Annotated in this window: 39 protein-coding genes and 1 tRNA gene (2 of these 40 running past the window's edge); 15 read left to right on the top strand and 25 right to left on the bottom strand. The window is 40.7% G+C overall.

Annotation, left to right across the window (positions count from 1 at the left end):
• Positions 1-17 carry the 5' portion of a diguanylate cyclase domain-containing protein gene (locus SAR02S_RS13255; protein WP_052433590.1) on the bottom strand. The gene continues 2,086 nt to the left of window position 1, outside the view, so 17 of the gene's 2,103 nt are visible here — the first part of the coding sequence; the start codon lies at positions 15-17; the stop codon falls past the left edge of the window.
• Positions 18-147: 130 nt separating this feature from the next.
• Here SAR02S_RS13255 and rarD point away from each other — a divergent pair, with 130 nt between their 5' ends.
• From rarD to SAR02S_RS09255, 6 genes are all read left to right on the top strand, one after another.
• Positions 148-1,044, top strand: a complete 897-nt coding sequence (rarD, locus tag SAR02S_RS09280) for an EamA family transporter RarD (protein ID WP_041959054.1) — start codon at positions 148-150, stop codon at positions 1,042-1,044.
• On the top strand, positions 1,045-1,719 hold the full coding sequence (locus SAR02S_RS09275) for a response regulator transcription factor (RefSeq protein ID WP_041959053.1): 675 nt from the start codon (positions 1,045-1,047) through the stop codon (positions 1,717-1,719).
• The gene (locus tag SAR02S_RS09270) at positions 1,703-3,100 is read left to right on the top strand and encodes a sensor histidine kinase (RefSeq protein ID WP_041959050.1); all 1,398 of its coding nucleotides are present in this window, start codon (positions 1,703-1,705) and stop codon (positions 3,098-3,100) included. Before SAR02S_RS09275 ends, SAR02S_RS09270 begins: the two co-directional genes overlap by 17 nt.
• Before the next feature lie 68 nt (positions 3,101-3,168).
• Positions 3,169-4,731, top strand: coding sequence for a phosphoethanolamine transferase (locus tag SAR02S_RS09265; protein ID WP_041959048.1), 1,563 nt, complete (start codon positions 3,169-3,171; stop codon positions 4,729-4,731).
• Positions 4,732-4,775: 44 nt separating this feature from the next.
• The gene (locus SAR02S_RS09260; RefSeq protein ID WP_041959047.1) at positions 4,776-5,249 is read left to right on the top strand and encodes a DNA-deoxyinosine glycosylase; all 474 of its coding nucleotides are present in this window, start codon (positions 4,776-4,778) and stop codon (positions 5,247-5,249) included.
• 108 nt (positions 5,250-5,357) lie between these two features.
• A complete protein-coding gene (locus tag SAR02S_RS09255) occupies positions 5,358-6,545 on the top strand; it encodes an EAL domain-containing protein (RefSeq protein ID WP_041959046.1) in 1,188 nt (395 codons plus the stop codon).
• On the opposite strand, the gene SAR02S_RS09250 is transcribed toward SAR02S_RS09255, so the two are convergent.
• From SAR02S_RS09250 to SAR02S_RS09235, 4 genes are all read right to left on the bottom strand, one after another.
• A complete protein-coding gene (locus tag SAR02S_RS09250; protein WP_041959044.1) occupies positions 6,542-7,390 on the bottom strand; it encodes an FAD:protein FMN transferase in 849 nt (282 codons plus the stop codon). The genes SAR02S_RS09255 and SAR02S_RS09250 overlap by 4 nt on opposite strands.
• Positions 7,391-7,402: 12 nt before the next feature.
• A complete protein-coding gene (locus SAR02S_RS09245; protein ID WP_041959042.1) occupies positions 7,403-7,867 on the bottom strand; it encodes an EF-hand domain-containing protein in 465 nt (154 codons plus the stop codon).
• Between the two features lie 87 nt (positions 7,868-7,954).
• Positions 7,955-9,484 (bottom strand): PAS domain-containing sensor histidine kinase, encoded by a 1,530-nt coding sequence (locus SAR02S_RS13250; protein ID WP_052433589.1) that lies wholly within the window; start codon positions 9,482-9,484, stop codon positions 7,955-7,957.
• A 44-nt stretch (positions 9,485-9,528) separates the two neighbouring features.
• Positions 9,529-10,293 carry an undecaprenyl-diphosphate phosphatase gene (locus tag SAR02S_RS09235; protein WP_041959040.1) on the bottom strand — a complete coding sequence of 255 codons (765 nt, stop codon included), beginning with the start codon at positions 10,291-10,293 and terminating at the stop codon, positions 9,529-9,531.
• Between the two features lie 262 nt (positions 10,294-10,555).
• On the opposite strand from SAR02S_RS09235, the gene SAR02S_RS09230 reads away from it, so the two are divergent.
• Positions 10,556-11,875, top strand: a complete 1,320-nt coding sequence (locus tag SAR02S_RS09230) for a double-cubane-cluster-containing anaerobic reductase (protein WP_041959038.1) — start codon at positions 10,556-10,558, stop codon at positions 11,873-11,875.
• Positions 11,875-12,633 (top strand): acyl-CoA dehydratase activase, encoded by a 759-nt coding sequence (locus SAR02S_RS09225; RefSeq protein ID WP_041959036.1) that lies wholly within the window; start codon positions 11,875-11,877, stop codon positions 12,631-12,633. Before SAR02S_RS09230 ends, SAR02S_RS09225 begins: the two co-directional genes overlap by 1 nt.
• Before the next feature lie 31 nt (positions 12,634-12,664).
• Here the strand turns inward: SAR02S_RS09225 and SAR02S_RS09220 are convergent, their stop codons facing one another.
• The 8 genes from SAR02S_RS09220 to SAR02S_RS09185 all read right to left on the bottom strand — a co-directional run bounded on the left by SAR02S_RS09220 (position 12,665) and on the right by SAR02S_RS09185 (position 37,738).
• Positions 12,665-13,936 carry an HlyD family type I secretion periplasmic adaptor subunit gene (locus SAR02S_RS09220; RefSeq protein ID WP_041959034.1) on the bottom strand — a complete coding sequence of 424 codons (1,272 nt, stop codon included), beginning with the start codon at positions 13,934-13,936 and terminating at the stop codon, positions 12,665-12,667.
• Positions 13,933-16,053 carry an ATP-binding cassette domain-containing protein gene (locus SAR02S_RS09215; RefSeq protein WP_041959032.1) on the bottom strand — a complete coding sequence of 707 codons (2,121 nt, stop codon included), beginning with the start codon at positions 16,051-16,053 and terminating at the stop codon, positions 13,933-13,935. The genes SAR02S_RS09220 and SAR02S_RS09215 overlap by 4 nt, the downstream gene beginning before the upstream one ends.
• A gap of 10 nt (positions 16,054-16,063) precedes the next feature.
• Positions 16,064-30,580: a hypothetical protein gene (locus tag SAR02S_RS09210; RefSeq protein WP_041959031.1), complete on the bottom strand. Its 14,517-nt coding sequence runs from the start codon at positions 30,578-30,580 to the stop codon at positions 16,064-16,066.
• 46 nt (positions 30,581-30,626) lie between these two features.
• A complete protein-coding gene (locus SAR02S_RS09205) occupies positions 30,627-31,592 on the bottom strand; it encodes a hypothetical protein (protein ID WP_041959029.1) in 966 nt (321 codons plus the stop codon).
• A 113-nt stretch (positions 31,593-31,705) separates the two neighbouring features.
• Positions 31,706-33,469 carry a tetratricopeptide repeat protein gene (locus SAR02S_RS09200; protein WP_041959027.1) on the bottom strand — a complete coding sequence of 588 codons (1,764 nt, stop codon included), beginning with the start codon at positions 33,467-33,469 and terminating at the stop codon, positions 31,706-31,708.
• Between the two features lie 36 nt (positions 33,470-33,505).
• Complete coding sequence (locus SAR02S_RS09195) at positions 33,506-34,879, bottom strand: TolC family protein (protein ID WP_041959025.1); 1,374 nt, start codon at positions 34,877-34,879, stop codon at positions 33,506-33,508.
• A gap of 9 nt (positions 34,880-34,888) precedes the next feature.
• A complete protein-coding gene (locus tag SAR02S_RS09190) occupies positions 34,889-35,521 on the bottom strand; it encodes a hypothetical protein (protein WP_041959023.1) in 633 nt (210 codons plus the stop codon).
• 9 nt (positions 35,522-35,530) lie between these two features.
• Entirely contained in the window at positions 35,531-37,738 is a 2,208-nt protein-coding gene (locus SAR02S_RS09185) for a MotA/TolQ/ExbB proton channel family protein (protein ID WP_041959021.1), read from the bottom strand.
• A gap of 334 nt (positions 37,739-38,072) precedes the next feature.
• Here SAR02S_RS09185 and aspA (SAR02S_RS09180) point away from each other — a divergent pair, with 334 nt between their 5' ends.
• From aspA (SAR02S_RS09180) to SAR02S_RS09155, 6 genes are all read left to right on the top strand, one after another.
• A complete protein-coding gene (gene aspA, locus SAR02S_RS09180; protein ID WP_041959019.1) occupies positions 38,073-39,503 on the top strand; it encodes an aspartate ammonia-lyase in 1,431 nt (476 codons plus the stop codon).
• Positions 39,504-39,674: 171 nt separating this feature from the next.
• A complete protein-coding gene (gene aspA, locus SAR02S_RS09175; protein ID WP_041959017.1) occupies positions 39,675-41,081 on the top strand; it encodes an aspartate ammonia-lyase in 1,407 nt (468 codons plus the stop codon).
• A gap of 293 nt (positions 41,082-41,374) precedes the next feature.
• The gene (locus tag SAR02S_RS09170) at positions 41,375-42,676 is read left to right on the top strand and encodes an anaerobic C4-dicarboxylate transporter (protein WP_041959015.1); all 1,302 of its coding nucleotides are present in this window, start codon (positions 41,375-41,377) and stop codon (positions 42,674-42,676) included.
• 214 nt (positions 42,677-42,890) lie between these two features.
• Positions 42,891-43,943: a type II asparaginase gene (locus SAR02S_RS09165; protein WP_041959013.1), complete on the top strand. Its 1,053-nt coding sequence runs from the start codon at positions 42,891-42,893 to the stop codon at positions 43,941-43,943.
• Between the two features lie 83 nt (positions 43,944-44,026).
• Entirely contained in the window at positions 44,027-45,877 is a 1,851-nt protein-coding gene (locus tag SAR02S_RS09160; RefSeq protein ID WP_041959010.1) for a sensor histidine kinase, read from the top strand.
• The gene (locus SAR02S_RS09155; protein ID WP_041959008.1) at positions 45,874-46,521 is read left to right on the top strand and encodes a response regulator transcription factor; all 648 of its coding nucleotides are present in this window, start codon (positions 45,874-45,876) and stop codon (positions 46,519-46,521) included. Before SAR02S_RS09160 ends, SAR02S_RS09155 begins: the two co-directional genes overlap by 4 nt.
• A 2-nt stretch (positions 46,522-46,523) precedes the next feature.
• On the opposite strand, the gene SAR02S_RS09150 is transcribed toward SAR02S_RS09155, so the two are convergent.
• Positions 46,524-47,147: a lytic transglycosylase domain-containing protein gene (locus tag SAR02S_RS09150; RefSeq protein ID WP_041959006.1), complete on the bottom strand. Its 624-nt coding sequence runs from the start codon at positions 47,145-47,147 to the stop codon at positions 46,524-46,526.
• 94 nt (positions 47,148-47,241) lie between these two features.
• On the opposite strand from SAR02S_RS09150, the gene SAR02S_RS13445 reads away from it, so the two are divergent.
• Positions 47,242-47,340: transfer RNA gene (locus SAR02S_RS13445), tRNA-Sec, on the top strand.
• 358 nt (positions 47,341-47,698) lie between these two features.
• Here the strand turns inward: SAR02S_RS13445 and SAR02S_RS09140 are convergent.
• The 11 genes in view from SAR02S_RS09140 to SAR02S_RS09090 are tightly spaced (at most 36 nt apart) and all read right to left on the bottom strand, a layout consistent with a single transcriptional unit that may run on beyond the window.
• A complete protein-coding gene (locus SAR02S_RS09140; RefSeq protein WP_041959002.1) occupies positions 47,699-48,208 on the bottom strand; it encodes a hypothetical protein in 510 nt (169 codons plus the stop codon).
• Positions 48,205-49,158 carry a hypothetical protein gene (locus tag SAR02S_RS09135; RefSeq protein ID WP_041958999.1) on the bottom strand — a complete coding sequence of 318 codons (954 nt, stop codon included), beginning with the start codon at positions 49,156-49,158 and terminating at the stop codon, positions 48,205-48,207. The genes SAR02S_RS09140 and SAR02S_RS09135 overlap by 4 nt, the downstream gene beginning before the upstream one ends.
• Positions 49,155-49,832, bottom strand: a complete 678-nt coding sequence (locus tag SAR02S_RS09130; RefSeq protein WP_041958998.1) for an ABC transporter ATP-binding protein — start codon at positions 49,830-49,832, stop codon at positions 49,155-49,157. Before SAR02S_RS09130 ends, SAR02S_RS09135 begins: the two co-directional genes overlap by 4 nt.
• Entirely contained in the window at positions 49,829-50,941 is a 1,113-nt protein-coding gene (locus SAR02S_RS09125) for an ABC transporter permease (protein WP_041958996.1), read from the bottom strand. The genes SAR02S_RS09130 and SAR02S_RS09125 overlap by 4 nt, the downstream gene beginning before the upstream one ends.
• Positions 50,931-51,119: a hypothetical protein gene (locus SAR02S_RS09120; RefSeq protein ID WP_041958994.1), complete on the bottom strand. Its 189-nt coding sequence runs from the start codon at positions 51,117-51,119 to the stop codon at positions 50,931-50,933. Before SAR02S_RS09120 ends, SAR02S_RS09125 begins: the two co-directional genes overlap by 11 nt.
• Complete coding sequence (locus tag SAR02S_RS09115) at positions 51,116-51,970, bottom strand: nitrous oxide reductase accessory protein NosL (protein WP_041958992.1); 855 nt, start codon at positions 51,968-51,970, stop codon at positions 51,116-51,118. Before SAR02S_RS09115 ends, SAR02S_RS09120 begins: the two co-directional genes overlap by 4 nt.
• Positions 51,971-51,995: 25 nt before the next feature.
• Positions 51,996-52,829 carry an SEL1-like repeat protein gene (locus SAR02S_RS09110; RefSeq protein WP_041958990.1) on the bottom strand — a complete coding sequence of 278 codons (834 nt, stop codon included), beginning with the start codon at positions 52,827-52,829 and terminating at the stop codon, positions 51,996-51,998.
• Positions 52,830-52,850: 21 nt separating this feature from the next.
• Positions 52,851-55,544, bottom strand: a complete 2,694-nt coding sequence (ccsA, locus tag SAR02S_RS09105) for a cytochrome c biogenesis protein CcsA (RefSeq protein WP_041958988.1) — start codon at positions 55,542-55,544, stop codon at positions 52,851-52,853.
• Between the two features lie 30 nt (positions 55,545-55,574).
• Positions 55,575-56,537 carry an NrfD/PsrC family molybdoenzyme membrane anchor subunit gene (gene nrfD, locus SAR02S_RS09100; RefSeq protein ID WP_041958986.1) on the bottom strand — a complete coding sequence of 321 codons (963 nt, stop codon included), beginning with the start codon at positions 56,535-56,537 and terminating at the stop codon, positions 55,575-55,577.
• Between the two features lies 1 nt (position 56,538).
• Positions 56,539-57,210, bottom strand: coding sequence for a 4Fe-4S dicluster domain-containing protein (locus tag SAR02S_RS09095; protein ID WP_084218482.1), 672 nt, complete (start codon positions 57,208-57,210; stop codon positions 56,539-56,541).
• Between the two features lie 36 nt (positions 57,211-57,246).
• On the bottom strand, positions 57,247-57,671 hold the 3' portion of the coding sequence (locus tag SAR02S_RS09090) for an FKBP-type peptidyl-prolyl cis-trans isomerase (protein ID WP_041959431.1). It continues 361 nt past the right edge of the window; only the last 425 of its 786 coding nucleotides appear in the window; the start codon falls outside the window, past its right edge; it ends in the stop codon at positions 57,247-57,249.

Raw genomic sequence — 57,671 nt, 5'->3', positions numbered from 1 at the left:
TTAAGACTCATTGCCATTCCCTAACCTTCCTAATCTTCATCATTATAACAATTTTTAGCAACGAATAAAAATGAATAATTGGTTTTAATTTAGACATGTAAGTATCTTTAGCTTATAATAGCACCACAATTACATAAGCTGGAACATATGAACAATCTCTCACAAGAGGCACAAGGCTACATTTACGCTATTTTGGCGTTTGTTTTTTGGGGTTTAGTGCCGATCTATTTTAAACTCGTCTCAACCGTTTCTGCAACCGAGGTTTTAACACACCGCATCATTTGGTCGGTTGTCTTATTGTGTGGGATGATTCTCTTTAGCCGTCAATTCGGTGCGTTTAAACTGCTGGTTAAAGACCTTTCCAAGATCAAATACCTCGTCCTCTCAGCGCTCTTAGTTTCAACAAATTGGCTTGTGTTTATCTGGGCTGTTGGACACGATATGATCGCAGAATCCAGTTTAGGCTATTACATCAACCCTTTAGTCAATTTTGCGCTGGGCATACTCATCTTTAAAGACCGTCCCTCTTTTTGGCAAAAAATCGCCATTGCTTTAGCGTTTATCGCTATTGTGTATCAAGTGATAACACTGGGAACGATCCCCATTATTTCACTGATGTTGGCATTTAGTTTTGCTTTTTACGGACTCATTCGCAAACAGGTCAATCTCCCTGCCCTAACAGGTCTTTACATCGAAACGCTCATTTTGTTTCCTTTAGCACTTATCTACTTTGGCTATTTAGTATTTATAGAGCAAAATGCGTTTGTGTTTCCGCCCAATGGCATTTCATGGCTTTTGATGCTTTCAGGTATCATTACCGTTGTCCCGCTGCTGTGGTTTAATGCTGCAGCCACACGGATTTCACTCATCCATCTAGGATTTTTCCAATACATTGGACCAACCGTTTCCTTTTTGTTAGCTATTTTTGTTTATGATGAGGTTTTGGTTCCTGAAAAACTAACCAGTTTCGTGCTTATTTGGATTGCACTCGCTATTTTTAGCATTGATGGATACCTGAAAAAAAGACGTAACAAAGAGGCCTAAATGAAGGTTTTGATTGTAGAAGACGATGTCAAAATTTCTGCTTTTTTAAAAAAAGGGCTAGAAGAAGAGTACTTTTGTGTTGATCTTTGTGACAATGGAGAAGATGCCATCTACCTAGCAGGTCTTGGCTCTTATGATGTCATTATTTTAGACATTATGATCCGAGGGCTACAAGGCGACCAAGTCTGTCAAAAGATACGAGAGCAAAAGATTACCATCCCCATCATCATGCTCAGCGCGAAAAGTACCATCAGCGATAAAGTTAGCCTTCTCAATTTAGGGGCAGATGATTATCTGACCAAACCTTTTAGTTTTGACGAGCTTCTCGCCCGCATTCATGTACAACTGCGTAAGCACGACCACAAAGAGCCCCTTCTTCGGGTAGGCGATCTTGAGCTAAATCCTCTTACAAAAACAGTGACACGTTCACACGAATCCATCACCCTAACAGCCAAAGAGTATGTTCTTTTGGAGTATTTGATGCGTCATAAAAATGCCATTGTGGAAGATCGTGTTTTAGAAGAGCAGCTTTTTAGTATGGAACAGAGTCTTCAAAGCAATATTCTCAATGTTTACATGTACCGTTTACGAACCAAAATTGATAAAAATTTTGAACTCAAACTCATTAAAACACATCGCAATCAAGGATACTCACTCAGTGATACGACTCTTTAAAAATCTTAAATTTAGGCTTATTGCAACACTTGGGGTTGTCTTGTTTATCCTCTTTTATGGCTTTGGACATATTGTGATTAAAACACTGGAAAACTCTTATCAACAAGCACTGGAAGCTTCACTTTTTACAGTTTTAAAAGACATAAAACATGACTTTCATGAAGATCCTGATAAAGAAATAGCGTTTGAAGAGACCAAAAAAGAGTTTGATGTACCGCTTTTATACGCACAAATTGTTGCGTATGATAGTATGTCTAATATTCCTACGATCATTCAAAGATCAGACGATAGCGAAGAAGAAACCCTCAACATAGAACCTTCCATCATTCAACAAATATTTGAGCATCCTGATGAAATAGTCTTTTCAACCATGTCCAATACAAAACTAACGCAAAAGAAAATCTATATAGGAACCATGTTCTTAGCCCAAAAAGAGTACCAAATGCTCTTTTTACAATGCGCTATGCCGTATGACAAACATACCCCTCAAATCAAGGAGATGATTTCTACCCTGTGGATCGGACTCTCTTTAGTGCTGTGCATTATTTTAGTCATTGCCTATATTTTGATCTCAAAATCGCTCTTTAATGTTCAAAGGGTTACCAATACCGCTAAAGCAATCAGTACGCAAGATTTACATTCGACCATTCCTCAAACGCACATTGCGTATGAGATTGATGATCTGATTGATACCTTTAATACACTCCTAAATGAGCTTCAACATGCGTATGCACAAGTCAAACAGTTTGGGCAAAATGCCTCGCATGAGCTCAAAACCCCACTCACCATCATCAAAGGAGAGGTCGAAGTAGGACTTCGAAAAGAGCGCACGGCAGAAGAGTATCAACATATTTTAAATAACGTTGGAAAAGAGGTCAATACGCTTCACAACGTGATTGAGAAAATCCTTTTTTTATCGAGCAGCACAAAAGCCGATCTTAAAAAGCATTTTAGTGAAGTCTATCTCGATGAAGTACTTCTGGATGCCATCCAAGAGAAAAATGCTTTAGCAGAACAAAAAAACATTGCACTGCGCATCGAGACGTTGGAGCCTCAGAACATTCAAGGGAATGCGACACTTTTAAAAATCGCCCTGAGCAATCTGATCGACAACGCTATCAAATACTCACCCAAAAACACAACCATTCACATTGCGCTTAAGCCACACGAACTGCTCATTCATGATGAAGGAATGGGTATCAAAAAAGAGGATCTTGAGCATATTTTTGAGCAGTTTTACAGAGGAGATGCAAATCAAACGACAACAGAAGGAAGTGGACTAGGACTTGCTATTGTCAAAAATATTTTTGATTTACACGATTGTACAATTGTCGTTCAAAGCCACGTCGGTAAAGGCACAAGCGTTCTTGTTTCATTTTAATCAATTCATCCTCTATTCATCTTAGCATCCTACAATCTCCTTATACTTTAAAATAAGGATGATATGCCATGCCTTTAAACCTATGGGCGTCACACAGCCAAAGAGCCATTTTACTGCTCGCTTTTGGAATCATGGCTCTTTACAATATAACATTCTTCTCAAAACTTTTTCATTTTGCAGTGAGCGAACATAATTATCTCATAGCACTGAGTGCGCCTTTTATCTTAATGCTTATGCTCGTTTGTCTCCTTAATTTTTTGCTACTTTTAACGCATAAAATGCTCTTTAAAGTGCTCATCGTAACGCTTATTTTTGCAGGAGCACTTGGTAGCTATTTTATCGATACATTTGGTACTATTATTGATGCGAACATGTATACCAACATGATGCAAACGGATAGTGCTGAGATTTTTGATCTTTTTACAACCAAGCTTTTTATCTATTTAGGATGTGCTGGTTTACTCTCATTTTGGGTACTTTTTAAAGCCCATATTTCATTTTCATTTTATACGAAAGAAGTTGGACAAAAAGCGGTCGTAGCGATTCTATCCCTTCTTATGATTACAGGGCTTTACATGAGCCTTAGCAAATCATACAGTGCCTTTTTTAGAAATCACCATGAACTAAAAATGTACCTAAATCCTGCTTATCCGATTGCTTCTTTTGCTAAATTTGTCTATGCAAAAATTCAACCTAAACCTACTTTTATGGCTATTGCAACGGATGCTACCAGACAAAACAGTGAGAAGAAAAAATTGGTTGTTTTTATCTTAGGGGAAACCGCACGTGCGCGAAATTTCTCACTCAACGGTTATGACGTTCCAACAAACCCTCTTCTTGGCAAACGAGACGATATTGTCAATTTACCTAACTTTGCATCGTGCGGTACAGCAACGGCTATCTCCGTTCCATGTATGTTTTCCAAATTTGGTAGAGCTGAGTGGAGTGATAACAAAGCTTACAATGAAAATGTTGTCGATGTGCTCTCTCGTACAGGTGTGCGTGTTATCTGGAGAGATAACAATTCAGGAGGCGACAAAGAGATCGCCAAACGCATGAGCGATGTCATACAATACGGAGGTCGTGATTTTGACAGCGTACTGCTTCAAGATTTTCAAGCCAACATCGATAAAAAGTATGAAGACACTTTCATTGTTCTTCATCAAGAAGGAAGCCACGGACCAACTTACTTTAAACGCTATCCAGAGTCTTTTAAAAAGTTTACCCCAACGTGTGACACGCAAGAGCTCGATAAATGTTCCCAAGAACAAATCGTCAACACCTATAACAACACGATTCTCTATACCGACTACATCATTAATGAGACAATCAATCTACTTAAAGCCAATGAAGATAAGTACGAAACCACCCTTATCTATTTTTCCGATCATGGCGAGTCACTCGGTGAAAATGGCGTTTACCTGCATGGGCTTCCTTATATGATAGCACCCGAAGATCAAAAACATGTACCTGCCATTTTCTACTTTGGTGATAAACTAAAAGCACAGCGCGAACGTTTACATGTAAAAGCCAATGATCGCTTTTCACAAGACAATCTTTTCCATACGCTCTTAGGTCTTTTTGCCGTTAAAACAAGTGAGTACAAGCCAAACCTAGATATCTTGCGTTAGGTTTGTGCTATACTTTTTTTCTTTACATGTAAAGAGGAAAATGTATGCAACACCCTTTTGAGCCTATTTATAATGCAAACTCGAAAGTGCTTATTTTAGGCACTTTCCCTTCTGTTAAATCACGCGAGCAGAGCTTTTATTATGCTCACCCTCAAAACCGTTTTTGGAAGGTTATTGCTTCCTTAATGAACACTTCTTTGCCCATCACCATCGAAGCTAAAAAAGCAATGCTTTTAGCGCATGGTATCGCCATTTGGGATGTTATTGAGAGTTGTGAAATCACAGGTTCAAGCGATAGCAGTATCAAAAATGTCGTGCCGATGGATTTTTCATGCATCTTGGAGCAGAGCAGTATTCAACGCATCTTTGCCAATGGTGCAACGGCTCATAAGCTGTACCAAACCTATTGCGAAGCAAAGACGGGTTTACCTATTACCAAGTTGCCCTCCACAAGCCCTGCCAATGCGGCTTTTTCGTTGGACAAACTCATCCAAGAGTGGAGCATTCTCAAAGTCTAAAAAACAATCTTTTCTCTTTTTCAAAGAGCAGTTATCTGCCTTTTTTTTAATCAACTGTGAAAATGTGTGCGTGTTATAATATGTTTCACACCAATCAAGGGAATAACTGTGGTTTCAAAACTCATCCAAGATAACAGTATCTGTATCTATTTTCAACCGATTATCTCTATTCGCAGTGCAAAAGTCATTGGAGTTGAAGCCTTAATGCGCGCCCATGATGAAAATAATGAATCGCTCTCCCCTATCTTTGTTTTTGACCAAGCCAAGAAAGAGAACCTCTCGTTTGAACTCGACAAATTTGTGCGCATCAAAGCACTTGAAACATTCAAACCCCTTCTTGAAGCCAATAAAGAACTTCTTTTGTTTCTCAACTTTGAATCACATCTGCTCGATAGTAAAATTAGCTTTCACGACTTTGCCTTTAGTTCACTTGCCAATGAGATGGGCATTCCTCCTTCGCGCATTGTCATTGAGATTAAAGAGTATCAAATAGAAGACAGCGAGCGGTTGAAACAATTCTGCGACTTTTACAAAGAGAGAGGCTTTTTAATTGCTTTGGATGACTTTGGTGCAGGCAATGCCAACTTTGATCGCATCTCGACCGTGCGTCCGCACGTCGTCAAAGTGGATCGATCCATTGTCTTTAATGTCCATCAAAATTTCATTCACAAAGAGATACTCAAATCCATCGCAAATATGTGCTTTAACATCGGAGCACTCGTTCTCGCAGAAGGGGTGGAAGAAGAAGAGGAGATACTACGTTCGCTCAAACTCGACATTGATCTTTTTCAAGGATTTTGGTTTGCCAGACCCAGTGGTTCGCATTACGATAAAGCACTTTTGGATGAAAAAATCACTTATATTGGAGCCAAACACACCCAAAATGTCAAAGCCTCCATGCAACTCAAAGAGTTTTTGATAGAGAGTGCTAAGACCTACACCCATACGATTATTGAAACGATTAAAACAACAAACAACATCAATTTATTTGGCTTTTTGAAAGAGTTTGAGATCATCGAAGCCATCTACTGTATTGATGCCCATACGGGTATCCAAGAGGGTGACACGTTTATTAGTGCTGATACCAATGACTTCTTTCAACCCGCACGTGATGGCGACAACCATGCGCTCAAAGAGTATTTTTACATTACCAAAGAGTCTAAACGAGGTAACTACCTAAGCCAAAAGTACATCTCACGCGCCTCGGGGCGTATGTGCCGAACCTTTGCTCAAAAGTTCGTCTTGAGTGGCAAAGAGAAGATTTTGTGTCTGGATCTTAAAGTACAACCACTCTAAACGTTTGGAGACCATACACTGAGTGTTGAGATATGAGAAGGTGGGCATAGCGAAGGGTTAATCAACAATGACGTACTCCAAATGCCTGCATCAACCGTTGTTGGTGCCATGATGCTGATTTGACAAGGCATCTTTGTGGACAATGCAATGCTAGGGGAAATAATATGCGAAAAACGTTGCTCTTCAATCGTTGTGTAACGTTTTGAATGCCCTGACGTACACAGTGAAGCGTTATGAAGCTCTCGTATGGTGACATTTGCTTCAGGATTATTAGGGTCTTGTATGCCAATGCGCCAAGGCTCATTATCGCATGTTCCATACGCAGAGATGTCGCCGCCAAAGTTGACCAGTGCAGACGTAATACCCATTTTTTGAAGCACTAAAATCGTTTGATCAACCGCATACTCTTTAACAATACCCCCTAAATCAATCTGCGTATAAGGGTTAGAAAAGTAAAGCGTTTCACCTTCTAGCGTCAAAGAGGAAGACGAAGCAAAAGGCTGCAAGGCTTCATGCATTTTTTTGTACGCATTCAAAGAGTCTGCACTGTTAGCCTGTTTCAGTGTTCCTGCCATTGCAACATCAAATGTACCCTGCGTCATTTGCGTATAAAAAAGCGATAAGCTTAAAATTGTGGAAAGTTCTTTGCTAAGGCTGAGTGTATCGCATGTGCGATGGTTGATGGCATAAATCTGCGAAGTTGTTTCAAAAAAACTATACTCTGTTTGTAAGCGGCGAATTTCGGTAAGCAAAGAAGAGAGAATCTTGTCTCCTTCTTGCTTGGTTTCAACATCAATTTGAATTTCACACGGTGTTGTAAAAGCTGTAAAATGAGCGAGATACAACCGTGCCCGTTTCTAAGCGGTAAGACTTGCGCTACTGCTTGTTGTTGTATCTGTATTGCCATAAGAAGCCAAAATCTTTTGCAATAATGTAGATTGCATCGTTTCAATCGAATTTTTCGTAGATGCTTGTTGCGCCGACATATCGGTGGAAGATTGAGATTGTTTCAAAGCACTTAAAAGCTCATCGGAGCTAATCGTGCCATCTTTATTGGTATCGAGTGCATCAAATACTTTACTTGAACTACTCGTCGAATCTGATGTCGTGCCTGAAAGAGCATCTACAGCACTTTGAAATTCAGATTTATCAATGCTATTGTCTTGATTAGTATCCATTGAAGTCATAAGTGATGTTGCCATCTGACTCATAATATTACCAAAATCTTGCGATGATGACATGCCACTTGCGCTACTTTGGCTGTGAACATTACTGCTACTATAAGCTGAAGATGTGGCGGTAAGAGAATTTCCTATTGTCATACTAAACTCCTTTCCATGCAAAGTACCTTTTGTATTATTGTACCCTTAAAAGAGTAACTGAAAGGTAACAATACCCTAAGAAAAAGCTTAACACTTTGGAAATTCCAAGATAAATCGTGCTCCAATCGTGACATCTTCATGGGTAATATTTTCTATCTTGATGATGCCCCCAAAGCTCTGCTTCATAATCATCGAGCAGATGTAAAGCCCAATACCACTGCCTTGCATCTTCCCTTTGGTGGTAAAATAAGGCTCAAAGATGCGCTCCATCAAAGCTTCATCAATGCCACCCGCATTGTCTTCCACACTCAAATAAATTTGCTCATCTCTGCTCCATGCCACTAAGCAGATCTGTTTTGTTGCCATCTCTTTCGTTCGAAATGCATCTTTAGCATTCGTGACAAGATTGAGGATGACTTGTTGCAATTCATTGGCGAGTCCATGCACTTTTAATGCAGGGTCGATGTTAATCGAGAGTGAAATACCCTCATTATTCAATTGGACTTCAACAATTTTGGTCGCATAAAGTACTGTTTCATACAATGAAAAGTCTTTTTTCTCTTTGTTGGGTGTGTAAAAATTCATAAAGTCATTGATGGTATTGCTCATCTGCTCGGTCAGTGACTCTATCAAACCCAAAGCACTATGAAGCTTTTCTCCACTCAATGTTCCTAATTCATGTTTGAATTTGAGGTCTAGCGTGGTGATGTTCATAACATTGAGCGGTTGGCGCCATTGATGGGCGATGTGTCCTATCATCTCACCCATCGCTGCAAGCTTATTTTGCTGAACCAGCATCGCCTCTTGCTCTTTTTGCACCTGCCTAGCTTCAACCATCTCTGTAATGTCAAAGACCGTCATGATCTTGTAAGGCCCTCCAATAATATGCTCCAAAATCCCTTCAGAGGCATACACATGAATGCACTTGCCATCTTTTCGTAAAGACTCCATCTCACCATCGTAGGCTATGGCATCGTGTTTGAGAAATGTGTCATGGTGTGCTTGCGTTATCTCTCGTAAAACTTCCGGAACAAGGAGGTTAAAATGCTTTCCGATTAACTCCGCTTCAGAATAACCGCATATCTTACTGTAAGCAGAATTGAGAGCCACAAAACGTCCCTCTTTGTCAAGAATACAAATGCCAAGATTGGCGGTCTCAAAAATCTGCTCGTAAAAAGCTTCACTCTCTTCTAGTTCGCTTTCTTCATGAAAAATACGACTCTTGAGCTCTTCCATTGTCTCGTCATTTTGAAGGTGACATTTTTGAGGCACTTCCCAAAAAAAGACAACATAGCCTTTCGTGACACCCTTTTCCAAAAGAGGATTTGCCCGAATAGACACATCAATCCATTTGCCATCTTTGGTTAGAAAAATTTCTTCTCCCTCATACGGTTTGCTCTGTAAAAAAGCTTTGTAGAGGGAGCATTGCAATAAACCTTGATTGTCATGGTGTGCATGAAACACAAAATGCCCAATTTTGCCTAAAAGCTCCGCTTCTTCATAGCCTAAAAGCTTTTGGGCAGCAGGGTTAAAATGGGTGATTTTACCATCAGCATCAAAGGCATAAAGCCCTTCTCGCATCGAATCATAAAAGCTTTTGAGAAAACTATACGACATGACTTGATTCCTTTTCTAAGGGTAAAGATACTTCAATATTTTGCCTAATAATAGGCTAAGAGCGCTACTCCAAAGATAATGCGGTAAATACCAAAACTTACAAAAGTATAACTTTGTAAAAAGCGTAAAAAGAGTTTGATGGTAAAGTACGCCGTAATAAACGCTACCACAAAACCAACTCCTAGAACAATGAGATTGTCAACATTAAATTCACTGTAATTTTTAACGATGCTATAACCCGTTGCCGCACTCATAACAGGAAATGCAAGTAAAAACGAAAACTCTGCACTGGCTTTTCGAGTCAATCCCACAAACATAGCTCCTAAGATGGTTGAACCAGCTCTGCTCGTACCTGGAACCAAGCCTGCAACCTGCGCCAAACCAATTAAAAATGCCTGTTTATAGCTTACCTTTTCGACATCATTGATAAAATGCTCTTTGGGTTTGTAGTACTTCTCAGCAATAAGGAAAACCACACCACCAATGATAAACATAGTTGCCACAACATCGACACTAAAAAGTGCTTTGATCTGCTTAGAAAATAAAAATCCAACGATACCAATCGGTAAAAATGCAACAATAATTTTCTTCCAAAGCTCAATTTTTTTGAACGTAAACTTCTCTTTGTACGCCAAAACAACCGCTAAAATAGCCGCAAACTGAATGATAATCTCATACGCCTTGGTCACACTGTCTTGCTTAATGCCTAAAAAATCTGCCGTAACGATCATATGCCCTGTCGAAGAAACGGGCAAAAACTCGGTGAAACCTTCAACGATTCCCATGATGATTGATTGTAATATATCCACGAAAATTCCTACATGTAAAATGAAAAAAGATTGTAACATAAGCCATATTAGACTTTACATGTAAAGCCAAACATGTCAGGTGTATCGGTTCAAAATTCTTGGTCAAGTAAGCTTTACTGAGTTTTAATCTTTAGTAGATTACAATACATTAAATGCTGTTGGTCTAAGGCTTAGACATACATGAAGTAGCACCTCTTTTTCACCTGCTTACCGCTTTACATGTAAACCTCACAGCACACATTTTTCACAATAAGGAAAAACAATGGGTGTTGAACTCCACAAAGATTTATTAAGTAGTATTGGTGTTGACGTTGAACGTCATGCAAAAATGATGGGCATGGGACTTGCAGGCTATCAAGCGGGTTTTATGAGCCAATCAAACCGTCCAAAAGCAATGGCATATTTTGACTGGTTTATGAGTGAGATTCAAGCAGAACGCATTGCAGAAATTAACGCGCTAAAAGCGCAAAAAAAACCTGCGGTGGGAACCTTTTGTATCTTCGTTCCTGAAGAGATTGTTGTAGGTGCAGGTGGGGCTTGTTTTGGACTGTGCGGCGGAGCAAACCCTCCCATCGCAGATGCTGAAACCGAACTGCCTCGCAACATCTGCCCACTCATCAAATCAGCCTATGGTTTTAAGCTCCAACACACTTGTGCCTATACCCAATCAGCCGATTTTATCTACGGTGAAACCACTTGTGAAGCGAAGAAAAAAACATGGGAACTCCTAGGCAAACATCATCCTGTGCATGTCATGAACATTCCGCACATGAAACGCGAACGTGATCTCAAAATGTGGCAAGAGGAGATCAAAGAGTTTAAAAAGCACATCGAAGAGGTAAGTGAGCAAAAACTCAGCCTTGCTGAGATGCTTGATGGTGTCAGGCTCATTAACGCCAAACGTGATGCGATGAAACGTCTTGATACCCTTCGTGGCATGCACCAAGATATCATGCCTATTAGCGGTAAAGACGCACTTTTCATCAGCCAAATGAGCTTTTTAGATGACCCAAAACGCTTTACTGCAAAAGTGAATGAACTCTGCGATGAACTGGATGTTCGCATTAAAAACAAAGTGAGTGTTTTCCCTAAAAATACCCCTCGCATCATGGTTCTAGGCACACCCATTGCGCCACCAAACTGGAAACTTCATACCGCTGTTGAAGGCTCAGGTGCGTGCATCATCAATGAAGAAGGGTGCATCGGTCATCGTTACTTTAAAGACAATGTAGACATCGAAGGCGTTAAAGATGAAGACGAACTCTATGAGCGTTTGATGAAACGCTACTCCAAAATCGACTGTGCCTGTTTCACGCCAAATACAGGCAGAACCGATAAAATCATCCAAATGTACAAAGACCGCAAAGCCGATGGCGTCATCTACTACACGCTCTCATTTTGTCACACGTACAATGTCGAGTCGCACCTTGTGACGGAAGCTTTAGCGAAAGAAGGCATTCCGTGCCTTGTCATTGAGTCGGATTATTCTCCTGAAGATGCAGGGCAAATTAAAACCCGTGTGGAAGCCTTTTTGGAGAGCATTACGTTTAAACAAAAAGCCGAAGCATTCGCTAACAAATAATGTTTTGGGGCGTAGATATAGGATCAACCTATACAAAAATCATCGGTATTGGTCGCGAAAAGGAGATCACCCATCATGCGGTGATCCCGACTATTTTTAACCAAGACGTCATCGTGGGCGAGTATTTGGCAGACAAAGAGGTCAAGATGCTCGTCGCCACGGGTTACGGACGGCATATGCTAGGAGACTCGCACGGTGCGCCCGTCATCTCCGAGATCAAAGCCCACGCCAAAGGGGCATACTTTTTTCACAACGAAGTTAAAACCGTCATCGACCTTGGCGGGCAAGATAGCAAAGTCATTAAAATGGGTGATGACGGTGGATTTACCGACTTTCGCATGAACGACAAGTGTGCGGCAGGAACTGGTAAATTTTTAGAAATCGCAGCCAATCGCTTAGGGCTTGATATGCAAACCTTCGCCAACGTAGGCTTTGACGCCGACAAAGAGCTCACCATTTCCAGCATGTGCGCCGTTTTCGCCGAGTCTGAGGTCATCTCACTCATCGCCAAAAAAGAGAGCTTGGCAAACATCTGCTGGGGAGTCCACGAATCCATCGCTTCGCGTTTGGCGTCCATGGCTAAAAAATTTGTGCTCAATCCAAACGACTGTATCGTCTTCACAGGTGGCGGCGCACTCAACCCTTTTTTACATCATATGCTAGAACTCAAACTAGAGCGCAAAATCCTCGTGCCCGAACATCCTCAGCTTATGGGAGCAGTGGGTGCGGCACTTTCGGGGCTTGAAGTGTTACAGTAATTTTCTTTACATGTAAAAAGCCTTGATACTATCAAGGCTCTAAAAGAGCATTTTTCCCCATACGTTTGAGTGGAAGCAGAATGTACCCAAGTACGGTTCTCTTACCTGTGATGATGTTAACCCCCGCTTCCATTCCGGGCATGATAGGCAAGTTTGGACCCAGTCTGTCTTTGGAAGCTTTGATTTTCACGGCGTAAAAAATCTCACCTTTTTGGTTGGTAAAACTGTCAGGACTGATGGAAACAAGCTCGCCTTCGATCATGCCATAACGCGCGTAATCATACGCGGTGATTTCGATGTTGGCTTTTTGTCCCATCCAGATGCGTCCACGATCAGCTGCTTTGATGTTCGCTTCGATCATCAAGCCCTCTTCAAGAGGCGTGATTTCCGCTACCTTATCACCCGGTTTGATCGTTCCGCCGACTGTGTGAAAATAAAGCACATTGACGATGCCATTCACTGGAGAAGTGATGAGAAGACGGTTTGCTCGATCAACGCTCGCTTCACTTTGTTGCGAAAGCTGGCTGAGTTTGAGGCGAACATCTTTGAGTTCATTGAGTAGTTTTGATTGAATGTCAGAACGAATGGAGCCTAGTTCATACATCGCCTCTTTGTATTTACCTTGGGTGACAGGAATGAGGTTTTTCACCTCATCGACTTGCGTGATGAGATTTTGTTTTTTGCTCATCTCAAAAAGATACTCTTTACGTGAACCCGCACCTGATTTCATCAGCTGCTCGGTAATAGAAGTATTTTCTTGTGCCATATTGAGCTCTAGTGAGAGGTTTTTTTGCCTGCTCTCTAACTCTTTAAGTTCATACTGCCTCTGTTCTACTTTTTGTTGAACGCCATTAAGACGCTCAGAATTGTTGAGCTTTTCACTGCGAAAGATTTGCAATTCATTGTGTACAATTTCAGGGTACTGCTCGGTTACATCTTTATCAAATACCAACTCTTTGTCATCTATCAAGCTCATCAATCTCTGCTCTTTAGCTTGCAAGGAGACACGATCCAAATCTTTTCCTTTGAGATCGGCTGTAAAAAAGGCTTGGTTGAGCTGATAGATCGGCTGGTTGATCGCTACATGATCGCCCTCTTTAACCAAGATTTCAGAGACGATGCCACCTTCCATATGTTGAAGGATTTTTGTCTGGCCAGAGGGGACAATTTTACCGTTTCCTCGTACCACTTCATCGATTTCGCTGAATGCCGACCACAGAAAAAATACCAGAAAAAAAAGCCCAATAGGCACAACGGTAATGTAATAATTCCAGCGTTTTTCAATCATCATTTTATTAATCATGGTTGTTTACCCTGTAATTGTCGTAATATCTCATCGCGAGCGCCATCGGCAACGATGCGACCATTATTAACCACGAGTACTCTATCGACCAGCTCAAGTGCTGCAAAACGGTGCGTGATGACGATGAGCGTTTTGTCTTTCACCATCGGTTTAAGATGTTCTACCATCTCTTTTTCAAGTCCTACATCCATACCCGTTGTTGGCTCATCTAAGACAATGATAGCAGGGTCATTGATGAGTGCCCTCGCTAATCCCACCAAATGACGCTGACCCACAGAAAGCCTGTTTCCATTTTCGCCCACTTGGAAGTTTTCACCCTCGCCTGAACGTTTGACTAACTCTTCAAGTCCTGTCATCGCAAGCAGTTTTATGAGTCTTTCTTTACCAATGTTCACACCGATTTCAATGTTCTCTTTCAGTGTTCCTGCAAATAAAAATGGCTCTTGAGGCATAATGCCAATGTTAGCACGAAGCTCCACAGGATGAATGGTGTTGATCTCATGACCGTCGATGTGAATGGTGCCTGATTGTGCGGTATCAAGCCCTGATAGAAGCCTTAGAACGGTACTTTTACCAGCACCCGTTCGACCGATAAACCCTACTTTTTCACCCGCTTTTATCTTAAACGTTGCACCCATCAAAGAAGGTGCTTTAGAACCTGAATAGGTGTAGGTCACATTGTTAAATTCGATGTCACCTTGCAAGGTTTGAATGCCAATTTCGATTGATTTTTGTGTTTCTAAAGGCAGATGCCAAAAGTTATTGATGGATTCTAAGGACTCTTTGAACTCTTTGTATTTACTCAAAATGGTTGAGATATTGACAATAGGCACCATCGCGCGCCCGACTAAAATACCCAGTGCCACAAGCGCACCTATGGTCATGTTTTTATCTTGAATTTCATAAACACCCACAACCAAAGTCAATACCGTCGCCATTTGCATCACAACAGCGGAGAGGTTCATCGCTATGTTAGAGTGCATCTGAATTTTGAGATTGATAAAATTGTAAAAATTAACCAGCTGACGCCATTTAAAAAGTCTTCGTGTAATAGCATTGGTGAGCTTTAACGTCTCGATACCTTTGATCGTCTCAAAGAGGTAGTTGTGCTTCATCTGTCCATCTTTGAAAAGCTTTTTACTCCAACTAAAAATGGTAATTTGAAACGCGAGATTGATGCCAACAATGATGAATCCGCAGGCAAATGTAACAGCTGCAATGGCAGGAGAAATAATAAAAATAACCAAAAGCGTTAAAAAAACAAAAGGTAAATCAAGCGCTAAACCAATACTTTTGGACATAAAAAAATCACGAATTTGAGCAATTTCTCGAAATAAATTGGCTTTGGAACCCGCGAGCAAATGGTCATGACCACTTTGAATGAGAAGAATGCGCTTAAGCATCTCTTCTTCTAAAATGCTACCAATGCGTTTACCCATACTTTCTAAAATGTACACCCTAGCCATTTTAAAAATCGCATCGAAAATAAAAATAAAGGCTATACCAATCGTTAAAACAAACAGTGTTTCGGTTGCAAAATTTGGGATAACCCTGTTATAGACATTCATCGCATACATAGGAATGAGAATAATAAAAAGATTGATAAACACCGTTAAAACACCTACGCGGATAATGTCAGCTTTTGCATCCAAAAGATGCTTCCAAAACCACTCTTTGTCTTTGGTTTCATGTGTCAAAATATTTTTATAAGAGACATCTTTGTAAAAAGAGAGCAGTGTGCAGAAACGTTCTTGAAGCACTTCAATGCCTACATGTTCTTGGTGTTGCGTCAGGGGATCGAGCAGTGTTGCAATGCCTTCTTCAAAAGAGGTGACAATGCCAACATCATCATTTTCAGCAATCACAATGCATGGGAAAAGATGCGAATGAACCATATCAGAAGAGAGCTCTATCTCTTCAAATTGAAGACCAAAATCTTTAGAGCCATAGCGCAAATCATCCACATTGGTTTGCTTTTTATCGTGCGCTAAAATAGTTTGGATGGTTTCAAAAGAGACATTGCCATAGTAAAAATCAAGAATGTATTTAAACGCCAGTAAGAGCGTATCGCTTTTACTATTATTTTTAATATCAGGTAAATTGGTTTGCTTATTCACATTCAACCTTTTAAACGACATGCATATAAAGCGTTTCACTGTTGGTGGTTGTGATCGTATAATCGCCCGCAGCAGCCAACGACCAAATATGATCAGCATCACTTACACCATTCACGCTCGCTATATTACTTAGAGAGATATTTCCCAGTTGAGCATTCGCTACATCCAATGTTAATGCATCACTAAGACTGGTTGTATTGCTATCAAAGGCATAGAGCGATGAAGCATTGATGGTTAATCCTCCACTATCTAATCCCAAAGAAGAGATATCTAATGTCTCAATATTGCTAAACGCCGTTGAATCATTGAAAACAGATGCATTAGAACCTGTAAGGCTTACGGTGTCGCTTCCATTTCCACCATTAAACTGTATTTTATCCAGTTGGCTAAAATCAAGCACCAAATTATCAGCTCCTGCTGTACCTGTGATGCCCAATTTATCAGAACCTAACCCTGCTATATTCTCACTGTGAATATCCATAGAAGTAGCACCGTTAACAGAAACGCTACCGCTACCTGTAAGGGTTGTTATCTTACCAGTGCCAAGATCATCGTAATCCAACGTTGTTGTCGTTCCGCTTGCTACACTGAGCGTTTCAATGCCTGAAAGTGTGTTGCTACTTAAATTCATACTAGCAGTCGTATAGAGAGTGTCAGCCCCTCCACTATCGGTTACATTCATTGCATAATCAATCGTTGTGCTGTTCACACCTGAACCCGTATTGAGCTGTGTAATGCCACTTGTGCTGGTTAAATCTGCCGTACCCGTATAGTTATTGAGGTCAAGTGTTTCTACGTTTTGAATTTTTCCAAAATCGGTTGCAGTCAATGTTGTATTGCCAGTCACACTCAAGGTATCCAATGCACCACCTAAATCAACACTAGAGGTTACATGTAAAAAGCTACTGTTAAGAGTCAAGGATTCACTGCCACCTGCTCCTGCAACCGAAGTGGTAGTCGCACCAATGGTCGCACCAGAGATATCAACGCTCACGCCACTTGCCAAGGTAATCGCATCGACATTGGTAAGCGCTTGGGTGTAGGTTGTTCCACCCGTAAAATTGACGGTTTCATTCAATGATGCCGCAATATTTGACCATGTAAACGCTAGATTGCTATCCACATCCACAATCAAAGCGCCTGTGCCTGTGGTCATATGTCCCGCTAGAATATCATCCGTGACGCTCATTGTACCACTTGAGATATTCAAGGCATCAACATTGGTTAAATTGCCTGTGTATGTACCTATTCCACTCCAATCGACATTAAGCGTAGTAGCTCCTGCAACCGCAGAAAAGTCAGCACCCAGCGTTGCATCAAGATTGGTGACGCTGAGTATTCCCGTACCATTAATCGTTTCACCACTAATAACAGAAGCGTCTGCACTAAGCGTTACACCCGAAGCAATCGTTGTTGTTGTAGCGGAGAGTGAGCCTGTAAATGTTGTTGATTGATTGATATTGATGACTTCAACAGCGGTGATATTTGAGGCATTAAACGTTAAGCCACTTTTATTAATATTCAGTACATCCGCTCCACCACCACCATCAATGCCTCCCGATAAATTGCTACCCAGTGACGATAAAATATTAATCGTATCGTTACCAAAATTTGCGAAAATATTGACAGAAGCATTATCGACGTTGTAAATATCATTGTTCATCGTACCTGTCAATGTTTGAACACCCGTACCATCATTAAAGGTAAAAGCACCACTGTAACCTGCTAGTGTCTTAATCGAAAGATCAACACTGGATGCCGTTCCAACTTCAACGGTAATATTCCCCGCTCCTGAATATTGGCTAATGGCATTTGCTTGCGCACCACTTAGCGTTACTAAGGCACTTGTGTTGAGTTTATCCAGAGCAGTGCCGAGTGTTGCTGCTGTCAAGTCTAATGCGCTTGTCACATTGAGTGTTACATTTCCCGAAATACTGTTCGTAAGGTTTGCAAAATTATTGGCAGCGGCTGTTGCGCCAGCAGTTATATCAAGAGCGCCTGCTCCTGAAAGTGTCGCGGTTTTACCATTAAGTGCAGAAGCTGTCATTGTTGCTGTTATACCATTGTCCACACTAATCGTCGATACGGATCCTAATGTACCACTAAAGGTTGATGTGGCACTAAACTCGAGCGTTTTTGTTCCACTCGTTGCAATACTTGAGAGATCATAGGACGAATCTGCACTGTGAATCACCACAATATTTCCAGCACCGCTAACGGCTTTGCCTGAAACATCTGAGGCCTTAAGCGTCAATGTTGCCCCACTTGCAACATAATAACTCTCAATATTGCTCAGTGTTGCACCACTTAAATCAACACTATTGGCAGTAATGTAAAGCTGATCCGTTCCGCCACCTGTATTAATAGAAGTATAGGTAGAATCAATTTTGATCGTCTCACCCGTTGTACCATTGGTTGTCAATGTCGTGCCATTGTAATTTGTCAAATCAATGATTTCCATACCGCTGATTTTTGTAAAGTCTATTGCATTGCTACCAGTTACAATCAAAGTGTCAGTCTCACTAGCTCCAGTCGAATCACTGATGAGATCACCCGCATTGGTAAATTTTGCACTGTCTATCGTTATCGTTTCATTGCCAGTGTTACCATAAATTTTAAGCAGTCCATTGGCATCTTTACTAAATCCTGCAACACTAGCGTCAAATGTTCCGCCTGTTGAAAGTGTAAAGCTTGCTGTTCCACCACTGTTTAAGGTCACTTGCGATATATCGGTGCCATTAACATTTGTTGCACTGAGTGTACCACTCACATTGATCGTACTGCTAGAAAGCGCTGTCGAAGGCGTTGCTGTTGTTAGTGTAGCACCGGAGGAGATCGTTGTCGTTGCAACGCTGAGTGTACCACTCATAGCACTTGTACCACTGGTAATATTTAGATTTTCAACACTGCTGAGATTGCTAGCATTGATGGCGACACCACCACTGACATTGAGTGTATCAGCGCCAGCACCACCGATAACGGTAAGATTATTGATGGCACTATTGGTAACGGTATTAGTCCCGCCTGCGCTTAAATTAACCGTTGTAAAACCGTTACCACTATTGTTTGCCTCTGCTCCTAATGTAACCGAAGATCCTGCTGCTAATTTTAAAATCTCCACATTCGTTACATTGGTTAATTGAGCATCCGTGATGATGGCTCCTGCATTGGTGATTTCAAGCGTATCTGTGCCACTCGTATCCGAAATGGTATCGGCAGAGGTTAAATAGTTACTGTCCATTTTGAACGTATCATTGCCGCTGCCACCTGCTAGCGTATCGGCAAGTGTTCCTGCTATAATTGTATCGTTGCCACTGCCACCCGTAATAGTATTGGAAACGGTTGATGCACTCGTAAGGGTAAGGGCGGCAGAAGCACTGCTTGCATCAACGCTTACTTTTGCAATATTGGTATACGTTTTTCCACTGTCCATATCGAGACTACTCGTTACACCCGTCACAGCTACAGTATCTGTAGCACCAGAATAACCGATAAAATCAGAGTAAAGAGCTGCTTGTGCTTTTGAGATTGTAAGGGTCTGCGCTCCAGCGCCTTGATAAAATTTAAGGCCTTCCATACCACTGACCGAAATGCCCGCAAGTGAGAAACTACCACTAGCATCCATAAAGATAAGATCGGTTCCACTACTACCAGTATCGGTAATGATGTCTGCTGAAATATCTGCTAATGCTGTAAAACGATACACATCGCCATCTTCTCCACCATCGAGTCTATCGGTTCCTGCGCCACCCGTTAGTGTATCAGCTCCGGCACCACCAAAAATAGTATCGTTTTTACTACTCCCTACGAGAATATCATCACCCGCACCACCATCTATCGTGATCGTACCCGTATAAGAAGTCAGTGTGGAATTGAGGGTAATACTATCATTGCCGCCTGTTCCATTAATTTGCAATGCACCTGCACCTGTAAAGGTAAGTCCACTGAGTACGGAGCTATTGGTATTATTGATCACTAAAGTACCAGAATTGGCGATATTCATCGTATCACTACTTAGTGCACTGGCATCAACATTAAGTGTTTTTGCGCCTGCTACACTTAGATTTGTCACGCCTGTAATATCACCTGTAAAGGTGGTATTGGCATTGACATTAATGGTTTCAATACCTGTGATACTCGAAGCATTTTGACTGGTTAACGCATTGTTGATATTTAAAATATCTCCTGCTGCAGCACTACCTTTATAGGTACTTCCATTAGCATTTGTCGCATTTATTGTAACGGAAGAACTCATACCTGAAGCATCGATACTCAATGTTCCAGCATTGCTACTCGCATCAATGGTGGTAAGTCCCATAGTCGTAGCGTTTGAGCCTAGTGCAATAGTGCCCGTGTAACTGTTTAAATTTAAGGTATTAATGCCAGTAAATCCTGATAGATTTGCATTGACAACACTCGTACTACCCGTAATTTGTAAAATATCATTGCCACCAGATCCTGCCAATTTTGCATTCGCAGTTCCATCGGTTAATGCCGCTGAAGTATAAACAAACGTATCAATTCCACTATTACCGAGAATACTCACTCCACTGAGTTGAGCTTCATTCGTGCCGATGTTGAAGGTATTTGTGCCATTGGCAAGCTTGATTTGATCTATAAAACTAAGACCACTAAATCTCGTATCGTCTGCAATGGTTCCTGCATCTAAGAATTGGATCATATCTGTCGTACTTACACCACCACCCACAATTTTATCCACACTTGTGAGATTTGAGAGTGAATAGTTATAGGTATTGGTACCTCCAGCACTATTTGCATACAGCGTTGCAACTCCGCCACCAACACTGCTTATGTCAACCGTAACTGTATTGGTTCCATTAGCAAGTTGTATTTTTTCCATATTGGAAATAGAACTGAGCATTAAATCGGTGAGTGTTCCTGCTGTTGTAAAGGACAAGGTATCATTTCCACTCGCACCATCGATGCTATCGTGGTTATCAAAATTGGTTATGGCATAGTTAAAGATATCTGTTGTTGTGCCACCAATCAGTTTTACATCATTTAGCTTCGTTGTATCGAGGCTAATGGTATTGGCAACATCTGCAAATTGAACGAACTCAACATTGGATACATTTTGAAATTTGGTAACATCACTGATGGTTCCACCATCTCTAAAGGTTATCGTATCATTGCCTGCATTACCATTGATGATGTCTGAACTTGTAAGTTCGGATGCAAAAATATACAGATTATCATCGCCTGTTCCCATATCGATATTATCAGTACCTGCATTGGACACTGACGATACCGTAGCAATTGCGCTCATATACAACACATCATTCCCAGAACCTGCACTTAGACTGTTATTGTTGACATTACCTACAATGGTATCGTCCCCATTACTTCCAGTTACGTTGTTAAATCCAAAAATGGTATCTTTGATCGCAGCATTCGTTGTTAATTGAGCAAAAGACGATCCAGCCGTGGCATTGATATCTACATAAACGGCACTCCCAGCACCTAATTCACTGTAATTAAGGGTATCAGTTCCATTGAACGTTGTGGCATTATCGCCACCATAAAGCGTATCACCATCAAGTATGCCATAGAGAACATCATCCCCACTATTACCATAAAGTGTATCAGCAAAACCATCGGCACTGCCGTTGTTATAAGCTGTTCCTCCACCACGAAGGACATCATTTCCAGAACCACCTGAGAGGATGTCCACACCAACACCACCTGCTATGGTATCATTGTCCGAGCCACCATCGATTGAGTCATTTCCCGCGCCACCAAACAGTGAATCATTACCTACATTACCCCAAATTGTATTGTTTGAGGCATTTCCTAAAATAATATCTGCTCCATTATTAGAACCTGAGATATTTTCAAAGTTGCTGATGGTATCGACTTCTGTCGTATAATTACTTCCATTCCACACACCAACAGAGGAAGTTCCAGAATCATTCAGGGTCACGCTAATTTTATTTTCATTAAAATAGCTCACGGTATCCCCTGCTACCGTGTTGGAACCACCATCTAAAATATCACTACCACCATAGCCCTCGATGGCATCATCCCCTGCTCCACCATTAATCGTATTGACGTTTGAGTTACCATAAAAAATATCATTATAAGCAGAACCCGTGATGTTGTTCACCCCAGTTATTATGTCATTGCCTCTATTGGTTGAAATGACTTGGTTAATGGTTGTATTAAGATTTGTTACAGCACCCTCAATGATACCATCAAGTGAGTAATCCAACCAACTACTTGTTGCACTTGTACCATTGATGGTATCATCACCTGCGCCACCCACAAATGTATTATTGCCAATAGAATCGGTTAAAGTATCATTGCCTGCACCACCCATTAGGGTATCATCACCTGCACTGCCATTAAGATAGTTATTACTAGCGCTACCCGTAATCGTATCGTTGCCACTACCCCCGATGAAATTTTCGACATTGACAATCGTGTCATTATTGCCACCTGTAACACTCACTGTTGCAACCGCAGCATCCGCTAATGTCACATTGATATTAGCGGTAACGGCCGTATAATCAGCAGTATCTGTTCCTTGACCTCCGTCGATGACATCACTGCCATCATTACTACTCATAGCAACTATAGTATCATCGTTATTTTCGCCATAAAGTGTATCATTCCCAAGGCTGCCGTAAAGCGTATCATTGCCATCGCCACCATAAAGGGTATTGCTACCATCACTAAGCGTTGGCGCTGCGCTATCACCATAAAGTTTATCAGCACCTGCCCCGCCATAAATAGTATCTATGCCACCAGCGCCATAAAGTGTATCGTTGCCATCATTTCCATTGATAACATTGTCGAGTGCATTGCCGGTAATCACATCGTTATATCCACTGCCCGACACATTTTCAATCGCATCAATGAAGTTAACTGTTCCTGCGCCACCTGTTGCTTGATTAGACGATAATGTGCCCAAATTTACCGTAACGGCAGAACCTGTGTAGTAAAACGAAACTGTATCTGTACCCAACCCACCCGTGAGTGTATTGGTTGCCGTTGCATCTGCGAGTTCAAAGTAATCATTGCCAGCGCCACCATCTAAAACATTGATACCACTTTCGCCGTTTAAATAATCATTTCCGCTACCACCGTACAAAGTATCATTATTATTGCCACCCCAAAGGCTATCGTTACCAAGCCCTCCATAAATCGTATCATTTCCATCTTGCCCGAATAAAGAGTCATTACCCGTTTGGATACCATCAACGACTGCACCACTGTTATCATCACCATAAATGATGTCAGCACCTGCGCCCGCTAAAATCGTATCATTTAAAGCTCGCCCGACTAATATATTGGCATTGGCATCACCTGTAATGGTATCGGCAAAATTTGAACCTGAGACATTTTCAACTTCATAGATAACATCCGTCCCAATATCAGTTCCACTGGCATTATTCGTCGTAAGATTCACAATAATACCAGCCGTTACAGCATTGATAAAATCTACTGTATCCCCGTTAGTCTGCAATGTCGTACCGCCATAGATGGTATCATTTCCAGCCGTCATCACAAACCAGTCATCACCGCCACCACCACGTAAATCATCAGCACCTACATTACCAGTCAGGGTATCGACATAATCTGAACCTAAAACGCGTGAAAAACCACTGAGGGTATCATTACCTGCAGAAGTACCTGTTGCTGTTCCTGCAGTAAGATTGACCGTTACACCCGCTGTATCTGAAGCGTAATCAACCGTATCCCATCCAGCAAGTATCCCAACACTATCACCACCAACGAGAAAATCATTGCCACCATTACCAGCAATCGTATCATCACCAACACCACCGTAAAGGGTATCGTCTCCAAATCCTCCATTGATGGTATCATTACCACCCCAACCGTAAAACGTATTGGCATTAGCATTACCACTCATCGTATCACCATAGCCAGAGCTACCATAGATAACCTCAACCGTATTGGTAATGATATCTGTCCCTTCTGTACCGCTTAAGACTCCTGTGGTTAAATCAGTCGTATCATTTACGTTAGCCGATACGGATGCAATCACAACTTTAGCAGAGGCACTTCGATAATCCGCAACATCAATTCCAGCACCGCCATCTAAGGTATCATCTCCCGTGCCACCCATAAGGGTATCGGCTCCTGCCGCGCCATAAAGTGTATCAGTACCAGCGCCACCGATGAGGGTATCGCCACTATCGCCTGCATAGAGCGTATCAGAACCTGCTCCACCATCAAGCGTATTGTGCCCATCCGTGGTCGTATGCGTATTTCCTACATTATCGCCATATAAAACATCATTGCCATCATTACCCGATAGTTGATCAGCCCCGAGGTTCCCGTAAATGGTATTATTCATTCCATCGCCATAGAGTGTGTCGCTACCACTACCTGCATTGATATTTTCAATATTGACAATGGTTTCCGTATTGCCATAACCATCATTAATAATTTTTTGAGTTGATAAATTGATATTAATTGGGGTTGCAGCAATCGCAGAAAAATCTATCCAATCATTATTTCCGCTGCCACCATCAATGTAATCCACGCCTGCGCTAGTAAAGATAGTGTCATCGCCTGAGCCACCTTTGAGTGTATTGGCATTGGCATCACCATAGACGGTATCGTTACCTAATCCACCTGTTATATTTTCGATTTCGCTAAACGTGCTAGCGGTTGTATTGACAGTTCCTGCAACCATATCGACGACCAGTGCGGTAGAAACATCCGAAAAATCTATTGTATCACCACTGGTTTCGCCACTTTCGCCACCCGTAATTACATCGCCATCAATATTTCCATAAAAGAGATCATCACCATCCCCGCCAACAATAATATCAGCTCCAGCATTACCCCTTATCGTATCAGCCCCTGCTTCGCCATAAATGGTATCCACTTGGCTTCCACCAGTAATAATATCATTGCCTGCACCTGCATAAATGGTTGATAAAACACCACTGTTTGCCATAGTGATGACATCAGCACTACTGCCAGCTTTAAGCACCTCAATACTCGTCAAATCAACAACATCCGCACCTTCACCTGTAATCAGTGAACTACCTAATGTCGCTGTAATAGCAACCCCCGCAGTTGAATAATCCAGTGTATCGTTGCCCGTACCTCCATAAAAAGTATCGTTGCCACTACCACCTCTTAGGATATCATCACCCAAACCTGCATAAAGAGTATCGTCACCATCGCCACCTTCTAAAAGGTCATTACCACTGAGTGTATTAGCACTATCATCGCCATAAAGCGTATCTGCACCCGATCCACCTTTGAGCGTATCGTTGCCTGCATTTCCTATCAAAATATTGGCTTGGGAATCCCCATTTAGTGTATCATTCCCACTACCTGCTATCACATTTTCAATGTTATAAAGCGTGTCAGCACCAATGTTGGCACTGGTCGTTGTTGCGGCCCCAGCAGCAGCTGCATTGAGTGTAACGTTCAGGTTATCACTTAAAATGCTATAGTCTATCGTATCGATACCAGTACCACCATCATAGCGATCAGAACTTCCATCAACATCTGTTGCAGCAATGACAATGGTATCATCCCCTGCTTCACCATAAAGAGAATCAACACCAACGCCACCATACAAGGTATCGTTATCAGCACCACCGTAAAGGGTATCATTATTCGCCCCACCACTTAGAATATCATTGCCTTCATTGCCGTAAATGATATTTATGAGTGCATCGCCCGTAATTGTATCGGCGACTTTAGAACCTTTTACATTTTCAATATTTCGAATCACATCATCATTACTATCAACAGTACCTACAACCACTGTTGCATCAGATGCTCCAGCCATCGTAAGTGTGATATTTTCAGAAATAGCACTGTAATCAATGGTATCAATACCACTACCACCATCAATGGTAAAAGCCCCAGTGTCACTGCTTCCACTTAATGTAATGTTATCGGCACCCGAGCCTGTTTGAACCAATTCTACGTTATCAAAATAATCTTTATTGCTTAAATTACTGGTGGAAGCTATCGTTTTTGTACTTAAATCAACCGTTGTTGAGGTTGCTAAACTACTGTAAGAGAGTGTATCAATTCCACCTTCACCATCAAGCGTATCGCCATCAAAGTTACCCGTTAATGTATCATTACCCAAACCACCTTTAAGGATATTCACCGTGCCACTTTTACCAACTAAGGTATCATTACCACTGCCTGATGTAGCGTTTTGTAGAGTAAGTAACGTATCATAAACGAGAGGAGTGGCTGTATAATTGGCTTTGCTGGTTGTCAGGTTAATTGAAACATCGCTCGTTTCTGCCGAGTAATCAACACGGTTTGTACCTGTACCACCATCGAGGTAGTCACCATCTAGTCCGCCATAAAGGGTATCATTGCCACTGCCACCTTTAAGCGTATTGGCAACACCTACTTTTCCTTTGAGTGTATCATCAAGAGTTGAGCCTACAATATTTTCAATCCCATACAAGGTATCAGTGCCCTCTGTTGCGGCATTTCCTGTGACAATACCTGTTGCAAGATTGGCATCAATGCTAAAAAGTGCTGTCGTATAATCTGCCGTATCATTACCACTATCAAGTACACTGCTCATACCACCATAAAAAGTGTCATTTCCCGCACCACCGATAAATGTATCATCGCCTGCTTCGCCGTATAAAAGATCAGCTCCTATGCCACCATAAAGAGTATCACTACCACTACCTGCTTTAAGAGTGTTATCAGCACTATTTCCCGTAATAGTATCAGCCCCACTTCCTGTGCTAATATTTTGGATATTTGCTAACGTATCTGAATTAGAGGTTGATGGTGTCGCACCTGAGAGGTAAATATTTTTAGAAGAGAGTGAAAGATCAACGGTAAGATTTTGTGTACGAGCACTATAGTCTGCAATGTTGACACCACTCGCACCATCAAGATAATCGCCATCCAAATTGCCCGTTAACGTATCGTTACCATCATTTCCATACAACGTATTTGACGATCCAGCTCCACCTTTGAGTGTGTCATCGCCCATCGTGCCATACACTTCTTCAATACTGTACAGCGTGTCGGTTGAAAGCGTCGCATTGGAAGCATCACGCAAATACACATTGTTGGTTGAAAGATCAGCAACAATATTATTAATGCTTGCAAGCGTCGAATAATCAACCCTGTCTTTATAACTATCGCTTACAACACCACTATCAGCACCATAATAAATATCATTGCCGCCTGTTGCATAAAACGTGTCATTACCATCCATACCAATAAACGTATCTGAAGCATTTGAGCCTGTCATAACATCTTGAAAGAGAGAACCTTTGATGATCTCAATACTACTAAGCGTATCTGTTCCACCCAGCCCATCGCTGACACTGTTCGTTGTTAAATTAACGGTAATGGCATTTGAAGCTGAATAATCCGCCATATCCTGACCATTTCCACCACTCAGGACATCTGCTCCAGAACCGCCAATAAGGGTATCATTACCATCGCCACCAAGAAGGGTGTCATCTCCCGCCAAACCGCTTAAAGTGTCGTTATCACCACGTCCATCAAGAATATTAACATCACTGCTTCCCACCAGTGTATCTTTATTGGAAGAGGCATAAATATTTTCAATATCAACGAGTTTATCGCTGTTGGTTCCACCAAGTGTAATATTCACTTTACTACTGATATTGCCATAATCGACAGTATCAATACCACTACCACCATCCAGTGTATCACCATCTAAATAACCGTAGAACAGATCATTGCCATCTTTTCCTAAAAGTGTATTGACACTTCCTTGTGCACCTGTAAGTACATCCGCACCGCTTGAGCCAATCACATTTTCAATCGAAATCAGCGTATCACTATCACTGCCAGAAACGACACCTGTACCATCGGTTAAATTAACGCTCACACTAGACGCATAACTGTAATCCACCCAATCACTGCCTGTTTTGCCATCTAGCGTATCGTTGCCACCAAGGCCACTAAGTGTATCGCCCCCACTACTGCCTGAAATGGTATTGACTAAATTATTTCCAATAAGGGTATCACCCAAAGTTGAGTTTGATCCAATAATATTTTCAACATTCACAATTTTATCATTGCCATCACCCGTAGCAACGGTATCATTCAAGTTAACATACACCTTCGAAGAAGAGCTACTAAAATCAACGGTATCGTATCCACTACCACCATTGATATAATCATCGCCAACCCCACCTTGCAGGGTATCATTGCCCCCATGAATCGTTGCCAGTGTTGCATCGGTATCGGTATTGCGGATGTACTCTACGCTTTGATCAGCAGAGACTTCGACTTCTGTGTTACTTAAAATGGGAGCGGAATCTCCATAAATAGTATCATTTGCAGCACCACCACTGAGAATGTCACTGCCAGCATAAATGACACTCGCGACAACACTATCAATCATGACATCACCAACAATGGTATCAGCTCCTGCTCCTCCAGTGATCGTATCATCATTTGCGCTTACAGAGAGTGCGCTATGATCGTATCCACCAATTAAAAGGTTGTCAGCACTGTCGCCATTGATAATATCTTTATATTGAGTACCTGCAACATTTTCAACATTTTTAACAATGGTTGTCGCCGATGAACTGTTAATATTACCAAGCGTCCCATTAGCAGAATTATTGAGCGTAATGATAATACCGTTCGAATTATTGGAGAAATCAATCGTATCGGTATTATCTCCACCATCAATCATATAATCATTCGTACTCCCAATAAGCCAATCATTTCCAGATCCGCCATCTAACCAATCAACCCCATCTCTGCCTTCAAGGGTGTCATTTCCCTCTCCGCCAACAAGTTTATTATTACCAGCATCCCCTCGAAGTGTATCATCGTATTTGGAGCCTATAACATATTCAACACCACTGATCGTATCGCTAATGCTACGTGTCTCTTCACCTGTTGCAATATCACTGGTTGCATCATAGACCGTTTTTCCTGTTGCAATCCCCGCTTGAAGATCAACACTAATCCCCTTATTGTCATTAGCATACACAGAGCCCGTTGAGGGATCAATCGTGGCAAGATGGTTAAATAAAAAATCATTGCTGTATTTGGTCATAGTCTCATAACTAACGGTATCTATGCCATCTCCACCATTTAGAATATTTGCTCCAGCCCCACCACTCAGCGTGTCATTCCCTTTATCACCATTAAGAGTATCATTCCCAATATTGCCATAAATTGCATCGCTAGAGAGTCCGCCATAGACGGTTGAGTTTGATTTAGAGGTATAAATGATATTTTCATTTGGTGTAGTATCAACCACAAATCCGCTCGGATATTGCCCGGTATAGGTGTAATCTGATTCGCTATTGACATCCTTAACAACAACACCAATATCTTTAAAATTTGTAAGGGACGTCTTCTCTGGTACAACAACTTCCGCTTGCTTTGCGAGAGGAACATTTGCCATATCAAATTGTGATGTTAAATTAACTTTCATCAAATAATCAAAATTGAGACTCATGCTAGCAGAACCTGGCTCATAACGAATATAAAACTCTATCGTTTCGCCACCATCTGTCACGGTTGACGTAAAACCAGTGGTAGCATTCAAGCTCCAACCACCGCCCGTTGTGTTAGCGGATGAAAAATCTGCATTTAGAATTTGAAATGCACTGGATAATCCCGTAATGGTGATATCACTAATCGCAAAACCTATGGGTTGCGAAACGCTCAATCGAACAAGCTTGGTAAGGTAGGTGGCATTGACTAAATTAGAATTGTCCGCAGTAATAACCGTCGGATAAGCATCATTGCGATAATCAAGTGTTTCTGCTTGAAATTGTGCAGTGGCACTTTTACTCACATTACCAAGGGTACTTCCTGTACCACCCAATACGGTTGTAATTCCACCAGATAAAGAGTCTGAACTTTTTATTTGATAAAAACCGATATCAAACGAAAGTGCTGCAGAAACATCCGCTATATTGTCTTTCGTTTTAGTTTGACTTTGACTTTGTTCTTCTGAAGCTTTATTTTTTTCATTACTATCACTGACAGCAGGATTATTACTGGTGTATTCTGTCACAGCTTCTTGAAGGTATTTGCCACTCCTCTCTTTTGCATTGGTATTATCTTGAGGTTTAATAAACGGTTGAGGGTCTACATAATAAGCGTTATAATCATTAACCGGTGATTCATCTTTTTTACTTTGTTCATTCTTTGCAGAATGATCTTGCTCACTTTGCAAAGATACAGGACCCGAAACCAAAATAGAATCTTTAGGTACTTGACCAATATCTTGAATTTTATTTAAAATCTGCTCAACGTGCATTACCATACCACTTGGTAATTTAACAATAGGAGCATTCGCTTCAAATGCCATCATACCTAACGAAACAAATGTAATCTGCCCACCATTAGGCAGTGTTGCGATAACATCACCACCGACAATTTGCAAGGTGGCTTTTGAGAGATCAATACCTAAAGAGAGCTCATCTCCAGGACGTAAAAAAAGATTGATATTTTCTCCAGCAGAAGGAGGTGATTTGAGAGTTGTTGTACTCTTACTGTAATTAACTTCAGGTGTACCAGCCATACCTCAATCCCTCCTCGCTATGCTTTAAAAAATATACTTAAACGCATCAGATCATCAAAACCAATAACGCAACAACCAAACCAAGTGCAGCTGTTGTGAGTCCTGTTGAAATTTTCTTCGTCATTTTGGGTAACCCATTCTCTTTCATGATACTCTCACCCACAACAATAACACCTACTTTTTTACCATCCACATTAAGCAGTGGCTTGGCTAAAACAAAATAATCATCACTCAAAATATATTTATCTGCAATAATCTTGTCAAAATCCAATTCAGTGATTTTATTTAAAAAGGAGCCATCTGCTTTGGCTTGTACACTGACTTCGTTTCTTCCAACTTTTTGATGTTTAAAAGCTTGGAGTTTTTTCATATCTAAGACATCTCTGTCTAAGAGAATTTGAAAGATTTTTCCATTCGTTTGGTAGGTATCAAATAAAAAATCAGCTGAGCGTTTAATCTCTAAAACACCATTAGCGGTTGGATAAAGTGCTTTTAAAAAAACTTGACCATCTTGGTATTCGATGCCACTTTGAGGTTGATTGGTTGCTACAACTTTCTGTAAACTCTCCAAGTCATAAGCTTCTGTTGTCATAACGGGAGTTGTCGACGAAGAAGCAACTTTGACAAAATTTTTCGTGTAAAGTTCTATCACAACGCTATTTTTCGCAATCACTTTTAAATTAGCATCAAGTGTATTGAGTTTTTCCATCATGGCAGTGGTATTATTTTGCAAATTAATTGCAGCAATAAACTCTGGATTTGCCAGTAACATGCTACCTATGATTTCAAGATTAAAAATTGAATCACCGATTTTTGAATCCAACTCATTAAAGTAACTTGTATTCGTCGCTTCATAAAGATTTTTAGTCGTACGATGCGTCATTGAATTTAAGTAATACAGTGTACTTAAAATACCGAACAAAGCGAGTGCTGTGATGGTCGTAAACCAAAGTGCTTTACGTTTTTTGAGTCTTTCAAAGAAGGCTTGAAGTTTGAGTATCATACTAAACATTGCATCTCTCCATGTGTAACTTCCAAATTTAAATTTTTGCTTAATATATTGTAATACATGATAATAACATTCTCTTTCTAAAATCTCTCTTCATACAGCTTTAGCGCCCATTTCTAGGGCTTTTTTGCAAAAGATTTTAATCGTGTTTTGATCGCTTTAATGGGGAGTTCCCAATCATCGCGAAGACCTTGTCTGAATAAAATTAAACTCTCATACCACGGTGTTTTTTCTCCTTCTTGCATCCATCGCCAATCGGCAGGTTTTGGAACTAATATCCATGCTTCTTTATGCAATGCTCCACACAAATGGGCTACGGCTGTATCCATGGTAATAACAAGATCAAGCGATTGAATGATCTTTGCAGTAGCCGCAAAATCAATTAAGGAAGATGATAAATCGACTATCTTATTTTCTAAACCTTCTTTTTCTATTTCCAAAGCATCTTCCCCAACTTGAAGCGAATACCACGCAATATGGGGGATATCTAAAAGTGGTTTATACGTTGAAAGACCTGTATATTTATTGGCAAAATCTTTATTGGTACGGCTTGAACTCCAGACAAGACCAACGTTTAAATCTTTTGGATGAAGACTAAACTCTGTGGGTTGTTGCTTTACATGTAAATACGGAAATATCCTAGGAATCGTCTCGATCGTTGTTTTAAAATAAAAAGCTGCTGAGAGTAATGGTAAATAATAATCATGTAAAGGAATCGCTTCTTCTTCGTTGTAAACAGCCTCAACTCCTTGAACAGAAGCAAAAAGATTGACAAGTTCAGGTCGTGTTCGAACTATAACTTTCGCTCCCATGAGCTCAAAAAGAGGGGCATAGCGAATAAACATAATATTATCCCCAAAGCCTTGCTCATTTTGTAAAAGTAATCTCTTTCCTTGAAGGGGTTCACCTCTCCACATTGGCGTTTTATACGAATGGGTTTTAGCAATCAATTCACTCATGTTGAGCCTATGCTCATACTGCTTCCACCCCTTTTCATAGTTTCCAAACGAAAGTTCCATGAGTGCCATATCAAAGTTGGCATTGGTGTGTTTAGGATTAAGACTTAACGCTTTTTGGTAATAAGGAATGGCAGACGCATAATCCTTCGCTTCTTTGTACACAGCCCCAACATTGCTATACGCATCTGCATAATCAGGATTAAGCTCAATGGAGTATTTTAAATGCTCAAGTGCCCCTTTTAAATCGCCCATATTACGGCGTAAATTGCCCAAATTATTGTAAGCAGCAGAATCTTTAGGATTTAGTTCCAATGCTTTTTGATACGCCACTAAGGCCTCTTGGTTCCTTCCAAGTTCCTTATACACGACCCCTATATTGTTATACGCTTGTGTTCTTTGGGGTGCTAAGGCAATTGCCTTGCGATAAGGCTCAATAGCTTTTTCATAAACTTTAAACGTGGTTAAAAGATTCCCCAACAAGAGATGTGCTTCATACTCTTTCGGAAATTGGTTTACAACTTCATTGGCAATATTCAGTGCCTCCTGAGGTTTTTTGAGAAATGTCAAAAATTCAATCAGCACTCTATAATCATTAAGATGATGATGAAGACTCACGGTTTTAATTAAAATATCTAAAGCCTCTTGGTACCGATTTTGCAAGCGATAGACCGCAAATAAATTGGAGTAAAACGCCGTATAGGAAGCGTCGGTTTCTATCCCTTTTTGAAAAATAGCAATGGCATCGTCTAAAGAGCCTTGACGTTTGTAAGCAACGCCCAAATTATTGAGAACTTTTACGGCAATGTGCTTTTCGAGCGGATATGCCAATGCTTTGCGATAACAGATGATAGCAGAAGAAAGCTCTGCGTCTTTTAAAAAAATATCGCCTGAAATAATGAAAGCGTTTGTGTTAGTATTCATGATTCTTCATTTTATTCATTTTGAGAAGTTTCTGCTTTAAAAACCAAAGTATTCGACTAATTTACCTTGTTTAGCAAGCAAGGAAAAATAATCCACAATACGCGCTTTTTCACTACGAAGTTTTTCGAGCTCAGCACTATTCACTTGTCTTTGAGCTTGGAGCAGTGTGACTAAATCTTGGCTAGAGAGCCTAAACTTTTCCCAATACGCCTCAGCCATTTTTTTACTCGCATCAATCTCTGTACTCAATGTATCAATTGTTTTTGAATTGGTTTGAACGGAATTAAAAAGCTTTTGCGAATTCCATTTGGTGTCTTGTTTGGTATATTCAAGATTATAAATTAAAGCAGAAGCTTCACTCATCAATTTTGCTGCTTTTGCTTCGGTACGACCACCATCGTAGAGATTATAACTAAAGGTCAACTCTGCAATAAAATCACGATTTTTGCCTTCAGATGGACTTGTTGTTGGAAGTCTATCGTCTTTATAGCGCTTCGAATTTGTCATCGACAAATCTATTTTGAGACCATCGGTTGCATTATTGATGACCACATCTTTTTGTTTACCTTGAATTTGTGTCTCTAAAATATTGAGATCCGTATTGCGTTTTTTGATATCATCAAAAAGTTCATCAAACGTTGAAAGTTTCGTTTCAAAACTCATCTCATACGGGTTGAGATCTTCCACTTTTGAGCTGGTTAAAAACTCATAATAATCTTTCGCGTTGTTGAATGAAGACTCGGTGTTAATGAGTGCTGTTTTGGCATTGGAAACACTCGCCAAAATAGAATTTTCATCTCCCGCAGTTGCAGCACCTAGTTCTCTTTTCGTTTTCACAATATCGAGAATTCTTAAGAGTTTATCGTAGTTGCTCGTGTTGACTTCAACCGCTAACCTTCCGTACGCGACACTAAAATAAGCATCAATGACTTTATTGATCTCTTCTTCTAACGTACCACGTAATCGCTCTTCTTGCTCTTTCTTCGTAATGTAGGTTCGCTCTACAGTTTCACTGTGCATACCTGAAGAGTAAAGATTGTATGAAGCTGAAAGATCGCCTCTGGCTTGTCCATACTTTTGGGTATCAAAACCACTGCTATCTTTTGAAGTTCCGGTTGTGGAAACATCTACCTTTGGTAAAAAGTCGGCATAGGCTTCTTTCGTTGAGTGCTCTGCTTGATAGATACGCTCTTGCGCTTGTTTAATACGATAATTTGATTTAACCGCTGTTATAACGGCTTGTTTGAGTGTGGCATTATTGGTATTGATGGGTTCAGCGTCTTTTTGTGCTAAAAACGCATTGAGTTTTGCGATACTGTCCGCTTCACTTTCAACTGCACACAGAGAAGATAAAAATAGACCACATCCTAAAATCACGGTAAAAAAAGTATTCAAAAACTTAAAGTGCACTCGCATTCCTTACTTTACATCTATCTTAAGATAACCAAATTCATGATGAATTGTTTCTGTCTGTTTGTAGTTAATTTGAATTTTATTTTTTAATTCGGGTACAGCTTCAAGGCTGTTTTTAAAACTCAAAACCCGTCCTAATGATATCTGCTTTGCTTGCGTTGAGCTGATCAATTTTTTAGAATCCCCTACACTGATAACAAACAGAGCATTGGGTTTTGTTTTCAGTATTTTTTCCATTGTTTTAACGAGTTGAGAAAGAACGTTTTTATTGACAAAGTAGTCATTATTTTTGAAAATAATCATAAGATCTGACTCTTTATAATCAACCGGTGTTGGTTTATCAACCGCTTTTGTCAGTGTTTTCTCGCCCACATCACTGCTGCTTTGACTGGTTGCCTCTTTGCTAGGATTTTTAGACGTGACAAACACCACTTTAGAAGCTTCAGCACCTTTGGCTTGAGGGGTTGCAACTTCTGCTGGAGCCGCTGCTGCAGAACTTTTAGAGTTAAACTGCATGTAATAACCCACGTTAACAAACATAATCAGCATAAAAAGCAGTAAAACAAGAATAACAGATGAAAAGAGATCAACATAAGAGATAAAGGGATTCATATCTCCTTGATCAGTTCCAGCAGCCATACGTTATCCTTAATTCTGTGAATTTTTATGAAAGAGCGAACTAAAGAAGCCCTTGATCTCATCGGCAACGCCACCACCATGAAGCGTATTGTGTTTATCAAGACGAGCAATCACTTCCTCTATATTTTTCAACGATTGTGCCATGATTTCAAGATGTTGCTGTGTCTGTTCCATCTTCTGGCTGAGCTCTTCAACCACGTAGGTCTGTTTCTCATCACTGTGTTTAAAATAGGCCTCTTCAAACTCTTTTCTCTGCTCCATACCTGATTGACTCAACGCTTCTATACGTGCTAATTCAGCACTTAACGCACCCAAAAGTTCTTTCTCTTGCTCAGCGTTCATCTCTTGCGTTTGGTTGATAAGCGTTGATGTTTTTAAAAGTTCTGTGCTAATTTGATTCTCAGCAACAACACTCTGGCTGATCTGTTGCAAGGTATTTTTGGTTTCATACTGTGCATTAAAATAACGCGTATGGAAATTTTCATGTATCACGAGAAGCGATTCTAACGACTCTTTATTGAGAACTAAAGCTCTTTGAACTTCCACAACGGCTTGCAGTGATTCATGCGCTGCCTCTTTGGATTCGGCTTTAAAGATCTCTTGAACATCTAAAACAGCCGCTAATGTCTGTTTGGTTGTTTCTACCGTAGAAGCGATCGTCTCAAAAACCGTGTGTGTTCTGTTTTGGTGTTCAATAACAATGGTGTGCTCGTGTGCACTTTGCGCACTTAGTGCTTCCAGTGTTGTGATTTCGAGATTGAGTGTTGCATCTAAGTGTTTCATCTGCTCTTGCATCACACCATACGCTTTGAGTGTTTCATCAAAATGGTTTGTTTGCGCAGAAGCAATCCTAAGTAACACTTGACCACTCGTGTCTAATTGTCGGTACATCTCTAAAAGCGTCTGAGAAGCTGTGCTTAAATTTTCTATCACATTATTGAGTTTATTTTCATGTTGGTTTAAGACACGAACAACACGTTCGACGCCATTGTTAACATTTGAAGATAGCTGATCTACGGTTTTAAGCGTCTCTTGGTGTATCGTTGCTTCTTGAATGAGTTGTTGCTCATTAAGCGCTACGATTTTTTCTGATGTTTGATGGTGAAGCTCCATTTTGTTATTGACATTGACAATGCCATTATTGAGCGCTAAAAGGGTATTGGCACTTTGTGTAAGAAGCTGTGTATGTTCTTCCAATTGTGTTTGCATAAGCACTTTATTTTCATGGAGTTGTATGCCTTTTGTTTCATCTGCTTTTTTAGCATATTCAAAGAACGCATCAAATTTTTCTATTGAAGTGTCTTGAGAACCTGCAATTTTCTGAAATGTCAGATGTTGTGCATCCATAAGTGTTTTCATTGACGTTAATGTCTGCGCCATAGCATGAAAATTCTCATTGGATTTGGTCAGTTTAGAAATTTCACTCGTAAAGTTATTCATCTGTTCAAGAAAAATATCCATAAAGCTTTTGCGTTGCTCTGGAAGATCAGTAGCCATAGAGGCTGTGCTTCGACCAAGCACGTCAGGTGCAATATCGATAATCCTGTCTTTGAGCCAATCCTCAACGCCGCTAATCAGCGTATCTTGTGAGCGAAATAAGATATAACCATTGATACCCAAAATAACCGCACAGACAACACCAAACAACGACGCACCAAAACCAATCGCCATACCAGAGAGTGGTCCAGAAAAATCTTGCATGATCTGCTTAATGTCAATATCGCCATTGAGTCCTAAAATGATCTGACCCATATTATCGATGGCTTCAACCAAACCTACGAAGGTTCCAAGCAAGCCTATCAGCATCGCCGTGTTAATAAAAAAGTTTATATACGATTTTTGTTTACGAAATTTAAGGTCAAGCCATTCGATAATATTGCGTGACTCTTCTTGTGTAAAGAGCATTTTTTGCTGACTTTTACGCATCTTGAGCATATGCGCGATGTTTGCAGGTAAAAGTGAGTCTATACTTTTAATGTAAAATTCATACCCCGTTTTTTTATAGGCAAGGGCACCAAAAGTTCCACCTAGCATCGTAATATCGAAGCCACTGACAAATTGATAGAGTGTTCCAACGGCTAAGAGACCAACAATTGCGGTACTAAAAATCACCGTTGCCATGAAGAAAATGCCAAGCAGTTCAGCGTTGGTGTACACAACATAGAGAATGAAGAGCCAGATAATAAAATACGCTTTAAGGACTTTAATACGTTTCATGGGCGTGAATCACTTCTTCCTTGGTTTATAATTTGAGTTAATTTTTAACGATATGGTTGCAGCTTTTTAACTTTAATTAAATTAAAAACCTAATAATTCTATCAATATTATTGTACAAGAACCCTTAAGCAGAACATTAATGCTCTCTAAAACTGAAATTATTACGAATTTATTTCACAATAACGTCTTCCATTTCGCCATTGTATCGTCGTTTAAAAATTTACGGCTCAAATGGAGTTATAGTTTAAAAAGTAATCTTTACATGTAAATATTTTGCAATCCCTTGGTGCTATAATGTATCCATAAAATGAGATTTACCTCAAGGAGAAAATACGTGTCAACCAGAATCGAACATGATCTAATCGGCGATAAAGAGATCTCCAACGAGTGTTATTATGGTGTTCAAACGGCGCGTGCTGTAGAGAATTTTCACATCACAGGTGTAACGCTTGGAAGTTTTCCTACCTTTCTTGAATCCATTGCTAAAGTTAAAAAAGCAGCCGCTTTGGCGAATTTTGAGTTAGAACTTTTAGCAGAGAACAAGAAAAATGCCATTGTTGAGGCATGTGATGCCATCATTGCGGGGAAATTCCACAACCAGTTTGTAGTGGATATGATCCAAGGAGGGGCTGGAACTTCGACCAATATGAACGCCAACGAAGTCATCGCCAATATTGGTTTAGAGATTTTAGGACACCAAAAAGGTGAATACAAGTACCTGCATCCCAACAATGATGTCAATCTTTCACAATCCACCAATGATGCATACCCAACCGCCCTTCGCGTAGCGCTCTATGAAAAACTGGGAGAACTAGGCGAGTCGATGGCGATCATCAAAAACTCGTTTGCCAAAAAAGCGAGTGAGTTTAAAGATGTCATCAAGATGGGAAGGACGCAACTGCAAGACGCAGTCCCTATGACGCTAGAGCAAGAGTTTCGCACTTATGCGGTGATGATCGGTGAGGACATACAAAGAGTACACGAAGCAAGACAGTTGGTGCGCGAGATCAATATGGGAGCTACGGCCATAGGAACAGGCATTAACGCGCATCCTGATTATGCTAAGACCGTAGAAGCCAAACTGCAAGAGGTGACGGGTCGTCCTTTCATCACTGCAGGCGATCTTATCGAAGCGACGCAAGATACTGGAGCTTATGTACAAATTTCAGGCGTTCTTAAACGAGTAGCTACCAAAATGTCAAAAATCTGCAACGATCTCCGCCTTCTTAGCTCTGGTCCTAGAACTGGCTTTGGAGAGATCAATCTTCCAGCCATGCAACCAGGAAGCTCCATCATGCCGGGAAAAGTCAATCCCGTCATCCCCGAAGTGGTCAATCAAGTCTGTTTTCAAGTCATAGGAACCGACATTGCGGTTACTATGGCATGCGAAGCAGGACAACTGCAACTCAATGTCTTTGAACCCCTCATCGCCTACAATCTTTTTAATTCCATTAATATGATGAAAAATGCCTTTGAAGCACTGGCATATACTTGTGTCGATGGCATCACGGCAAACAAAGAGCGATGTAAAGCCTTGGTGTTAAACAGTATTGGTCTCGTTACGGCTCTTAATCCTTATCTTGGTTATGAAAACTCAACCATTGTTGCCAAAGAAGCGTTAGAGAGTGGTGGATCAGTCTATGACATCGTTTTAGCCAAAGGATTACTGGATAAAGAACAACTCGATGAGATCATTAAGCCAGAAAATATGATCCAACCCCATAATTTCGGGCTTTCTGAAAAAAGTAAGTTTAATAAAATTTAAGTTTGAGGGCGCTTCGCCCTCTTTACATGTAACGCTTTGTATCACTTAAAAGTTATATCTTCAAATTAATTCAAATATTTCAATCTTTTTTTAAATTCTTTTTCAAAAAGTCATTTTCAAGTCTCTTTAGAGGTTTAAACTTCCATCACCTTTAAATCTTAAGGAGACAAAATGTCAACTAGAATGGAACACGATCTAATCGGTGATAAAGAAATATCTAACGAATGTTATTATGGCGTTCAAACAGCACGTGCGGCTGAAAACTTCCACATTACTGGAATTACACTTGCAAAATTCCCAACGTTTATTACTTCCCTAGCAAAAGTTAAAAAAGCGGCTGCTTTAGCAAACTATGAACTTGGCCTTTTAGCTGAAAACAAAAAAAATGTTATCTGTGAAGCATGTGACGAGATCATTGGTGGTCAATACCATGATCAATTTGTTGTCGACATGTTCCAAGGCGGAGCTGGTACATCAACGAACATGAATGCGAACGAAGTTATCGCTAACATCGGACTTGAAAAAATGGGTCACAAAAAAGGTGAATACAAATTCCTTCACCCAAATAACGATGTTAACCTTTCACAATCTACAAACGATGCTTACCCAACAGCACTTCGTGTAGCGCTTTTTGAAAAACTAGGCGAGCTTACCGTTTCTATGAGCATTATCAAAAATTCATTTGCTAAAAAAGCACTTGAGTTTAAAGATATTATCAAAATGGGTAGAACTCAACTTCAAGATGCTGTGCCTATGACACTTGAACAAGAATTCAGAACGTATGCTGTTATGATCGGTGAAGACATTCAACGTGTTATCGAAGCACAACAATTGATGCGTGAGATGAACCTTGGTGCAACAGCGATTGGTACAGGTATCAACGCACATCCTGACTACTCAAAAACAGTCGAAGCAAAACTTCAAGAAGTTACTGGTCGTCCTTTTGTAACAGCAGGTGATCTTGTTGAGGCAACTCAAGATACAGGTGCTTATGTACAAATCTCTGGTGTTCTTAAACGTGTAGCAACCAAAATGTCAAAAATTTGTAATGACCTTCGTTTATTAAGCTCAGGTCCAAGAACAGGTTTTGGCGAAATCAATCTTCCAGCAATGCAACCAGGTAGTTCAATTATGCCAGGTAAAGTTAACCCAGTTATGCCTGAGGTTGTTAACCAAGTATGTTTCCAAGTTATCGGTACAGACGTTGCGGTTACTATGGCATGTGAGGGTGGTCAATTACAACTTAATGTATTTGAGCCTGTTATCGCTTTTAACCTTTTCAACTCTGTTAACATGATGAAAAATGCTTTTGAGGCTTTGGCAACGACATGTGTCGATGGTATCACTGCAAATCCTGAGAGATGTAAAGCACTTGTGCTTAACAGCATTGGACTTGTCACTGCTCTTAATCCATTTATTGGTTATGAGAACTCAACTTCAGTTGCAAAAGAAGCACTAGAAACTGGTGGTTCTGTGTATGACATCGTTCTAGCTCGTGGTCTTTTAGCTAAAGCTGAGCTTGATGACATCATCAAACCAGAAAACATGATTAAGCCTCGTACTTACGATAAAAAGTAAACGTACCGAGTCATGCGGGTTTTTCTCTGTGAAAAGCCCGTGTGTTAACGTAGTTTTTAAAGCTTTGAAACCTACGTTAAGGGTTCTTCTCGAACTCTAAAAAATAGTTTTTCAGTGCCACAAGGAAGGCTGACAACTTCCTTTCACACCACTACTACTTTCTTGTGGCACCTGATTGCTTTGATTGCTTTGATTGCTTTGATTGCTTTGATTGCTTTGATTGCTTTGATTGCTTTGATCGCTTTGATAAAGCGATGAAAGAAGTTAATGAAGATATATTAAAAGGAGTTTCCATGTTATGGTTAGAAGTTATCGTCGTTCTTGCCGCCATCTTTTTTGGTGCAAGACTGGGTAGTATTGGTATCGGATATGCGGGAGGATTGGGTGTTTTAGTTTTAACACTTGGTCTTGGGCTTAAATTAGGATCGATTCCTATCGATGTTATTTTGATTATTATGTCTGTTATTGCAGCTATTGGTGCTATGCAAGTGGCTGGCGGACTTGACTATATGGTCAGTATCGCTGAGAAAATCTTGCGCAAAAACCCTAAACAAATCACTATTCTTGCCCCTATCGTAACGTATGTTATGACATTTTTTGCAGGTACGGGTCATACAGCATTTTCAACACTTCCTGTTATTGCTGAAGTGGCAAAAGAGCAAGGCATTCGCCCATCTCGTCCTTTAAGTATTGCGGTTGTTGCTTCACAAGTTGCTATTACAGCTTCTCCTATTTCTGCTGCTGTTGTTTTTCTAAGTGGTGTTATGGAGAAACAAGGTATTGGTTATTTAGAGCTACTAGCGATTCTTATTCCTTCTTCTTTCCTTGCATGTATGTGTGCTGCTGTGGTAGCTAACTTCTTGGGCAAAGATCTTAAAGATGATGAAATTTATCAAGACAGACTTGCTAAAGGGCTTATTAAAACCAGAGGCAATGCTAAATTGGAAATCAAACCAGGTGCAAAACTTTCCGTTGCTATCTTCCTTATTTCTATTATTGCTGTTGTTATTTATGCAACACTGATTAGTGATAAAGTAGGTGTAATTAAAAATCCTGTTCTTCCAAGAAATGAAGCCATCATGCTTTTCATGTTTGCTGCTGCTACATTTATCTCTTTCTTTACAAAAATCGAGACTGCGCAAGTTCTTAACTCTGCAACCTTTAAATCAGGTATGAGTGCATGTATTTGTGTTCTTGGTGTTGCATGGTTGGGCGATACTTTTGTTGCAAATCACATCAAAGAGATTAAAGCATTTGCAGGTGATTTACTTAACGTTTATCCATGGTTACTTGCTGTTGTACTTTTCTGTGCAAGTACACTTCTTTATTCACAAGCAGCAACAGCTAAAGCGCTTATTCCAAGTGCCTTACTTCTTGGTGTTTCACCACTCACTGTTGTCGCTTCGTTTGCAGCGGTAAGTGCGCTTTTCGTACTTCCTACATACCCAACATTGATTGCAGCCGTTGAGATGGACGATACCGGTTCAACTCGTATTGGTAAATATGTCTTTAACCACCCATTCGTTATTCCTGGCGTTATTGCCATTGCACTTTCTGTTCTTTTTGCTTTCGCTATCGGTGGTATGATCCTATAAAAAAGACCTACAAGGTCTTTTTTGATAACGGGTTTTGGGGTAAAGCTCCAAAGCCTACGTTAGCCACTACAGCACAAAACAAGAGCTATGCTCGATGTTTCTTTGAAAAGCTTGCCTCTTTGAGGCAGATAAGATAATTTTGCTTTCTCGCTCGGGTCTCTTAGACCCGATTTGTTTTACATGTCAAACAACTTTTTTATAAGGAGAGTATTGTATGAATTTTTTTAACAAATCTATTGTAGCGTTGGCACTGATTGGTGCTTCTTCTTGTTTGATGGCAAAGCCTACTATTGCCATTTTAGCCACTGGTGGTACTATCGCAGGTGCGGGCACATCTGAGATTAAGAGTTCTTACTCAGCAGGTGCCGTTACGGTCGATAAACTTCTTGCAGCCGTTCCAGCAATCAATGACATTGCAACGGTTAAAGGTGAGCAAATCTCTAGCATTGGTTCTCAAGAGATGAACAACAAAGTATGGTTGAAATTGGCTAAAAGAGTCAACGAACTCCTAGCACAATCAGACATCGATGGTGTTGTCATTACTCATGGTACAGACACCATGGAAGAGACTGCTTACTTCTTAGACTTAACTGTTAAAAGCAAAAAACCTGTTGTTTTAGTAGGTGCTATGCGTTCAGGTACATCTATGAGTGCTGATGGTCCTATGAACCTTTTAAATGCCGTTAACGTTGTTACAAGCAAAGAGACAGTAGGAAAAGGTGTTGTGGTTGTTATGAATGACGAAATCCACAGTGCTAGAGAAGTTACTAAAGTGAATACAAGCTCTGTCAATGCATTTGCTTCTCCAAATGCAGGTAAAATCGGTACTGTTTACTATGGTGATGTTAAGTACTTAATGCAACCAACACGTAAACACACTGTTAACTCTGAATTTGACGTTAGCAAACTCGAAGACCTTCCACGTGTTGACATTCTTTTTGCTCACCCAGAAGATACAGACAGCTTAGTCAAAGCTGCTGTTGCTGGTGGTGCTAAAGGTATTATCCATGCGGGTATGGGTAATGGAAATCCATTCCCAGCAACTGAAGCGGGTCTTGGCGAAGCGGTTAAAAAAGGTGTTGTCGTTGCTAGAAGTAGTCGTGTACCAACAGGTAGCACAACGCTTGAAGGCGAAGTTGATGATGCTAAATTTGGCTTTATCGCGGTTGATAGCCTCAATGCACAAAAAGCGAGAGTACTTTTAATGTTAGGACTTACTAAAACCAACGATAAAAAAGCACTTCAAAAGATGTTCTTAGAGTATTAAGAAGTCACTCCATCTCTCTTGGCGGGGAGATGGAGAACTTTACATGTATGCTATAATATCTATAAAAAAGAGAACACTTACCAATGAAAAAATTCATACTATTTTTTTCTGTTCTTCTTTTACTGAGTCAATCCTCTCTCTTTGCCCACGATAAAAAAATCCTCATCATCAACTCCTATCATAAAGGCTTCCAATGGAGCGATGACGTCCTTGCTGGTATGGAAGAGGTCTTTTACAATCATCCAGAAATTACAACGAATATTCTGTACATGGACTCCAAACGCGTGAGTTCTGAAGAGTACTACGCAAAACTAAGAGAGCTTTATAAACTCCAACTCAAAAATCAAAAATACGATCTTATCGTTGCTGTTGATAAATTTGCCTATGATTTTCTCATCAAATATTACCATGAACTTTTTACCGATGAGACTATTTTATTTACAGGACTGGAGCAATTTAACCCTGAAGATGTACAAAAAGAGGGGTTAGATGACCGTATTTATGGCATTTTAGAAAAACGTGCTATTCCTGAAACAATTCCCATGATCTCACATATGATGCCAAATCTTAAAAAACTCTACATCGTCAATGATGCCAGTGCCAATGGTGATGACAGTGAGCCTTTTATTCGAGAAGCGATGCAAGAACACAACGATAAATTTGAAATCGAATATATCCGCTCTTCCACGCTTGAAGAACTAGATGAACTCTTTTCCAAGCCAAATAAAGATGAGGCAGTCTTTTTTATCCGTTTTTACAATGATAAATATGGCAATCTTTATAAAAACAGTCAAATCGCTTCCATGATTCAAAAAAGCGCTTTGCCTGTTTTTATTACCGATACGCTTTTCATCGGTAAAGGAGGCATTGGTGGTAAACTGATTCCCATTCAAGAAGTAGGCGTTAAAACGGGAAATATGGTCATTGATGTACTGGATAAAAAAATTCCACCTTTACATGTAGAGACATTTATAGAGTATCACTACCAATTCGATGTCCAAAAAATTAAGCAGTTTGAGGTCTACCCCAACGCGAGTGTCAAAGAGTTTGAACTCGTCAATGCCCCTCTTACTTTTTTTGATAAGCACCGAAAATTCATTGATGCTGTTTTTTTGATCTCTCCTTTTTTACTCTTTCTTATTTTAGGGCTTATCCACAATATCTATATGCGTATACGCAGCGAAAAAGAACTCAAAGCGATTGAGCTTCAAAAAAACAAACATCAGCAGTTCATCATTCAACAATCTAAACTCGCTGAAATTGGTGAAATTTTCTCATCCATCGCACACCAATGGAAAAACCCACTGGTTGAGATCGCCACCATTACGCAAGAGCATTTTTATAGCTTTGAGAATGTCGAGAATGAGCAAAACAACCAATATGTACATGATATTATGGTACAAGTACAGTATATGACCGACACCATCAATGACTTTCAAAAGTTTATTATGCCTTCTACGACTAAAACGGTTTTTGATGTAAGTGATGCGATTGAGACGATGATGAAAATCATCAACCATAACATCAAATACAACTATATTGATGTGAAAATTGATGTCAGCCATGCAACCAATCTGATGGTGAGTGGCTATAAAAATGAATTTATGCAAACGCTGCTGAACATTGTCAACAATGCCAAAGAGCAAATTAAAGAAGCGAGAGATGCAAAACAGATTAAACGTGGCTTGATCAATATTCTTATTTACAATCATGCAAAAAATGTTATTATAGAGATTCATGATAATGCAGGCGGCATTCCAATTGAATGTATACCTAACATTTTTGACGCCTACTTTACGACCAAAGAGCATGGACATGGCATTGGTCTTTATATGTCTAAACTTATCATTGAAGATAAAATGGGCGGAAAAATTCAAGCGCACAATGCCAACGATGGTGCTTGTTTTACTATCACACTAGGAAATATAACATGAAAATATTGGTTCTTGAAGATAACGAACGCTTAGCCAATGTCATTAAAAGTGTCCTCATTAAAGAGGGCTATCAGGTCGATCTGTTTATGGATGGTGAAAAAGCACTCGATGCGCTTAATCATGGCTACCACTGCTTTATTTTAGATATTAATGTCCCGTCCATCGATGGACTCTCTATCCTTGAGACGATTCGTATCTACCACAAAGAGATTCCTGCCATCATCATCAGCTCCAACCATGATCTGGAAAAAATCCAAGCCTCTTATGAGATCGGCTGTGATGACTACCTCAAAAAGCCTTTCTTCATCTACGAATTGGTACAAAAAGTGAAAAAACTCTGCCATAAGCCTTCTTCTACGATCGCTTTGTGGATTGGCTATACCTATGACTATGTCAACCACCGTTTGTTTGATCCGAATATGGAAGAGATCAAACTGGCTAAAAAAGAGGGAATGTTTTTAGACCTTTTTATCAAAGATCGTCACCGAGTTATCACCTTTAGCGAACTCGAAGAGTATGTCTGGGAAGGCGAAGAAACAAGTGTTTTAAATATGCGAGCATTGATTAAGCGTTTGCGTAAAAAGCTTCCTGAAGGCGCTATAGAGATGATTAAAGAAGTAGGTTATCGCTTAGGGGAACTCTAGTCTTAAGAAGGGTCGCGATAGTAAAGCTTTGTTTTGTCTTTTTGGTACGAACTGTAAAGTTTTTGAAACTCTTTAAAAACTTTTGCGGAGTAAGGGTTATCATTGATCTTGCCATTGTAAGCATTGATGGCATCTTTGTTGTTTTTATGCTTCGCAAAACAGGTCGCTAAGATGTAAGCTCCGACTTGAATATTGATCTTTGGCTCAAAAAGATCGTACAACGAGATATTGGCTTTATCTAAAAGAGGCTTGTGAATCGAGTTAATCTGCATGATGCCCATGTCAAAACGCGGATAATTGTTGGTGTAAAGAAAATGCACTACGTGGCTGGCTTCATACTTGTTTTTACTCTTGATCGCAATGACTTGGGAGTACTGTTTACTCTCAATCCCTTTTTGCTTCAAAAACACACTGAGATCTTGCGCTTGTTTTGGGGTCATTTTACTCGCTGTGAAGGCTACGATGTAACGATCAAGATCACTTTCTACTTTGGCAATGGAGTACAAAAGGCGCGGCTCAATGCCATAAATTTGCCCTACTTTCACCCAAATATTTTCACCTTGATTTGCCTGTGCTGCCCAGATAAAAAGAGGAAAAAATAACATCATAGCCAAACGAAATACCATGTAAATCCTCCTTTAATGAACTCGTTCTCATTATAAAGGAAGCTAACTTTATTCTCTATAAAGCATATCTTGGTTAGAATAATTCTCCTTTTGCGGGGGGTATGTGACTCTGGTGTGCACCACGGCCTTCAAAGCCGATTGGGTGGGCGGTTGACCGTCTGCTGGTAGGTTCGATTCCTACACCCTCTCGCCAAATTCTTTCTTTTTTCTCTCAAATATCATCATTCCTTTAATATCGTTTCTGAGCTTGCCTCACCATTCTACGACCCAATAAATGAAAAGGAATGCCTAACCCCAGAACAGAAACGCTTTGTATGATGATCTGAACAAGTAAAGCAGGATTGGTTATGACGTTCCATAGCCCAGTGAAAGAAAAATCGATGTGCATACCCACCAAAAAAAATGCCATTGAATAGAAAAAGAAACCCACTGCGATTAAACAGTATCCGTAAAATGTTTTCATTGGCTAAACTCCTGTGTAATAAATAATTACAATACCCTATTTATCACGCAATTTTCTTAAAGATGGTGTTAAAATTCGAGGCTATTTATTAGAGTTTATTACTCGTTAAAAGTGAGTTTACCATCGGATGTAACAAGGTTTCACCACGAAGAGCAAAGCGTTGTACTTCTTTAAAGTAGTAATCAGATATTCCATAAAGGTGGTATTCATAAGCTCCAAAGCCGTACCCCATGGGAGTAATCTCAACACGTGAATACCACGCATTTTGCGCCAAAACGTAGCGATTGGTATCTTGCGCGTAGACCCACACAACGATCGCATCTCTGTTTTTTTGACGTCCTAGCCATAAGAGTACATTGCCGATGTCATTAAAAAAATAGGTATCTCCATTGGGTAAAATCGCTTGAGCGGAATTGAATAGATCAACGATAGGCACGCGACTCTCACTGCAGATGTATTTTTCCAAAACAATCTCCAAAGGCTCTTTTTGAACATTGCCATGACGTACCAACACACGCGTTTCGCTGATATCCATCGTGACAATCAGCAGGGCTAAAACACCTAAAAGCAACGCGGTGGCAAAGGAGGATTTTATCATAGAAACACTCCTGTCATCAGGTAATAACGTACCACGTAAAAACTACAGATCAGCGCTGTGATAGTGAGGAAAAATGAAGAGTATTTGAGCAGATAGACGTATGATTTTTGCGTAATGCGCTCGATCAAAAAAGGTATGATCCCAAAGAAGATGCCTAAAAAGAGCGAACCCCAAATGAAGTAACCGATGTAATAATACTCCTTTTGAAGCATGCAGTACGGACACTTGTGGTTGGGCATTTCGTAGACGTAAAGCCCGAAAAAATAAGTGATGGCATAGTAAGCGATGAACAAGAAAAGCAGATTACATGTAAAGCTTGCCATCGTCTGTTTGAGGTAGTTTAGAAGTAAAATCGCACCAAAGAGAATGTAAAAGAAGAGGACTAAAAGTGTTTGGGTATAACCAAAAGGAAGCTTTGGTGCTTGAAATACTACCGTACAGCAAAAGACTGGAACGGTGAGCGGAATGTTGGAAAAGTAGAGAAGTTCGAGTACAAATTCGCCTAAAACACCGATAAAAAGCAAGGTAAAAAGAAGGTATTTGCGTTTTAAATAGGGAAAGGTGATGGAAGCAAGGTCGAGTTTATTGACAATTAGCCAGAGTCCAAATCCAAAAATCAGCAGTAATTTTAACAGCAACAGTGCATTGCCATAATGATTTGCACCCACAACGCCCGCCGAACACATGGCACCTGGTACGATGCCCGCTAAGGAATTGAGCGATTGGATAAAAAAGAGGAACAAAATCACTTTACATGTAAGCGTAAAATAGAGAATCGTATTGACCAGATAGTTCTTTTTCTCCAGCGCATACTGCAAGGGTGTGGTCGCATCAAAATCCCAATGGCGTAAAATACTCACGATGTTCATCTGCGAAATCGCCATCAACACAATGAGAATTAGCTCAATCAGTAAAAAAACAATGATCTCATTGGATAAAAAGATACTCATTGCAAAAGCTCACCATCGCGCATCTGTACGCATCTGTCAATGCACGCTAGATCATCAAACAGCGTGTCGTGCGTGGCAATGATGACTGTTTTATGCAGTAGCTTAAATTTTTTCAAAATCTCGATGAAAATTAAAGCGTTCTCTTTGTCCAAATTTGCCGTTGGCTCATCGGCTAAGATGATAGAGGGCTCCATAACCACAGAGCGTGCAATCGCGCAACGTTGCCTCTCACCACCGCTTAAACTGCCCACGTTTTGATCTTTCTTATGCTCAATGTTGGCAAGTTGCATCGCCAGACTCACTTTTTCGTGGATCGCCTCTTTGCCTAGCTTCGTCAAAGCCAAGGGCGCTAAAATGTTTTGATAGACACTGAGCCCTTCTAGAAGATTGAACGACTGAAAGATGAAGCCTATCTCTGTGTGACGAAAAGAAGAGCTCATGATATCGGGCAGTTTGGCAATATTTTGCGCATTGACCAAAATCTCGCCCGAACTGGGTTTACTCAGCCCTCCGATGAGTGAAAGAAGTGTACTTTTACCACTGCCACTCACCCCTTTTAAGATTACGATTTCACCATCTTCGACACTTAAATTGATATTTTTAAGCGCGTAAAAAGCGTTGGGTTTACCCGAATTGTAAAGCTTGTTCAGATTTTGAATGACTATTTTACTCATGATTTCACCGCCTCGCTCATGTCGCTGATCGCGATCTTCCACGCGGGTAAAATGACAAACGCTAAGAACGGAATGACGCCAAAAAGGAAGATCAAAAAGAGCAGATTGAGATCTACCACTGGAGTAAGGCAGATGCTATTTTCAAGCTCATTGCCTAAGAAAATGTTGCGAAGATACGGCGCATTGAAGACAAAAACGTATATGTACGCGAATGCTACACCTAAGAGATAAGCACTCACCGACACCACACTGTTTTGAATCAATTTAAGCGCAATGATATCTTTGATGCAAAAGCCAAGGCTTCGCAAAATTGCAATCTCTTTTTTCTTTTCGCCATAGACCAAGCTGATCTGATTTTTAAGCAGAATAAAAAACGAGACCAATGCAATCACGTAAAGAATCATAAAAATGCCACCTTTGTAGTAGTACACATGGCGTACAGCTCCTATGGCATCGGCTTGGGAAGTCGCTTTGGCACTGGGGTAAATCTCTACGATTTTGAGTGTAACCTGCCCCACTTCGTTAGGATTTGGCACAGAAACATAGAGCTTTGAGTACTCATCCATCTCCATGCCTAAAACGGCACGCGCGGTGTTGGGGTTAAGATAGATCGCATCGTTGGAGATAATGTTCGTCCCCTTGGGAGCGATTTTGTTAATTTTAACATTGATCATGCGCTCTTCAGTGAGGAAGTGAAACTCATCATTATAGTAAAGCTCCGCCATCGCTTTTTGCACACCCTGACCTATGAGCATCTCATCTTTTGTCAAGCTTGGATCACCGATGATGTGAAACCAAAGACGTTTTTGCGCAAAGTGATGGTACCCATCGACCACGCCTTCCACACCGCTCACACCCGTAATTTTGGAGATGTCGTACACATACCCTTCGTGCATCTGATAGGCTCGTCCGGCTCTGGTATTTTCAACGACAATAGAGGGCTGAGCTTTAATACTTTGAATCAAATCGTACTGCAATGAGTCGGAGATAAAAAGAACCGAACTTAAAATGAAGACGATAAACGAGAAAATAAGAAAGCTAAAAAGATGGTCGTTTCGATCTTTAAAGAGCAGTAAAATCGCATACTCGACAAAGTTTTTATGGAGCATAGACGAACCTTTGATATGCGTTGGAAGAAAAGCTCAAAGAGGGCTTGACATCTTTTACATGTAAAGAAAGAGCGTCGATCTCTTCAGCTTTTTTTTGACTGGAAAAACTCAGCGCATGCACCACCAACACAAGATAAAGAACGGAAAATGAGGCGGCAAGCAAGGCTAAAAATTTCATAGGTTTTTGACCATCGCTTCGGTGATTTCATCAAAAGCAAGCACTTTTTGCCCATTATGATCGCGTGTAAAATTTTGAGCCTCTTCTTGCGTTGCAAACGGAATAAGCTCACTGCCCATCGGCCCATACACATTCGCACCTAGAACATAAAAAGCTTTTTGCGCTGGCAGTTTTGAAAGTTTGTAATAATCACTCACAAAGAGCTTCTCCGCACTGATTTTTTGAGAAAAAGAGTACTTCATCATATCTTTGACACCATCAAAATAGAACTTTTTCTCCCCATCCACCATCGCAACCCATTGCGGGTATTTGGCGACGAACATACCGCACACCGGACATTTTGCGTCTTTTGGCACTTCGATTTTAGCAGAAGGTGCACTTAAGCTAGGTTTGACAAAATCTTTAGGGAAATCCTCCGCCGCAACCGCATACGCCGCTTCAAAATTCATCACTTTGCCACCATTATCAGAGACGAAAACAAGTGCATCTTTTTCTGTTCCAAACGCATAACTACTGGTACGCGACATCGTACCTCGAACCTTACTTCCAACGACATAGAATGCTTTTTTGACATCAATCAGCTCGAGTGTGATCGTATCAACCACTTTGGCACCCTCAGGAATCACACCCTGTGTTCCTTCATAAAGGCAATGAATGGAGCAGTACTGATGGTTTTCATGCGTGTGACTCGTTTTGTAAAACTTCACCAAGTGCATCCCACAATTAGGGCATGCGTACTTCTCTTTACCTGATTGTATCAGTGTGGCATTGGCTTCTGGAACGCTTTGGAACATTTCGGCACTAGAGAAATTCCATAAACTCACTATTATAAAAAGTGCTCGTAAAAACATTCTTTATCCTTTTACATGTAACACTTTATTTGGTAATTGTCTCTAAAAGCGAGACGTTTTCACAACCCTCTTTCAACCCTTTATCGCAACTGCTTTTGAAAAGCTCTTTGGCTTTGGTGTTGTCAGCACCAACACCTTTTCCCTCTGCGTATAAAATGCCAAGGTTGTTGCAACTCTTTTCAAACCCACTTTTGCACGCTTTGTCGTAAAATTGGCTTGATTTTTTATAATCCTGCGCAACCCCTTTGCCGACGGCATATAAAAACCCTAGATTGTCACAGCCAATGGCAAGATCGCCATCGCACGCTTTTTGGTAGTATTCACTCGCTTTTTTATAATCTTGAGCAATCCCACGTCCCTCAGCATGAAGATACCCTAGATTATTACAGCCCATTAAGTCCTCATTTTTACACGCTTTTTTATAAAACTCTGCCGCTTTGGTGTAGTCTTGCGTCACGCCTGCGCCATTAGCATACAAAAGCCCTAGGTTGGTACACCCTTCATCTTGCGAGCAAGATTTTTCGTAAAACTCTTTCGCTTTGGCAAAATCTTGTTTTACCTCAGTGCCCCCTGCGTACAAAAGACCCAAATTATGGCAAGCTGAGGCAAAATCAGCACTGCATGCTTTCTCGTACAATTTGACCGATTTAGCGAGATCTTTAGCAACGTTACCCGTGCCCTCTGCATAAAGCACACCCAAGTTATAACATCCAGAAGCTTTGCCTTCATTGCACGCTTTGTCGTAAATCTCAACCAATTTCTGATGATCACCACTCTCTTTGGCATCCATGCCCTCTTTGATAAAACCAGCCTGTGCCATAACCGCACAGGCTATTAAAATGAGGAGTTCTTTTTTCATTGTTTTTCCTTTTTAATAAGACTAAATCGTTTTAACATCTCTTCCCTTGTACGCTAAGGCACACAGACCAAACACGCACACAAGTGTGTAATAGACAAAGCTAGGAACAGCAGGACTTTCCCCTGTTGCGGCGTATGAGTGCATGCCTGTGAGATAAAAATTGACCCCAAAATAGGTCATCATAATCGAGCTGTACCCTAAAAGTGAGGCGATTGAGAAGACGTACACCGAGTTTAATTTAGGGATAAACCGAAGGTGTAAGATGAGTGCATAAACGATGATGGAGACAAACGACCATGTCTCTTTAGGGTCCCAACCCCAGTAACGTCCCCACGACTCATTCGCCCAGATGCCTCCAAAAAAGTTACCAATGGTGAGCATACACAGCCCGATAATAAGGCTTATTTCGTTGATCGCGACCAAATGCCTGATTTGGTCATTCATGAGTGTAGCGTTCTTTTTATTTTTCAGCATCATCAGCACCAACGCCATAAGACCAAGCAGTGCACCCATACCCAAAAAGCCGTAACTTGCCGTAATAACCGAAACATGAATACTCAGCCAGTACGATTTTAAGACAGGAACGAGATTGGTAATCTGTGGATTAACAAAACTCATGTGTGCCACCAACATCACAATGGCAGCAAGAATGGCTGCGGCGGCTAAAGAGAGAATGGATTTGCGAAAGACCATAATACCCGCAAAACCAGCAGACCAACCAATGTAAACCATTGACTCGTACGAATCACTCCAAGGCGCATGCCCTGAGATGTACCACCTAAGGGCTAATCCAAAACTGTGTACGATAAACCCTGCGATAAAAAGAGACAAAACACCTTTTTCAAGGCTTAGGTAGCGTTTACATGTAAAGATGGAAAAGACCGCGAGAACGAATGCACCAAACCCAAGTAAGAAGTAAAATCCAACGAGTTTTTGAAACAACCCCATGTGATTGTAAAGCACTTCAGCCCGCACGCGTGTCTCGCTTGGCATGATCTCAGCGCTTAGGATGCGTTGATTCTCTTTAAGGTCGGAAAGTGCTTTGTTGGCGTTTTCCCAGTGGTTGTTTGAAACACCCTCTTGAAGCGCTACAAAGTATTCGTTGAGTGTACTTTTAACTTCACGACTCACCATTGGATGGTTAAATGCATCGTTGGGAGTGATCCACGTGTGCGTTGCATCGTTTGGAATCGGAATAAATTTAAAAAAGACTCCTTTGAGCGTGAGGTACGCGATGTTGAGTTTTTCATCGAATTTAATCACATCATTATCAAAGGTATCGCGTTTGGACCCAGCTTTTTGATTGGCGGCACTGACTTGTTTTGCCAGTTTGTAGTAGCCCTCGTTATCGAACATGGAAGCGAAACTCACATACTCGGTTTCAGGTGCTAAACCTAACACTTTTTTAATGCTCGCGTTGGAGAGTTTAATGATAGGAAGTTCCTGCCAAAGCGCAGCATTGGAGCTCATACCCAAGATCATTTGCTCAGGAGTCAGACCAAATAGGGAACTTTTTCCAGCTATTTTATGAACAATTTCAACGGCTTCGGTACTAATAGGCTTGATACGCCCAGCATAATCTTGCACCAATAAAGCACTAAATGCACCATTGGCATGCTCATAAGAGTTCTTACGAAACAACTCAAGTGAGTCTGGCGTGTCCGCTTTTAACGGTAAGGTTGTACTAAACATTAATGGTAAAATAAGTGCTAAAGCGCTTTTTTGCAAAAAGGCTCGAAGTTTTAAAAACCTGCTTCCTTTGGTAAAAAAGTTGCCCACAAAGCCAACACACAGTAGAAAATACCCAAAATAAGTTGGCCATTTGCCAGGATCTTTGTTCACTTCCAAAATCGTTCCTTTCTCGTCTGTATCATAGGAAGATTGAAAAAAGGTGTACCCTTTATAATGCAAAGGGTGGTTCATAAAAATGCGGTATGGCAAGGCTCGCTCTTCAGCCTTGTCAAGAACTTCGATCTCACTGGCGTACGAAGAAGGACTTTTAGAGCCGGGGTAGCGTTCTAATTCAAAACGAAGCAGTTTAAACGAAAATGGCAATTCAACCACTTTTGAACCCCATGAGAGGGCTATTTCAACATCATCAAAACGAAGCAAAGTTGGTGGCTCAATCCAGCCAGCACCACCTTCTATTTTAACCGTTTTTATTTTAGTATCGTAGGTTGCTTCCACCATCAATGAACTTAGCTCGCCTTTGGAGCCTGCGCGAAAGCTTTTGTAGTTTACATGTAAGAGTTTTCCATCGATCATTTCGCTATACGAAAAGGCGTTATTGCCAAGTTGTGCTAACGCAAGTGGGTATTCAAACAGCTCTTTTTCGGTTCTAATTTGAAAATAAGGCTGAACACTGAGCATCTCATTTTCGCTTAACCCTTCCCTGATGTGAATCACTCCCTCATATCCAAAGTAACGCGTAAGCGCTGCGCCGATAAGAATCGCTACAAAAGCTAAGTGAAGAACAAAAGCACCAAACTTTTTCCACATCTTATTTTTGTAAACAATGCCGATCAAAGAGAGGGTGAGCAGAAGCATCACCCCTTCGTACCAGATAGCATCGTATATCAACACTTTAGCGCTCTGCGTGTCATAAGCACTCTCGATAAATGTCGCCACACCTGCACCCAAACCCAAAACAAACAACATGAAGAGGATAAACGGATACGAAAAAAAATGCTTTCCTAAAAGGGATAGGTACTTCATGTTAAACCTTTAAAATCAAATCTAAATGTCTTAAATACTAAACGTTTGCCCTGCGTAAATAATGAACATTCTAAGGCATAACACGCCTAAAACACTCGCCATTCCAGAGAGGTAAAAAGCCATGTGAGAATGCGCCACATGTTTCCCCAATGCAAAATTAAGCACCAAAGGAAGCCCAAAACCAACACCCATCACACCAAACCAAAAAAGGTTCGCATAAACACCACTTTGAAATGCAACGGTAGTGGTTTGTTGAAACTCATTACCGACTAAAAGTGAGACAAACAACATCGCAATGAGCATAATCTCAACTGCCATAATTGGCCATTCGATGACATGCAAGGTTTTTAGATCAGATGAATGGGTATCTTCTTTAAACAGATACGAAGCCACCATGCTCGCAGACGCTGTTCCTGCTGAAAGTCCTGAGACGACAAAAAGAGCAGGTAAAATGGCAGTATTTAAAATCGGAAAACGCACCAAAACAGAGATCAAAAAGCCAGTATAAGCACAAATAACCACGGCAAATACAACGCTTAGCACTTCGATCATCGGGCGGATTTTTTTCAAAAGCACCATGACCATCTCAAAATAGCCCAACAGTTGACTCTTTTTTGCCAACACGACAGAGATCTCTTTTTCAAATAGGTAAAAACACATAATAAGTGACAATGGAATATAGATCGAAATTGCCATAACACCGATCGACATAACCGAAGTGAAGTTATAATGGATGAGAATTTTCCAAAAATAGAGTGGTTTTTCCAAATCACCCACCAAAAAGACCATACCCAATGCAATGGTGACAAACGAAACCAAAGAGGCAGCCTTCAAAAGAGGCGTATCCACCTGTTGTTTTTTATAAAAACGTACCAACAAAGCGACAATCAGCGCACCGCCTGAAATGCCTGCGAGCAGAAGATAAACCGCGATTGGCCAGCCCCACTCAACGCCATGTGAAAACCCGTATGTATAATTAATGGCACCATTCATATCACACCCCCACCTTGACAACAGGTATGTAGCGCAGACTCGGCTTCGTTCCATACGTTGGTTTCATACGCACATGATCTTTTACATGTAAGATCTGATTGATATAAGCGTTTTCATCGTTCAAATCACCAAAAACGAGCGCTTTGTATTTACACGACTCTACGCATGCTGGCTCTTTACCTTTGGCTAAATTGGTATTCAGACAAAAGTTACAATTCTCAGCCGCTTTGGTTTTGTGATTGATAAAACGAACATCGTACGGACAGGCGACGATGCAGTACTTACAAGCGATACAATCATCAGGATTCATGGTAACAATACCCGTTTTAACATCTCTATGACACGCTTTGCTCGGACATACCGCAACACACGGTGCATCTTCACACTGCTGGCACGAAACACGCACATACTTCTTATCCATCGGCGTTGATGGATCGGTTTTGTTCTCAACATAAAGGCGTACTTGACCTTCTGGCACTTCATTGACTTTTCGACACGCTACTTCACAATCGGTACATCCAACACATTTGTTTTGATCGAAAATCATCCCATAGTGCGGTTTTTTCTCCGCTTTTCCTGTTCCCAATGCAACACTGTAACCCGCAGTGCCCAAGCTTACAGAACCAAGACCTAAAACTTTTAGAAAAGCTCTTCTTTTCCCGTCATTTTCCATCTTCTCCTCCAATTCGTGTAGATGAATAAGCTAAACCTATAGTTTCTTTTTCTCAAGACCACTATGTGCTTGCTTCATTTCCTCATCGCTCAGTGGTTTTGCACTATTGGCAAGTTCCCCTGGCTTTAACACTTTGACTAACTCAACTTCAAAAATCACTGTTGAACCTGCGGGAATTTCTTGCATTTCCGCATTGCCATACGCTAATTCGCTAGGAATTACCAACTTGTATTTTGAACCCTCAGGCATGAGCATCAAACCCTCTTGCAAACCATCCACGATGTTGATCATGGAAAGATGCGAAGGTGTTTTACGCGCATACGTGTCATCAAACACCGTGCCATTGGTCAAATACGCCTTATAGTTCATCATCACGATGCTCTCTTTTTGCGGTTTTTGACCCGCACCTAGAGTGAGTACTTCGTATTGCAACCCTGATTTGGTTGTTTTGACATTTTTGT

The organism is Sulfurospirillum arsenophilum NBRC 109478, assembly GCF_000813345.1.
Lineage (GTDB): Bacteria > Campylobacterota > Campylobacteria > Campylobacterales > Sulfurospirillaceae > Sulfurospirillum > Sulfurospirillum arsenophilum.
This window is presented reverse-complemented; position numbering and strand designations above follow the sequence as displayed.

Bases quoted from the DNA above. Each gene is read 5' to 3' on its own strand.
- SAR02S_RS09115 (WP_041958992.1), bottom strand. From the start codon at position 51,970: ATGTTTTTACGAGCACTTTTTATAATAGTGAGTTTATGGAATTTCTCT.
- SAR02S_RS09185 (WP_041959021.1), bottom strand. From the start codon at position 37,738: ATGAAACGTATTAAAGTCCTTAAAGCGTATTTTATTATCTGGCTCTTC.
- SAR02S_RS09135 (WP_041958999.1), bottom strand. From the start codon at position 49,158: ATGAGTATCTTTTTATCCAATGAGATCATTGTTTTTTTACTGATTGAG.
- SAR02S_RS09265 (WP_041959048.1), top strand. From the start codon at position 3,169: ATGCCTTTAAACCTATGGGCGTCACACAGCCAAAGAGCCATTTTACTG.
- SAR02S_RS09120 (WP_041958994.1), bottom strand. From the start codon at position 51,119: ATGAAATTTTTAGCCTTGCTTGCCGCCTCATTTTCCGTTCTTTATCTT.
- SAR02S_RS09095 (WP_084218482.1), bottom strand. From the start codon at position 57,210: ATGGAAAATGACGGGAAAAGAAGAGCTTTTCTAAAAGTTTTAGGTCTT.
- SAR02S_RS13250 (WP_052433589.1), bottom strand. From the start codon at position 9,484: ATGTCGTATAGTTTTCTCAAAAGCTTTTATGATTCGATGCGAGAAGGG.
- SAR02S_RS09170 (WP_041959015.1), top strand. From the start codon at position 41,375: ATGTTATGGTTAGAAGTTATCGTCGTTCTTGCCGCCATCTTTTTTGGT.
- SAR02S_RS09200 (WP_041959027.1), bottom strand. From the start codon at position 33,469: ATGAATACTAACACAAACGCTTTCATTATTTCAGGCGATATTTTTTTA.
- SAR02S_RS09260 (WP_041959047.1), top strand. From the start codon at position 4,776: ATGCAACACCCTTTTGAGCCTATTTATAATGCAAACTCGAAAGTGCTT.
- SAR02S_RS09275 (WP_041959053.1), top strand. From the start codon at position 1,045: ATGAAGGTTTTGATTGTAGAAGACGATGTCAAAATTTCTGCTTTTTTA.
- SAR02S_RS09190 (WP_041959023.1), bottom strand. From the start codon at position 35,521: ATGGCTGCTGGAACTGATCAAGGAGATATGAATCCCTTTATCTCTTAT.
- aspA (WP_041959017.1), top strand. From the start codon at position 39,675: ATGTCAACTAGAATGGAACACGATCTAATCGGTGATAAAGAAATATCT.
- SAR02S_RS09155 (WP_041959008.1), top strand. From the start codon at position 45,874: ATGAAAATATTGGTTCTTGAAGATAACGAACGCTTAGCCAATGTCATT.
- nrfD (WP_041958986.1), bottom strand. From the start codon at position 56,537: ATGAATGGTGCCATTAATTATACATACGGGTTTTCACATGGCGTTGAG.
- SAR02S_RS09160 (WP_041959010.1), top strand. From the start codon at position 44,027: ATGAAAAAATTCATACTATTTTTTTCTGTTCTTCTTTTACTGAGTCAA.
- SAR02S_RS09150 (WP_041959006.1), bottom strand. From the start codon at position 47,147: ATGGTATTTCGTTTGGCTATGATGTTATTTTTTCCTCTTTTTATCTGG.
- SAR02S_RS09110 (WP_041958990.1), bottom strand. From the start codon at position 52,829: ATGAAAAAAGAACTCCTCATTTTAATAGCCTGTGCGGTTATGGCACAG.
- rarD (WP_041959054.1), top strand. From the start codon at position 148: ATGAACAATCTCTCACAAGAGGCACAAGGCTACATTTACGCTATTTTG.
- SAR02S_RS09230 (WP_041959038.1), top strand. From the start codon at position 10,556: ATGGGTGTTGAACTCCACAAAGATTTATTAAGTAGTATTGGTGTTGAC.
- SAR02S_RS09130 (WP_041958998.1), bottom strand. From the start codon at position 49,832: ATGAGTAAAATAGTCATTCAAAATCTGAACAAGCTTTACAATTCGGGT.
- SAR02S_RS09245 (WP_041959042.1), bottom strand. From the start codon at position 7,867: ATGACAATAGGAAATTCTCTTACCGCCACATCTTCAGCTTATAGTAGC.
- SAR02S_RS09125 (WP_041958996.1), bottom strand. From the start codon at position 50,941: ATGCTCCATAAAAACTTTGTCGAGTATGCGATTTTACTGCTCTTTAAA.
- ccsA (WP_041958988.1), bottom strand. From the start codon at position 55,544: ATGAAGTACCTATCCCTTTTAGGAAAGCATTTTTTTTCGTATCCGTTT.
- SAR02S_RS09140 (WP_041959002.1), bottom strand. From the start codon at position 48,208: ATGATAAAATCCTCCTTTGCCACCGCGTTGCTTTTAGGTGTTTTAGCC.
- SAR02S_RS09220 (WP_041959034.1), bottom strand. From the start codon at position 13,936: ATGATTAATAAAATGATGATTGAAAAACGCTGGAATTATTACATTACC.
- SAR02S_RS09225 (WP_041959036.1), top strand. From the start codon at position 11,875: ATGTTTTGGGGCGTAGATATAGGATCAACCTATACAAAAATCATCGGT.
- SAR02S_RS09210 (WP_041959031.1), bottom strand. From the start codon at position 30,580: ATGGCTGGTACACCTGAAGTTAATTACAGTAAGAGTACAACAACTCTC.
- SAR02S_RS09165 (WP_041959013.1), top strand. From the start codon at position 42,891: ATGAATTTTTTTAACAAATCTATTGTAGCGTTGGCACTGATTGGTGCT.
- SAR02S_RS09205 (WP_041959029.1), bottom strand. From the start codon at position 31,592: ATGTTTAGTATGATACTCAAACTTCAAGCCTTCTTTGAAAGACTCAAA.